This is a genomic window from Agromyces sp. GXQ0307 (assembly GCF_044769845.1).
Taxonomy (GTDB): Bacteria; Actinomycetota; Actinomycetes; order Actinomycetales; family Microbacteriaceae; genus Agromyces.
In genome coordinates this window covers 1-56,009 of sequence record NZ_JBIZVY010000004.1, presented here as the reverse complement: position 1 = coordinate 56,009, position 56,009 = coordinate 1, and the positions used below count along the sequence as shown (strand labels likewise).

Annotated in this window: 53 protein-coding genes and 3 tRNA genes (1 of these 56 running past the window's edge); 32 read left to right on the top strand and 24 right to left on the bottom strand. The window is 71.3% G+C overall.

What is annotated here, in order from left to right:
* The 6 genes from serS to ACIQH8_RS14660 all read left to right on the top strand — a co-directional run.
* Window positions 1–1,236 carry the 3' portion of a serine--tRNA ligase gene (gene serS / locus ACIQH8_RS14685; RefSeq protein WP_400999965.1) on the top strand. Its footprint begins 33 nt before the window's first position, so 1,236 of the gene's 1,269 nt are visible here — the last part of the coding sequence; the start codon falls outside the window, past its left edge; it ends in the stop codon at window positions 1,234–1,236.
* Window positions 1,233–2,045: an HAD family hydrolase gene (locus ACIQH8_RS14680; RefSeq protein WP_400999963.1), complete on the top strand. Its 813-nt coding sequence runs from the start codon at window positions 1,233–1,235 to the stop codon at window positions 2,043–2,045. The genes serS and ACIQH8_RS14680 overlap by 4 nt, the downstream gene beginning before the upstream one ends.
* A gap of 134 nt (window positions 2,046–2,179) precedes the next feature.
* Window positions 2,180–3,559, top strand: a complete 1,380-nt coding sequence (locus ACIQH8_RS14675; RefSeq protein ID WP_400999961.1) for an LCP family protein — start codon at window positions 2,180–2,182, stop codon at window positions 3,557–3,559.
* 139 nt (window positions 3,560–3,698) lie between these two features.
* A tRNA-Ser gene (locus ACIQH8_RS14670) sits at window positions 3,699–3,783 on the top strand.
* Between the two features lie 45 nt (window positions 3,784–3,828).
* On the top strand, window positions 3,829–5,136 hold the full coding sequence (locus ACIQH8_RS14665) for an LCP family protein (protein ID WP_400999959.1): 1,308 nt from the start codon (window positions 3,829–3,831) through the stop codon (window positions 5,134–5,136).
* A gap of 113 nt (window positions 5,137–5,249) precedes the next feature.
* Window positions 5,250–5,338: transfer RNA gene (locus ACIQH8_RS14660), tRNA-Ser, on the top strand.
* A gap of 7 nt (window positions 5,339–5,345) precedes the next feature.
* On the opposite strand, the gene ACIQH8_RS14655 is transcribed toward ACIQH8_RS14660, so the two are convergent.
* On the bottom strand, window positions 5,346–5,927 hold the full coding sequence (locus ACIQH8_RS14655) for a dihydrofolate reductase family protein (RefSeq protein WP_400999957.1): 582 nt from the start codon (window positions 5,925–5,927) through the stop codon (window positions 5,346–5,348).
* A gap of 238 nt (window positions 5,928–6,165) precedes the next feature.
* Between ACIQH8_RS14655 and ACIQH8_RS14650 the strand changes: the two genes are divergently transcribed.
* The 5 genes from ACIQH8_RS14650 to ACIQH8_RS14630 all read left to right on the top strand — a co-directional run bounded on the left by ACIQH8_RS14650 (window position 6,166) and on the right by ACIQH8_RS14630 (window position 13,840).
* Window positions 6,166–6,639: a hypothetical protein gene (locus ACIQH8_RS14650; RefSeq protein ID WP_400999955.1), complete on the top strand. Its 474-nt coding sequence runs from the start codon at window positions 6,166–6,168 to the stop codon at window positions 6,637–6,639.
* A 185-nt stretch (window positions 6,640–6,824) separates the two neighbouring features.
* On the top strand, window positions 6,825–9,032 hold the full coding sequence (glgX, locus tag ACIQH8_RS14645) for a glycogen debranching protein GlgX (protein ID WP_400999953.1): 2,208 nt from the start codon (window positions 6,825–6,827) through the stop codon (window positions 9,030–9,032).
* Window positions 9,029–11,524: a malto-oligosyltrehalose synthase gene (gene treY / locus ACIQH8_RS14640; protein WP_400999951.1), complete on the top strand. Its 2,496-nt coding sequence runs from the start codon at window positions 9,029–9,031 to the stop codon at window positions 11,522–11,524. Before glgX ends, treY begins: the two co-directional genes overlap by 4 nt.
* On the top strand, window positions 11,521–13,290 hold the full coding sequence (treZ, locus tag ACIQH8_RS14635) for a malto-oligosyltrehalose trehalohydrolase (protein ID WP_400999949.1): 1,770 nt from the start codon (window positions 11,521–11,523) through the stop codon (window positions 13,288–13,290). Before treY ends, treZ begins: the two co-directional genes overlap by 4 nt.
* A 43-nt stretch (window positions 13,291–13,333) precedes the next feature.
* A complete protein-coding gene (locus tag ACIQH8_RS14630) occupies window positions 13,334–13,840 on the top strand; it encodes a ClbS/DfsB family four-helix bundle protein (RefSeq protein ID WP_400999947.1) in 507 nt (168 codons plus the stop codon).
* A 9-nt stretch (window positions 13,841–13,849) separates the two neighbouring features.
* Here the strand turns inward: ACIQH8_RS14630 and ACIQH8_RS14625 are convergent, their stop codons facing one another.
* The 3 genes from ACIQH8_RS14625 to ACIQH8_RS14615 form a co-directional block, all read right to left on the bottom strand.
* Window positions 13,850–14,167, bottom strand: a complete 318-nt coding sequence (locus tag ACIQH8_RS14625; protein WP_400999945.1) for a hypothetical protein — start codon at window positions 14,165–14,167, stop codon at window positions 13,850–13,852.
* A gap of 51 nt (window positions 14,168–14,218) precedes the next feature.
* Window positions 14,219–15,169, bottom strand: coding sequence for a Ku protein (locus tag ACIQH8_RS14620; protein ID WP_400999943.1), 951 nt, complete (start codon window positions 15,167–15,169; stop codon window positions 14,219–14,221).
* A 97-nt stretch (window positions 15,170–15,266) separates the two neighbouring features.
* The gene (locus ACIQH8_RS14615; RefSeq protein ID WP_400999941.1) at window positions 15,267–16,625 is read right to left on the bottom strand and encodes a glucose-6-phosphate dehydrogenase; all 1,359 of its coding nucleotides are present in this window, start codon (window positions 16,623–16,625) and stop codon (window positions 15,267–15,269) included.
* A 158-nt stretch (window positions 16,626–16,783) separates the two neighbouring features.
* Here ACIQH8_RS14615 and ACIQH8_RS14610 point away from each other — a divergent pair, with 158 nt between their 5' ends.
* Genes ACIQH8_RS14610 through ACIQH8_RS14600 form a run of 3 tightly spaced genes read left to right on the top strand, consistent with a single transcriptional unit; the run spans window position 16,784 to window position 20,232 of the window.
* The gene (locus ACIQH8_RS14610; RefSeq protein WP_400999939.1) at window positions 16,784–17,266 is read left to right on the top strand and encodes a hypothetical protein; all 483 of its coding nucleotides are present in this window, start codon (window positions 16,784–16,786) and stop codon (window positions 17,264–17,266) included.
* Window positions 17,267–17,323: 57 nt separating this feature from the next.
* Window positions 17,324–19,840, top strand: a complete 2,517-nt coding sequence (locus tag ACIQH8_RS14605) for an ATP-dependent DNA ligase (RefSeq protein WP_400999937.1) — start codon at window positions 17,324–17,326, stop codon at window positions 19,838–19,840.
* A gap of 53 nt (window positions 19,841–19,893) precedes the next feature.
* Entirely contained in the window at window positions 19,894–20,232 is a 339-nt protein-coding gene (locus ACIQH8_RS14600) for a hypothetical protein (RefSeq protein WP_400999935.1), read from the top strand.
* Window positions 20,233–20,261: 29 nt separating this feature from the next.
* Here the strand turns inward: ACIQH8_RS14600 and ACIQH8_RS14595 are convergent, their stop codons facing one another.
* The 4 genes from ACIQH8_RS14595 to ACIQH8_RS14580 form a co-directional block, all read right to left on the bottom strand.
* Window positions 20,262–21,350 (bottom strand): fatty acid desaturase family protein, encoded by a 1,089-nt coding sequence (locus ACIQH8_RS14595; protein WP_401000768.1) that lies wholly within the window; start codon window positions 21,348–21,350, stop codon window positions 20,262–20,264.
* Between the two features lie 153 nt (window positions 21,351–21,503).
* On the bottom strand, window positions 21,504–22,478 hold the full coding sequence (locus ACIQH8_RS14590) for a DNA topoisomerase IB (RefSeq protein WP_400999933.1): 975 nt from the start codon (window positions 22,476–22,478) through the stop codon (window positions 21,504–21,506).
* 10 nt (window positions 22,479–22,488) lie between these two features.
* Entirely contained in the window at window positions 22,489–22,761 is a 273-nt protein-coding gene (locus ACIQH8_RS14585) for a Rho termination factor N-terminal domain-containing protein (RefSeq protein ID WP_400999931.1), read from the bottom strand.
* Window positions 22,762–22,813: 52 nt separating this feature from the next.
* Entirely contained in the window at window positions 22,814–23,695 is an 882-nt protein-coding gene (locus ACIQH8_RS14580) for an SDR family oxidoreductase (RefSeq protein ID WP_400999929.1), read from the bottom strand.
* Between the two features lie 138 nt (window positions 23,696–23,833).
* Between ACIQH8_RS14580 and ACIQH8_RS14575 the strand changes: the two genes are divergently transcribed.
* Window positions 23,834–24,184, top strand: a complete 351-nt coding sequence (locus ACIQH8_RS14575) for a hypothetical protein (RefSeq protein WP_400999927.1) — start codon at window positions 23,834–23,836, stop codon at window positions 24,182–24,184.
* Between the two features lie 3 nt (window positions 24,185–24,187).
* On the opposite strand, the gene ACIQH8_RS14570 is transcribed toward ACIQH8_RS14575, so the two are convergent.
* Entirely contained in the window at window positions 24,188–24,718 is a 531-nt protein-coding gene (locus ACIQH8_RS14570) for an SRPBCC family protein (protein WP_400999925.1), read from the bottom strand.
* Between the two features lie 144 nt (window positions 24,719–24,862).
* Between ACIQH8_RS14570 and ACIQH8_RS14565 the strand changes: the two genes are divergently transcribed.
* Window positions 24,863–25,066: a hypothetical protein gene (locus ACIQH8_RS14565; RefSeq protein WP_400999923.1), complete on the top strand. Its 204-nt coding sequence runs from the start codon at window positions 24,863–24,865 to the stop codon at window positions 25,064–25,066.
* 24 nt (window positions 25,067–25,090) lie between these two features.
* Here ACIQH8_RS14565 and ACIQH8_RS14560 read toward each other — a convergent pair whose 3' ends face one another.
* A complete protein-coding gene (locus ACIQH8_RS14560; RefSeq protein WP_400999921.1) occupies window positions 25,091–25,414 on the bottom strand; it encodes an ATP-dependent DNA ligase in 324 nt (107 codons plus the stop codon).
* Window positions 25,415–25,631: 217 nt separating this feature from the next.
* Here ACIQH8_RS14560 and ACIQH8_RS14555 point away from each other — a divergent pair.
* Window positions 25,632–25,704 (top strand) — tRNA-Arg (locus ACIQH8_RS14555).
* A 100-nt stretch (window positions 25,705–25,804) separates the two neighbouring features.
* Here ACIQH8_RS14555 and ACIQH8_RS14550 read toward each other — a convergent pair.
* Window positions 25,805–27,742, bottom strand: coding sequence for an alpha-amylase family protein (locus ACIQH8_RS14550; protein WP_400999919.1), 1,938 nt, complete (start codon window positions 27,740–27,742; stop codon window positions 25,805–25,807).
* A gap of 97 nt (window positions 27,743–27,839) precedes the next feature.
* Here ACIQH8_RS14550 and ACIQH8_RS14545 point away from each other — a divergent pair, with 97 nt between their 5' ends.
* The 3 genes from ACIQH8_RS14545 to ACIQH8_RS14535 all read left to right on the top strand — a co-directional run bounded on the left by ACIQH8_RS14545 (window position 27,840) and on the right by ACIQH8_RS14535 (window position 31,538).
* Entirely contained in the window at window positions 27,840–29,723 is a 1,884-nt protein-coding gene (locus tag ACIQH8_RS14545; RefSeq protein ID WP_400999917.1) for a glycoside hydrolase family 15 protein, read from the top strand.
* Window positions 29,724–29,916: 193 nt separating this feature from the next.
* Complete coding sequence (locus ACIQH8_RS14540) at window positions 29,917–31,182, top strand: DUF998 domain-containing protein (RefSeq protein ID WP_400999915.1); 1,266 nt, start codon at window positions 29,917–29,919, stop codon at window positions 31,180–31,182.
* A gap of 41 nt (window positions 31,183–31,223) precedes the next feature.
* The gene (locus ACIQH8_RS14535; RefSeq protein WP_400999913.1) at window positions 31,224–31,538 is read left to right on the top strand and encodes a GNAT family N-acetyltransferase; all 315 of its coding nucleotides are present in this window, start codon (window positions 31,224–31,226) and stop codon (window positions 31,536–31,538) included.
* Window positions 31,539–31,850: 312 nt separating this feature from the next.
* On the opposite strand, the gene ACIQH8_RS14530 is transcribed toward ACIQH8_RS14535, so the two are convergent.
* The 3 genes from ACIQH8_RS14530 to upp form a co-directional block, all read right to left on the bottom strand.
* Entirely contained in the window at window positions 31,851–32,318 is a 468-nt protein-coding gene (locus ACIQH8_RS14530) for a MarR family winged helix-turn-helix transcriptional regulator (RefSeq protein WP_400999911.1), read from the bottom strand.
* 317 nt (window positions 32,319–32,635) lie between these two features.
* Window positions 32,636–33,436 (bottom strand): winged helix-turn-helix domain-containing protein, encoded by an 801-nt coding sequence (locus tag ACIQH8_RS14525; RefSeq protein WP_400999909.1) that lies wholly within the window; start codon window positions 33,434–33,436, stop codon window positions 32,636–32,638.
* A gap of 543 nt (window positions 33,437–33,979) precedes the next feature.
* Window positions 33,980–34,612 (bottom strand): uracil phosphoribosyltransferase, encoded by a 633-nt coding sequence (upp, locus tag ACIQH8_RS14520; protein WP_400999907.1) that lies wholly within the window; start codon window positions 34,610–34,612, stop codon window positions 33,980–33,982.
* Window positions 34,613–34,661: 49 nt separating this feature from the next.
* On the opposite strand from upp, the gene tadA reads away from it, so the two are divergent.
* The gene (gene tadA / locus ACIQH8_RS14515; protein ID WP_400999905.1) at window positions 34,662–35,141 is read left to right on the top strand and encodes a tRNA adenosine(34) deaminase TadA; all 480 of its coding nucleotides are present in this window, start codon (window positions 34,662–34,664) and stop codon (window positions 35,139–35,141) included.
* A gap of 28 nt (window positions 35,142–35,169) precedes the next feature.
* Here tadA and ACIQH8_RS14510 read toward each other — a convergent pair whose 3' ends face one another.
* Together ACIQH8_RS14510 and ACIQH8_RS14505 are read right to left on the bottom strand one after the other, a co-directional pair.
* Window positions 35,170–35,877, bottom strand: coding sequence for a gamma-glutamyl-gamma-aminobutyrate hydrolase family protein (locus ACIQH8_RS14510; RefSeq protein WP_400999903.1), 708 nt, complete (start codon window positions 35,875–35,877; stop codon window positions 35,170–35,172).
* A gap of 74 nt (window positions 35,878–35,951) precedes the next feature.
* Window positions 35,952–36,914 (bottom strand): cation diffusion facilitator family transporter, encoded by a 963-nt coding sequence (locus ACIQH8_RS14505; RefSeq protein ID WP_400999901.1) that lies wholly within the window; start codon window positions 36,912–36,914, stop codon window positions 35,952–35,954.
* A 23-nt stretch (window positions 36,915–36,937) separates the two neighbouring features.
* On the opposite strand from ACIQH8_RS14505, the gene proC reads away from it, so the two are divergent.
* The gene (proC, locus tag ACIQH8_RS14500) at window positions 36,938–37,783 is read left to right on the top strand and encodes a pyrroline-5-carboxylate reductase (protein WP_400999899.1); all 846 of its coding nucleotides are present in this window, start codon (window positions 36,938–36,940) and stop codon (window positions 37,781–37,783) included.
* Window positions 37,784–37,896: 113 nt separating this feature from the next.
* Here the strand turns inward: proC and rlmC are convergent, their stop codons facing one another.
* Genes rlmC through ACIQH8_RS14485 form a run of 3 tightly spaced genes read right to left on the bottom strand, consistent with a single transcriptional unit; the run spans window position 37,897 to window position 41,651 of the window.
* On the bottom strand, window positions 37,897–39,027 hold the full coding sequence (rlmC, locus tag ACIQH8_RS14495; protein WP_400999897.1) for a 23S rRNA (uracil(747)-C(5))-methyltransferase RlmC: 1,131 nt from the start codon (window positions 39,025–39,027) through the stop codon (window positions 37,897–37,899).
* 24 nt (window positions 39,028–39,051) lie between these two features.
* Window positions 39,052–40,683 (bottom strand): ABC transporter permease, encoded by a 1,632-nt coding sequence (locus tag ACIQH8_RS14490; protein ID WP_400999895.1) that lies wholly within the window; start codon window positions 40,681–40,683, stop codon window positions 39,052–39,054.
* Window positions 40,680–41,651, bottom strand: a complete 972-nt coding sequence (locus ACIQH8_RS14485) for an ATP-binding cassette domain-containing protein (protein WP_400999893.1) — start codon at window positions 41,649–41,651, stop codon at window positions 40,680–40,682. Before ACIQH8_RS14485 ends, ACIQH8_RS14490 begins: the two co-directional genes overlap by 4 nt.
* Window positions 41,652–41,776: 125 nt before the next feature.
* Here ACIQH8_RS14485 and ACIQH8_RS14480 point away from each other — a divergent pair, with 125 nt between their 5' ends.
* Window positions 41,777–42,175, top strand: a complete 399-nt coding sequence (locus tag ACIQH8_RS14480) for a hypothetical protein (protein WP_400999891.1) — start codon at window positions 41,777–41,779, stop codon at window positions 42,173–42,175.
* Window positions 42,176–42,216: 41 nt separating this feature from the next.
* Here ACIQH8_RS14480 and ACIQH8_RS14475 read toward each other — a convergent pair whose 3' ends face one another.
* Both ACIQH8_RS14475 and ACIQH8_RS14470 read right to left on the bottom strand, forming a co-directional pair.
* Window positions 42,217–42,885 carry a TrkA family potassium uptake protein gene (locus tag ACIQH8_RS14475; protein ID WP_155840220.1) on the bottom strand — a complete coding sequence of 223 codons (669 nt, stop codon included), beginning with the start codon at window positions 42,883–42,885 and terminating at the stop codon, window positions 42,217–42,219.
* The gene (locus ACIQH8_RS14470; RefSeq protein ID WP_400999889.1) at window positions 42,878–44,320 is read right to left on the bottom strand and encodes a TrkH family potassium uptake protein; all 1,443 of its coding nucleotides are present in this window, start codon (window positions 44,318–44,320) and stop codon (window positions 42,878–42,880) included. Before ACIQH8_RS14470 ends, ACIQH8_RS14475 begins: the two co-directional genes overlap by 8 nt.
* A gap of 70 nt (window positions 44,321–44,390) precedes the next feature.
* On the opposite strand from ACIQH8_RS14470, the gene ACIQH8_RS14465 reads away from it, so the two are divergent.
* Entirely contained in the window at window positions 44,391–44,828 is a 438-nt protein-coding gene (locus ACIQH8_RS14465) for an ArsR/SmtB family transcription factor (RefSeq protein WP_400999887.1), read from the top strand.
* A gap of 35 nt (window positions 44,829–44,863) precedes the next feature.
* On the opposite strand, the gene ACIQH8_RS14460 is transcribed toward ACIQH8_RS14465, so the two are convergent.
* Complete coding sequence (locus ACIQH8_RS14460) at window positions 44,864–45,373, bottom strand: GNAT family N-acetyltransferase (RefSeq protein WP_400999885.1); 510 nt, start codon at window positions 45,371–45,373, stop codon at window positions 44,864–44,866.
* Window positions 45,374–45,511: 138 nt separating this feature from the next.
* Between ACIQH8_RS14460 and ACIQH8_RS14455 the strand changes: the two genes are divergently transcribed.
* From ACIQH8_RS14455 to ACIQH8_RS14445, 3 genes are all read left to right on the top strand, one after another.
* On the top strand, window positions 45,512–45,610 hold the full coding sequence (locus ACIQH8_RS14455) for a 30S ribosomal protein bS22 (protein ID WP_003792170.1): 99 nt from the start codon (window positions 45,512–45,514) through the stop codon (window positions 45,608–45,610).
* A gap of 214 nt (window positions 45,611–45,824) precedes the next feature.
* On the top strand, window positions 45,825–46,106 hold the full coding sequence (locus tag ACIQH8_RS14450) for a glutaredoxin family protein (protein ID WP_400999883.1): 282 nt from the start codon (window positions 45,825–45,827) through the stop codon (window positions 46,104–46,106).
* An 81-nt stretch (window positions 46,107–46,187) separates the two neighbouring features.
* Complete coding sequence (locus ACIQH8_RS14445; RefSeq protein ID WP_400999881.1) at window positions 46,188–47,732, top strand: FAD-dependent oxidoreductase; 1,545 nt, start codon at window positions 46,188–46,190, stop codon at window positions 47,730–47,732.
* A 1-nt stretch (window position 47,733) separates the two neighbouring features.
* Here the strand turns inward: ACIQH8_RS14445 and ACIQH8_RS14440 are convergent, their stop codons facing one another.
* Entirely contained in the window at window positions 47,734–48,984 is a 1,251-nt protein-coding gene (locus ACIQH8_RS14440; protein WP_400999879.1) for a cation:proton antiporter, read from the bottom strand.
* A 101-nt stretch (window positions 48,985–49,085) separates the two neighbouring features.
* Window positions 49,086–50,429: an aspartate--tRNA(Asn) ligase gene (aspS, locus tag ACIQH8_RS14435; RefSeq protein WP_400999877.1), complete on the bottom strand. Its 1,344-nt coding sequence runs from the start codon at window positions 50,427–50,429 to the stop codon at window positions 49,086–49,088.
* Between the two features lie 108 nt (window positions 50,430–50,537).
* Here aspS and ACIQH8_RS14430 point away from each other — a divergent pair, with 108 nt between their 5' ends.
* From ACIQH8_RS14430 to ccsB, 5 genes are all read left to right on the top strand, one after another.
* The gene (locus ACIQH8_RS14430; protein WP_400999875.1) at window positions 50,538–51,182 is read left to right on the top strand and encodes a histidine phosphatase family protein; all 645 of its coding nucleotides are present in this window, start codon (window positions 50,538–50,540) and stop codon (window positions 51,180–51,182) included.
* The gene (locus tag ACIQH8_RS14425; RefSeq protein WP_400999873.1) at window positions 51,182–51,811 is read left to right on the top strand and encodes a TlpA family protein disulfide reductase; all 630 of its coding nucleotides are present in this window, start codon (window positions 51,182–51,184) and stop codon (window positions 51,809–51,811) included. The genes ACIQH8_RS14430 and ACIQH8_RS14425 overlap by 1 nt, the downstream gene beginning before the upstream one ends.
* A 15-nt stretch (window positions 51,812–51,826) precedes the next feature.
* Window positions 51,827–52,579 (top strand): cytochrome c biogenesis CcdA family protein, encoded by a 753-nt coding sequence (locus ACIQH8_RS14420; RefSeq protein WP_400999871.1) that lies wholly within the window; start codon window positions 51,827–51,829, stop codon window positions 52,577–52,579.
* Window positions 52,557–54,371 carry a cytochrome c biogenesis protein ResB gene (locus ACIQH8_RS14415; protein WP_400999869.1) on the top strand — a complete coding sequence of 605 codons (1,815 nt, stop codon included), beginning with the start codon at window positions 52,557–52,559 and terminating at the stop codon, window positions 54,369–54,371. Before ACIQH8_RS14420 ends, ACIQH8_RS14415 begins: the two co-directional genes overlap by 23 nt.
* A gap of 84 nt (window positions 54,372–54,455) precedes the next feature.
* Window positions 54,456–55,514 (top strand): c-type cytochrome biogenesis protein CcsB, encoded by a 1,059-nt coding sequence (gene ccsB / locus ACIQH8_RS14410; RefSeq protein ID WP_401000766.1) that lies wholly within the window; start codon window positions 54,456–54,458, stop codon window positions 55,512–55,514.
* Window positions 55,515–56,009 lie beyond the last annotated feature (495 nt).

The following is a 56,009-nucleotide window of genomic DNA, read 5'->3' as shown; positions in this document are numbered from 1 at the left end:
GACCTGGTCAAGCGCTCGCAGGAGGCGCGCGGCGAGTCACCCGCCTTCGTCGACGAGGCCGTCGCCGCCGACGCCGCCCGTCGCGCCGCCATCACCGCGTTCGAGTCGCTCCGCGCCGAGCAGAACGCGTTCGGAAAGCAGGTCGCGAAGGCGCCGAAGGAGGAGAAGGCCGGGCTCGTCGCCCAGGCCCAGGAGCTCGCCGCGAAGGTCAAGCAGGCCAACGCGGATGCCTCGGCCGCCGAGGAGGCGTTCGCCACCGCCGTGCAGCGCATCGGCAACGTCGTCATCGAGGGCGTGCCGGCCGGAGGCGAGGAGGACTTCGAGGTGCTCCGCGAGGTCGGCGAGATCCCGGCGTTCGGCTTCGAGCCCCGCGACCACCTCGAGATCGGCGAGCTGCTCGATGGCATCGACATGGCGCGCGGCGCGAAGGTGTCGGGCGCCCGGTTCCACTTCCTCAAGGGCGTCGGCGCGCGACTACAGCTCGCCATCATGAACATGGGGCTCGACAAGGCGATCGGCAACGGCTTCACGCCGCTCATCACGCCGACGCTCGTGCGCCCCGAGATCATGCAGGGCACGGGATTCCTCGGCGCCCACGCCGAGGAGGTCTACCACCTGCCGGCCGACGACCTCTACCTCACGGGCACGAGCGAGGTCGCGCTCGCCGGGTACCACTCCGACGAGATCCTCGACCTCTCGGCCGGGCCGATCCGCTACGCGGGCTGGTCGACGTGCTACCGCCGCGAGGCCGGCAGCCACGGCAAGGACACGCGCGGCATCATCCGCGTGCACCAGTTCGACAAGCTCGAGATGTTCAGCTACGTCGATCCGGCCGACGCGGAGGAGGAGCACGAGCGCCTTCTCGCCTGGCAGGAGGAGATGCTGCAGGCTCTGGGCCTCGCGTACCGCGTCATCGACGTGGCCGCGGGCGACCTCGGCTCGAGCGCGGCCCGCAAGTTCGACGTCGAGGCGTGGGTGCCGACGCAGCAGGCGTTCCGCGAGCTCACGTCGACGTCGAACTGCACGACGTTCCAGGCGCGCCGCCTCGACATCCGCCACCGCACCGAGAGCGGGAGGACGGCTCCGGTCGCGACCCTGAACGGCACGCTCGCCACGACGCGCTGGATCGTCGCGATCCTCGAGACGCACCAGCAGGAGGACGGCTCGGTGGTGGTGCCCGAGGGCCTGCGCGGCTACCTCGGCGGCCTCGAGGTGCTCCGCCCCGTCGTGCGATGACCGCCGCGCCCGACGACCGCTGGTTCGTCGCCCTCGACGTCGACGGCACGATCATGCACGAGGACGAGTCGATCGATCCGGCGGTCGCCGAGGCCGTGGCATCCGCCGTCGCCCGTGGCCACGCCGTGACGCTCGCCACCGGTCGGTCCTGGTCGACCACCCGTCCGGTGCTCGAGCACCTCGGGCTCGAACCCGCGTACGTGGTCACCGCGAACGGCGCGATCACGATGCGCCGCGACCCGTCGTCGCCCGACGGGTGGACGCAGGCGCACGTCGAGACGTTCGACCCGACCGACGTGCTGCTGCGCATCCGCGACGAACTGCCGGAGGGGCGGTTCCTCGTCGAGCTCGCCGACGGGTACCGGCTCTTCACGCGCGGCATGTCCGACTGGAACCTCGAGCGCGCCCGCGAGGTCGAGTTCGAGGGCCTGTTCGGCCAGCCCGCGACGCGCGTCGTCGCCACCTCGGTCGACCACGACCTCGACGAGTTCTTCGCGATCGTCGAGCGGATGGGACTGCACCACGTCAGCTACGCGATCGGCTGGACGGCGTGGCTCGACATCGCCCCCGACGGCGTCAACAAGGCGACGGCGCTCGAACGGGTGCGCGGATGGCTCGGGGTGCCGCTGCGCCGCGTGCTCGCCGTCGGCGACGGGCGCAACGACATCGAGATGTTCCACTGGGCCGGCGCCGCCGGCCGCGCCGTCGCCATGGGTCAGGCGCCCGGCGAGGTCGTCGCCGCGGCGCACGAGCGCACGGGACGGATCGAGGAGGCGGGCCTCGCGCCCGTGCTGGATTCGCTGCCCTGACGGCGTCGCCCGTCGCGGTCCGCTCCGCCCGGTCGGCCCGCGTGGGAGCCGGACGCGTCGCGTTCGCATCACGAACGGCGGCGTTCCTGCCGTGATCAGCCCGAACGTGGTTAGGATCGCGATCGGGGGCATGCGTGAGCGATCTGGTCGACGCACCGCAGGACGACACGCCGACGGCTGACGACGGCGCGTCGGACGGGCATGTCCCGCTGGCCCCGGTCATCCCGCCGCCCGCGCCGCCCACTCCCCGCGTGCCGCCGGTGCTCACCGAGGCGGCGATTCCGCCCGCGCACCACGGCAGGCTCCCGCGCCGGAGCGCCGCGCGTGCCGTCGCGAAGGGCGTGGGCCTGACGGCCGCCGTCCTACTCGTCGCGACGGGAGCGGTCACCTCGTACGCCGTGACCGACCTCGTCGCGCCGGTCGCCGCCCGGCCGAGCGTGCAGTTCGAGAGTGAGCGGATCCTCGAGAGCGTGCCCGACATCGGCGCGATGGAGGGCGGGCTGAACTTCCTCCTCGTGGGCAGCGACAAGCGGCCGTCGGACGGCTCGTTCGGCGATCCGTTGCTCGACTCGGCCACCCTGAACGACGTCACGATGCTGCTCCACATCGCAGAGGACCATTCGCATGTCGAGGTCGTGAGCTTCCCGCGCGACATGCTGGTCGACGTCCCGGCGTGCCAGGACCCGGATGACCCCTCCGCGACGCTGTACGCCGGCTACGGCGTGAAGCTCAACACCGTCCTCGACTACGGCGGGCTCTCGTGCGTCGCCCGGACCATCGAGGAACTCGTCGGCGTCACCATCCCGGTGGGCGGCATCGTCGAGTTCAAGGGCGTCGCGGCCCTCGCGGAGGCCGTCGGAGGTGTCGAGGTGTGCCTGGTCGATCCGATCGACGACCAGTACTCGGGTCTGAAGCTCGACGCCGGACGCCACCAGATCACGGGCGCGACGGCGCTCGCGTTCCTCCGCACGCGCCACGCCGTCGGCGACGGCAGTGATCTCGGGCGCATCTCGGCGCAGCAGACCTTCCTCGCATCGCTCGCACGCACGCTCCAGGCGGACGGCACGCTCGGCGACCCGGTCAAGCTCTACTCGATCGCGCAGGCGGTGCTGAAGAACATGACCTTGTCCTCCGGACTGCAGGATGCGTGGCGACTGGTCTCGATCGCACGGGCCATCCAGGCCGTCGACCTGTCGAAGATCGCCTTCATCCAGTACCCGACCGCGTACACGTACGACTCCTCCGCGGTCGTGCCGACGGCGTCGTCGGCGGCCATCGACCGCGCCCTGCAAGCGGACCTGCCCGTCACCTTCGATCCGAACGCCAACGGCAGTGCCCCGTTCGGCACCGTCGAGGGCGCGGGTGGCGATGAGGCGGTCGCCTCCACTCCGCCGCCCACGGATGCGACGGCTGCGCCGACCACTCCGCCGCCGGTGGCGGGCAGTTTCCTGCCGCCGGACGTGACCGGACAGACCGCGGCGGACGTGCGCTGCACGACCGCGAACACGGGGTGATCGTCCCCGGCGCACATGCGTTCAGCGTCGACTCAGGAGTCGCACAGGCGGGCCTGCGAGGCTCGATGAAACACGTGTCGGCTAGAATCGGCCCGTTCGCACGAGCGGCGTCGCCCCCTCGGGCGCCGCGACGCGATCAGGAGGGCTGTCCGAGCGGCCGATGGAGCTGGTCTTGAAAACCAGTGGGCAGCAATGCCTCGTGGGTTCGAATCCCACGCCCTCCGCTCGAGCCCGAACATGCCCAAGTGAGAGAGAAGGAGATCCTCGGAGTGAGCAGTCACGAGCCGCGCACCCCAGCGCGACGCGATGATGCGTCCCCGGCGATCGCCCGCCACGGCCGCCTGCGCTCGAACGGCGTCTGGGCCAATCTCACGAAGGTCGCGGCGTCCGTCCTCGCGGTCGTCCTCGCGTCGGGGACCGCGGTCGCGGCGTACGCCGCGTTCGACCTCGCCGCGACGGCGAAGCCCACGGTCTCGCTCGGCAACGAGGCGGTGCTCGACGGCGTGCCCGATGTCGGAGCGATCGAGGGCGGCGTGAACCTGCTCATCATCGGCAGCGACAGTCGCGTGGGCCAGGGCGACGGCTTCGGCGACCCCGATGAGGAGACGGCCGTCCTGAACGACGTCAACCTGCTCCTGCACATCTCGGAGGATCACTCGCACGTCGAGGTCGTGAGCTTCCCGCGCGACATGCTCGTCGACGTCCCCGCCGGGTGCACCGACCCCGACACCGGCGAGGAGCTCTGGGAGCAGTACGACGTCAAGATCAACACCGTCCTCGACTACGGCGGCATGCCGTGCGTCGTGAAGACCATCGAGAACCTGACCGGCGTCTCGGCGATCCCGTTCGCCGGCATCGTGCAGTTCATGGGCGCAGCGGCCATCTCCGAGGCCGTCGGCGGCGTCGAGGTCTGCGTCGCGGAACCCATCGAGGACGAGCACACCGACCTCTACCTGGAGGCCGGCACGCACGAGTTGAAGGGCCTTCAGGCGCTGCAGTTCCTTCGCACGCGGTACGGCGTCGGCGACGGCTCCGACCTCGGCCGCATCTCGAACCAGCAGGTGTTCATGTCGGCGCTGGCGCGCAAGCTGCAGTCGGCGGGCACGCTGACCGACCCCGTGAAGCTCTACTCCATCGCGAAGGCTGCGCTGAACAACATGCAGCTCTCGTCGACGCTCGTCGATCCGACGATGATGGTGTCGATCGCGATGGCCGCGAAGGATGTCGACCTGTCGAAGATCGCGTTCGTGCAGTACCCGACGGCGTACGAGGAGGGATTCGGCGCCGTCATCCCGACCGAATCGGCGGAGGCCGTGAACCTCGCCCTCCAGCAGGACCTGCCGATGGCGCTCGACCCCACGGCGCTCGAGGACAACTCGTTCGCGTCGGTCGCAGATCCCGACGCCCCGCCTGCGACCGAGGCGCCTGCGACCGAGGCGCCGGCCGAGACCGAGACCGACGCCCCCGCCGAGACGACGGCGCCCGAGCCGACGCAGCAGGCGCTGCCGAGCGACGTCACCGGTCAGACCGCGGCCGAGACGCGATGCTCGGCCGGGCGCACGCTCGCCGACCAGTAGCCACCCCGCGGGGTGGTCGCGAAGCGCGAGCTGCGGCATCCGCGGTGGTCGAATCGTCTTTCGGCGGGATGCCGGTTATGATGGCAGTCGCGTTCGCCTTCGGGCGTTCACGAGGAGACGTCGCATAGTCCGGTCGAGTGCACCACCCTGCTAAGGTGGAGTCCCCGTAAGGGGACCGCGGGTTCAAATCCCGCCGTCTCCGCTCACGTTCACGTTCCCCCCGTCTCGCCCCTGCCGGCGGGTCGGTAGCGCTGGGCCACCACCCCCGATCCGAACTCCCGGCGATCCACCGGTTCGAGTTCGATGCGTTCGCGGAGCCCGTCGAACAACCTCGGCCCGTGCCCGGCCAGGATCGGCTGCACGACGAACACGTACTCGTCGATCAGGCCCAGGTCGGCCAACGCCAGGGGGAGCGTCACCCCACCCAGCAACAGGCCCTCGCCGGGTTCCTCCGTGAGACGTCGGACCGCCCGCCCCGGGTCGTCTCGCACCAGTTCGGCATTCCAGTCGACCGCGCTCAGCGTGCTCGACACGACGTACTTCCTGGTGCGGTCGATGGTCTCGGCGAACGGGATCTCCCACTCCCGCATCCAGTCGGGCCACGCGCCCGTGGCCGGGCGCCGCCACGCCGACTGCATCATCTCGTAGGTCGTGCGGCCGAAGAGCAGGGCATCGGCCCGTTCCAGCTCGTCGGTCCAGTAGCGCATCGACTCCGGATCGGGCGCGAGTCCCGCCTCGTGATGGACGCAGCCGTCGAGCGTCACGTTGATCGAGTATCGAAGCGGTCTCATCTCGTCGCTCTCCCTCGCGTCTGCGGTGTGAGCTCACCGGCTCTGCTCACTCTACGGTCGGGCCCGACCGGGGGACACGGCCTCGTTGCAGGATCCGCCGGTGCCGGCACGGATCGGCGCGCTGATCGGGCGCTGAGGCTGGGTTGCCCGCAACGACCCTGCGTCGGAGGGGGGTGGGCGTGTGTCGGTTCGGGGGACTATGCTCCATCTGTTCAACACGAAACAGGGGGAGTTGCACATGCGACGTTTCACCATGCCCGCCGCACTCGTCTTCGCCGGTGCCCTCGCGCTCACGGGTTGCGCGTCCGGCGACGGCGGAGACACCGCCGCATCCGGTGAGGAGAGCTGCTCGACGATCGCCGCGGAGGTCCGCGACATCTCGAACGGCGTCCAGAACAACATCGCTGCGCCGGCGTCGCTCGAGGGGCTCCAGGACTACCTGGGCGAGGCCTCCGAGCGGACCGATGCGCTCATCGAGGAGGCCGGTGACGACGACGCGCTCATCGACTCGCTGGGCGAGTTCCAGACCGCGCTCAACGAGGTGTCGACGTACGCGGACGGGCTGGAGGAGGTGCCCTCCGAGGAGGACCCGTCGGCGATGACCATCGAGCAGGATCCGGAGGAGCTCGCCTCGCAGCAGGCGGCGGTGCAGGAGGCCTCGGCCGCCGTCAGCGCCTCGTGCGACGCGGAGTCCGACACCGAGTCCGAGTAGGACCGATCCGGGCGGACGTCCGGTGGCGGCCGGGGTGGCGACGAGGTCGCACCCCGGCCGTCCGCGTCCCTGGGTCGGTGCGGCGCGAGCCCGACCTCGACCACGAGGGGCCCGCCGGCGTCAACGGACGCCGCCCCGGAACATCCGCCCCCTACGATGGCCGGAGGCTCATCGTTGGGGGATGCATGCACAGCTGGCCCGGTTCCACCTACCCGCTCGGCGCGACGTTCGACGGGAACGGAACGAACTTCGCGCTCTTCAGCGAGGTCGCCGAGAAGGTCGAACTCTGCCTCTTCGACAACCGGCGACGCGAGACGCGGGTCGCGCTGATCGACGTCGACGCCTACATCTGGCACGCGTACCTGCCGCAGGTGCAGCCCGGCCAGCGCTACGGCTACCGGGTGCACGGCCCGAACGACCCCGCCAGGGGCCTTCGCTGCAATCCCAACAAGCTGCTCCTGGACCCGTACGCGAAGGCCGTCGACGGCGCACTGGAGTGGAACCAGTCGCTCTTCGGCTACCCGTTCGGCGAACCCGACGGCCGCAACGATCAGAACTCGTCGAAGAGCATGATGCTCGGCGTCGTCACCAATCCGTTCTTCGACTGGACGGGCGACCGGCATCCGCGCACGCCCTACGCTGCATCGTTCATCTACGAGGCGCATGTGAAGGGGCTCACCGAGACGCTGCCCGGCGTGCCCGAGGAGATCCGGGGCACCTACGCGGGCATCGGGCATCCGGTCGTCATCGAGCACCTGAAGAAGCTGGGCGTCACGGCGATCGAGCTCATGCCCGTGCACCAGTTCGTGAACGACGGCACTCTGCAGGAGAAGGGCCTGTCGAACTACTGGGGCTACAACACGATCGCGTTCTTCGCCCCGCACAACGCCTACGCCTCGACCGGGCAGCGCGGCGAGCAGGTCCAGGAGTTCAAGGCCATGGTGAAGGCGCTGCACGGCGCCGGCATCGAGGTGATCCTCGATGTCGTCTACAACCACACCGCGGAGGGCAACCACCTCGGCCCGACCCTGTCGATGCGAGGCATCGACAACGCCGCCTACTACCGGCTCGTCGACGACGACCCCCGCTACTACATGGACTACACGGGTACGGGCAACTCGCTGAACGTGGGCCACCCGCACGCGCTGCAGCTCATCATGGACTCGTTGCGCTACTGGGTGCTCGAGATGCACGTCGACGGGTTCCGGTTCGACCTCGCCTCGACGCTCGCGCGCGAGTTCTACGAGGTCGACAAGCTGTCGACGTTCTTCGAGCTCGTGCAGCAGGACCCGGTGGTCTCGCAGGTGAAGCTCATCGCAGAGCCCTGGGACGTCGGCCCCGGCGGCTACCAGGTCGGCAACTTCCCGCCCCAGTGGACGGAGTGGAACGGCAAGTACCGCGACACCGTGCGCGACTTCTGGCGCGGCGAGCCGGCGACGCTCGGCGAGTTCGCCTCGCGGTTCACCGGGTCGGCCGACCTGTACGAGCATTCCGGACGGCGTCCGGTCGCCTCCATCAACTTCGTCACCGCACACGACGGGTTCACGTTGCGCGACCTCGTCTCGTACAACGAGAAGCACAACGACGCCAACGGCGAGGAGAACAACGACGGCGAATCGCACAACCGCTCCTACAACCTCGGCGTCGAGGGGCCGACCGACGACCCCGAGATCCTGACGCTCCGGGCCCGCCAGCAGCGCAACTTCATCGCCACGCTGCTGCTCTCGCAGGGCGTGCCGATGCTCTCGCACGGCGATGAACTGGGGCGCACGCAGGGGGGCAACAACAACGTCTACGCGCAGGACGGCCCGATCAGCTGGATCGACTGGGAGCACGCCGACCAGCCCCTCGTCGAGTTCACGGCCGCGGTCGCGAAGCTCCGTGCAGAGCACCCGACGTTCCGGCGGAGCCGGTTCTTCGACGGCCGACCGGTGCGCCAGCCCGAGGGCGGCCCGGTGCCCGACATCGTCTGGTTGCGACCCGACGGTTCGGTGATGGCCCCGGAGGACTGGGACGCGGGCTTCGGCAAGGCGATCGGCGTGTTCCTGAACGGCGAGGGCATCCGCGAGCGCGACCGCCGCGGGGAGCGCATCGTCGACCGCCACTTCATCGTGCTCTTCAACGCCCACGACGACACGGTTGAGTTCACGATCCCCGAGCACGAGCTCTCGCCCGAGTGGGAGGTGCTCATCGACACCGCGGGCCGTCGCGCCGACAGCGCCCCGGTCCAGTCCGGCGAGGTGATCGCGCTCGAGCAGCGATCGCTCGTGGTGCTCCGCCAGCACGATCCGACGCCCGAGGAGGTGGACCACTCGGTCGCCGCGTCGCTGTCGGCGATGGTCGCGGCCGCGAAGGAGGAGGCACCCGCGCCGAGGACGGAGGTGGGCAAGTGACGGATGCCGCCGGGCGGGCCGGGCGCGCACGCCGCGAGCCGACCCGTGCCGGGCGGGCCGGTCAGGGGCCGGTCGCCCGCGAACCGAAGTCGACCTACCGGCTGCAGGTCCGCCCGTCGTTCGACCTGCACGACGCGGCATCCGTCGTCGACTACCTCGACGCGCTCGGCGCCGACTGGCTCTACCTCTCTCCGATCCTGCCGGCGCGGGCCGGCTCCGACCACGGGTACGACGTCGTCGCGCACGACCGCGTCGACCCGGCCCGGGGCGGCGAGGCGGGCCTCGCGGCGGTGGCGGATGCCGCGCACCGCGCGGGACGCGGCATCCTCGTCGACATCGTGCCGAACCACGTGGGCGTCGCGGATGCCGCGCAGAACCCGTGGTGGTGGAGCCTCCTGCAGCTCGGCCGCGAGTCCCCCCACGCCGACGCGTTCGACGTGGACTGGGACCTCACCGGCGGGAGGGTGCGCCTTCCCGTGCTCGGCGGCACGGTCGAGGAAGCCGCGGCCGCCGGCGACCTGCGCATCGCACGCGGTCAGCTGCGCTACTTCGAGCACCGATTCCCCCTCGCGCCCGGTTCCGCCGACGACGGCGCCGACGCGCTCACCGTGCACGGCCGGCAGCACTACGAGCTCGTGCACTGGCAGCGCGCCGACGCCGAGCTGAACTACCGTCGGTTCTTCGCGGTCAACGAGCTCGCGGGGGTGCGCGTCGAACTGCCGGGCGTGTTCGATGCCACGCACGAGGCGATCGTCGCCTGGATCCGCGACGGACTCGTCGACGGCCTGCGCGTCGACCATCCCGACGGCCTGGCGCAGCCCGGCGCCTACCTCGAGCGGCTGGCGGATGCCACGGGCGGCGCGTACGTCCTCGTCGAGAAGATCCTCGAGGGCGATGAACCGCTTCCGCCGCACTGGCGCACCGACGGCACGACGGGCTACGACGTGCTCGCCGACGTCGACCGGGTGCTCGTCGACCCCCGAGGCGAGGCCGCGCTCGACGCGCTCGACGAGCGGCTGCGCGCCGAGACCGGCATCGAGGGTCCCGCCGACTGGCACGAGCTGATCCACGGCACCAAGCGCGGCATCGCCGACGGCATCCTCCGCAGCGAGGTGCTCCGCCTCGAGCGGATGCTGCCCGAGCCGCGGCCGGCCGACGCCGCAGACGCGCTCGCCGAGCTGCTCGCGTGCTTCCCGGTGTACCGCTCGTACCTGCCGGCGGGCGCGCCGCATCTGGAGGCGGCCGCGCGCCGCGCGCGCGAGCACCGGCCCGACCTCGGGGCGACGATCGACGCCCTGCTGACCGTGCTCGCCGACGGCTCGAACCCCGTCGCGGTCCGCTTCCAGCAGACGAGCGGCATGGTCATGGCGAAGGGCGTCGAGGACACGGCGTTCTACCGGTTCACGCGGCTCGGCTCGCTGACCGAGGTCGGCGGCGACCCGTCGGAGTTCGCGATCCCGGTCGATCGCTTCCACGAGCGCCAGGCGCGCCGTCACGCCGCGTGGCCGCACTCCATGACGACGCTCTCGACGCACGACACCAAGCGCGGCGAGGACGTCCGCGCGCGCCTCGACGTGCTCGCGGAGATCCCCGAGCGCTGGTCGATCGAGCTCGACGGCCTCCGTGCGACCGCGGGCTCGACGGGCGACGGCCCGTTCGACGCGCTGCTCTGGCAGGCGATGGTCGGAGCCTGGCCGCTCGAGCGCGAGCGCGCGCACGCGTATGCCGAGAAGGCCGCGCGCGAGGCATCCGTCTCGACGCGCTGGACCGCGCCCGACGAGGCGTTCGAGCGCCGCATGCACGACGTGATCGATCGCGCCTACGACGTCCCGGCGGCGCGCGAGCGGCTGGACTCCTTCGTCGCGTGGCTCGCGCCCACCGGCTGGTCGAACTCGCTCTCGGCGAAGCTGCTGCAGCTCACGATGCCGGGCGTGCCCGACGTCTACCAGGGTTCCGAGCTCTGGGAGACGAGCCTCGTCGACCCCGACAACCGGCGCCCCGTCGACTTCGAGCAGCGGTGGCGCATGCTCGCGGACCTCGACGACGCCGCAGGCCGCGGCGAACTCCCGGCGACGGATGCCACGGGCGCCGCCAAGCTCCTCGTCACCTCGCGGGCGCTCCGCGCCCGTCGCGACCACCCCGAGTGGTTCACGCGGTACCGGCCGCTCGAGGTCGTCGGGGAGGCCGCGCGGCACGCGATCGCGTTCGACCGCGGCGGCGCGGTGACCGTCGCGACCCGGCTGCCCCTGGGGCTCGCCGCGCGCGCGGGCGGCGAGCCGGCGGCATCCGCCCCGCCCGGAGCCTGGGGCGACACGGCGGTGCTCACCGCAGGCGGGTCGCTCGTCGACCTGCTGACCGGTCGCCGGTACGACGGCGGAATGCTCGTGCTCGCCGAGCTGCTCGCGACGTATCCGGTTGCGCTGCTCGTGCCCGCGGCATCCGACCCCGAGCGCGAGGTGCGGCGACACGGTGACGAGGAGGCTTCCCGATGACGCCCGAGCTGTGGGCCCCGATCCCGACGCGGGTCGCGCTGCGTCGTCCCGGTCGCGCCGACCTGCCGATGCGCCGCGACGACCGCGACCGATGGCACGCCGACGTCGAGCTCGCACCGGGCGACGAGTACGGCTTCGTGCTCGACGACGACCATCAGGCGCTTCCCGACCCGCGGTCGCTGCGGCAGCCGCTCGGCGTGCACGAGCTGAGCGCGGTCTTCGACCTCGGCGCGCACGACTGGGCGGATGGCTCGTGGACGGGCCGGCAGCTCGCGGGCGGCGTGGTGTACGAGCTCCACATCGGCACGTACACGCCCGAGGGCACGCTCGATTCCGCGGTCGATCGGCTCGACCACCTCGTCGACCTCGGCGTCGACGTCGTTGAGCTGCTGCCCGTCAACGCGTTCAACGGCACGCACAACTGGGGCTACGACGGCGTGCTCTGGTACGCCGTGCACGAGGCGTACGGCGGGCCGGCCGCCTACCAGCGCTTCGTCGACGCGTGTCACGCGCGCGGGCTCGCGGTGATCCAGGACGTCGTCTACAACCATCTCGGGCCGTCGGGCAACTACCTTCCCCGGTTCGGTCCCTACCTGCGCGTCGCCGAACGCAACACGTGGGGCGACTCGGTGAACCTCGACGAGCCCGAGGTGCGCCGCTACATCGTCGAGAACGCGATGATGTGGCTCCGCGACTTCCACGTCGACGGGTTGCGGCTCGACGCGGTGCACGCGCTGCGCGACCGATCGGAGCGGCACATCCTGCGCGAGCTCGCCGAGCACGCCGACGCGCTGTCGGCGCACCTCGGCCGCCCGCTTACGCTCATCGCCGAGTCCGACCTCAACGACCCGACGCTGATCATGCCGCGCGAGGCAGGCGGCTACGGCCTCACCGCGCAGTGGAGCGACGATCACCACCACGCGATGCACGTCGCCCTCACGGGCGAGACCGCCGGGTACTACGCCGATTTCGCGCCGCTCGATGCGCTGGTGAAGACGACCACGCGCGGCTTCTTCCACGATGGCACGTACTCGTCCTTCCGCGGGCGCGACCACGGGCGCCCGATCGACCCGGCCGTGCCGACCTGGCGCCTCGTGACGTTCACGCAGGACCACGACCAGGTGGGCAACCGCGCCGCCGGCGATCGGCTCTCGCCGGCCCTCGGGGCGGACCGGCTGGCGGTCGCCGCGGTGCTGAACCTGACGACGCCGTTCACGCCCATGCTGTTCATGGGCGAGGAGTGGGGCGCCTCGACGCCGTGGCAGTTCTTCACGTCGCATCCGGAACCCGAGCTCGGCCGTGCGACCGCCGAGGGTCGCATCGCCGAGTTCGCCCGGATGGGCTGGGACGAGTCGCTCGTGCCCGACCCGCAGGACCCGTCGACGTTCGAGCGGTCGAAGCTCGACTGGTCGGAGCCCGCCGATCCCGATGGTGCGCACGCGGCGCTGCTCGACCTGCACCGGCGGCTCCTCGCCCTCCGCCGTGCCCGGCCCGAGCTGACCGATCCGTCGTTCGAGCACACGACGGCCTGGGCGGATGACGCGTCCGGCCGGTTCCGGATGGACCGCGGCGCACCCGACGCCCCCGAGCGGGTCGTGGTGCTCGTGAACCTCGGGAGCACGCCGTGGGCGCTGGAGCTGGACGGACCCGCCGAGATCCTGGTCGCGACCGACCCCGCGCTCGCCGAGGCCGGTGCGCCGGACCGCATGCTGGAACTCCCTCCCGAGTCGGCCGCCATCCTCGCCGTCGCGCACGGCGCCGTGTGACGGGCTCGCCGCGGCGGCCGCCGACGGCTCGTAGGCTGGGCGCGTGACGATCCCGCAGCACCGCGCCGACCTCGTCCGCCAGGCGGTCGACCGCTTCGCCGAGTTCGAGCGCGCGCTCGATTCGCTGGAGGGCGTCGCGCTTCCGGCGCGGACTGAGCCCATGACGGATGCCGCGGCACCCGAGCCGCGCGACCGCGACGCCGTCGACGTGGTCAACCACCTGCACGCGTGGCACGTGCTGCTCCTCGGCTGGCTCGCGGCCGACGCTGCGGGCGAGGTCCCCGCGTTCCCGGCCGACGGGTACACGTGGCGCGATCTCGATCGGTTGAACCGCGACCTGCGCGACCGGTACCGCGGCGACGGCGACCCCGAGGCCGCGCGCGAGCGTCTCCGCGCGAGCCACGCTTCCGCACTCGCTCGGCTCGATGCGATGACCGACTCCGAGATCTTCGCCGACGGCCGGATCTGGCTGAGGGGGGCGACGCTGGCCGAGCCGGCGCACGAGTGCCTCGGCGGGCACTACGCCTGGGCGATCGGCGCGCTCGGCTGAGCCGTCGGTTCAGGAACGGCCGGGCAGGTTCAGCTCGTCGGGATCGACGTCGACGTCTCCCGCGTCGTCGGGGCCGCCCGTCCCCGGTACCGCGCGGACCTGCGACTCGTCGACGTCGGCCGCGACGCGGTCGGGCATCGGGTCCTGCTGCTTCTCGATCGTCTCGGTCTCGCTTCCGGGCGAGGTGCGGGTGTCGTCGGTGTCGGTGTTCGCACCCGGGATGTCGTCCTCGGGCCGCGGGAGGTCGTGGGGCCGCTCCGGCGCCGGCGGGCCGCTCTCGCCCTCACCGGCCGCGAAGCGCGAGAGGATGTCGTCGTTGTCGCTCATGGCGCCACGGTACGTCGCGCCGCTCGGCCAGGCACGGGGTTGACGTGGGCGTCAGCCCGCCTTCTTCGTCGTGCGCCGCTTGGACGCGGGCTTCTCGTCGCCGGAGTCGGCCTTCGAGGACGCGGCCTTCGCGGTGGACTTCTTCCCCGCCGACGACTTCGACGACGACGTCTTCGATGAGGTCTTCGACGATGTCGACGCCTCGGCATCCGCCCCGCCGCCGCGCTTCGCGGCGATCGACTGCCGCAGGGCCTCCATGAGGTCGATGACCTCGCCGCCCTCCTCCTCGGGCTGTTCGCCGAACGTCGCCGCGGTGTCGAGCGCGTCGCCCTGCTCGAGCTTCGCCTGGATCAGCGTGCGCAGCTCCTGCTGGTACTCGTCGACGAACTGCTCGGGCTCGAAGTCGTTCGAGAGGCTCTCGATGAGCTGCTTGGAGAGGTCGAGCTCCTTCGAGGTGATCTTCGCCGGTTCGTCGAGCGCCGGGAAGTTCGCCTGGCGCACCTCGTCGCTCCAGAGGAGCGTCTGCACCATGAGCACGTCGCCGAACACGCGCAGCGCGGCCAGTCGCGTCTTCTGGCGCAGCGCCATCCTGACGACCGCGGTGCGGTCGGTCGACTCGAGGGCCTCGCGCAGCAGCACGTACGCCTTGTTCGACGCCGAGTCGGGCTCGAGGTAGTAGCTGCGGTCGAACATGATCGGGTCGATCTGGTCGGTCGGCACGAACTCGACGACCTCGATCTCGCGGCTGCGCTCGGCGGGCAGCGACTTGAGGTCCTCGTCGGTGATGATGACGGTGCGTTCACCGTCGTCGTAGGCCTTGTCGATGTGCTGGTAGGGCACGACCTCGCCGTCGATCTCGCACACGCGCTGGTAGCGGATTCGCCCGCCGTCCTTGTCGTGCACCTGGTGCAGGGACACGTCGTGGTCCTCGGTCGCGCTGTACAGCTTGACGGGCACGTTGACGAGGCCGAACGTGACCGCCCCCTTCCACACGGCTCGCATCACCCCAGTACACACCCGACCGGATGCGAGCGGTAGCCCTTGCGCCGGCGCCGGGGCGAGGGCCGACGGATGCCGCGCCCGCGCGCCGAGGGCCCCATCAGCGATCCGGCGGCCCGTCCGAGCCCGCCGGATACTCCTCCAACGGCACCCGGCCCTCGCGCCAGGCCGCCAGGACGGGCTCGACGATGCGCCAGGACTCCTCGGCGATGTCGCCGCGCACCGAGAGCGTCGGATCGTCGGTGAGGATGCCCTTCAGCACCTCGCCGTAGGGGAGCAGGGCGCCGGGGACCTGCTGCGCGACGAGTGTCGTCTGCTCGAGCGCGAACGGGTCGCCCCCGCCGTTCATGGTCAGGCCGAGCTCGACCTGACCGGAGCTCAGGTCGAGTTCGAGCCAGTCGGCACTCGGCCGACCCTCGAGGCCCTCGATCGGTGCGACGGGGCGGAACACTGCGCGGACGACCTTGCGGGCCCGGCCGAGTGCCTTCCCGGAGCGGAGCCGGAACGGAACACCGCGCCAGCGGTCGGTGTCGACCTCGACGACCACCTCGGCGAGGGTCTCCGTCCCGCCGGCCGGATCGACGCCCGGCTCGTCCGCGTAGGCGGGAAGCTCGCGATCGTCGACGGATCCCGCCGAGTACCGTGCCCGCCGGCTCGACGCGACCGGGTCGCCGCCCCGCACCGACGTCCGGCGGACCGCCTCGGCCATCGCATCGCGCAGTCCGGTCTCGTCCACGCGGGAGATCGGCTCCATGGCGACGAGTGCAAGCACGACGAGCAGGTGGCTCTGGATCATGTCGACGAGTGCGCCGGCGTGGTCGTAGTAGCCGGCCCGGCCCTCGAGCGCGAGGGTCTCGTCGTACACGATGTCGATCCGTTCGATCGCCGCCCGGTTCCAAACCGGGTCGAGCAGTCGGTTCGCGAAGCGCACGCCGAGCAGGTTTAGCACCGTCGCACGCCCGAGGAAGTGGTCGATGCGGAAGATCCGGCGTTCGGGCACGATGCGCGTGAGCAGCTCGTTCAGCGCTCGGGCGCCGGCGAGGTCGCCGCCGAACGGCTTCTCGAGCGCGAGCCGGATCCCGTCGGGGGTGTCGAGCGTGTCGAGGACGGCGCAGACGCGGACGGTCACCGACGGCGGCAGCGCGAAGTAGAGCACGGGCACGAAGCGGCACTCGGCGAGGAGTCGTGAGAGCTCGGCCGGCTCCGTGGCATCCGCCCGCAGGTACCGTGTGCCGTCGAGCACCCGCGACCGCCGAGGCTCGGGTACGCCCTCGAGCGCGGCGGCGACGCGGGCGCGCCACGTCGGTGCGTCGACGTCGCCGAGGCCCGCCCCGATCACCTCGAGCTCGAGCTCGAGGTTCTCCGACGCGAGCAGCGTGCCGAGACCGGGCAGGAGCAGACGACCGGTGAGGTCGCCGTCCGCGCCGAGGACGAGGAGGGTGGCCGGTGCGGCGGGCATGGTGGTCTCCCTGGGTCGGTCCGGACGGCTGGCGTCCCTCCACGCTAGGGCCGGCGTTCGGATCCGCAACCCCCTGTCCGCAGCTCGACGATCGTGATCGTCTCGTGGTGGAACGCGATGTCGGAGGCGGCATCGCCCATCGACTCAGGGAGGCGGAGATGTCCGAACGACGAGGTCGAACCGTGGTCGCGCGAGTCGCGCTCGCCGCCGCAGTGATGTTCCCGGCGGCCGGTCTCGCGGGCTGCAACGTGCTCGCGGGAGACGAGCCATTGCCCCCGGAGGAGCTCGAGGGCATCGCGATCGGTGCCAACGCCGAGCTCTCGGGAATCGACGTGCGGAGCATCGTGCTGATCTCCAGGGACGCGGGGGAGCCGGGCCGCATGCTCGGCACGCTCTTCAACCGGACCGACTCGCCCGTCGAGGTGACCTTCTCCGACGAGGACGACTCGGTGACCGTCGTCGCCCCGGTCGGCGAGCTGGTCAAGTTCGAGGAGCAGGAGACCGTCATCGGTTCCGTCGAGCAGCGCCCCGGCTCGTACGTGACGATCCGCGTGAGCGCGGAGGGCGAGGATGTCTCGATGGACGTGCCCGTGTTCGACGGCGACCTGGAGTTCTACGCGCCGTTCGTGCCGTCCACGTGACGCGCCCGCATCCGCGCCGGGTCCGTCGGAGGGCCCGGAGGGGGCAGGATGGGGCACATGGCGCAGGGTGCGGCGCAGCTGGTCGACGTCGACGGACGTCGGCTCCGACTGACGAGCCTCGACAAGGTCATGTACCCGGAGACCGGGATGACCAAGGGCGAGATGATCGCCTACTACGCCGAGATCGCGCCCGTCATGCTGCCGCATGTCGCGGGGCGCCCGATCACCCGCAAGCGCTGGGTGAACGGGGTCGGCACGCCGAGCCATCCGGAGCAGGCCTTCTTCGAGAAGAACCTCGAGCACGGCCCCGAGTGGCTGCGCCGCGGTGTGCAGCACCACTCCGACGGCGACAAGACCTATCCCATCGCCGACAGCCGGGCGAGCCTCGTCTGGCTCGCCCAGATGGGGGCCATCGAGCTGCACGTGCCGCAGTGGCGCTTCGATCCGTCGGGCGCACCGGCGAACCCCGACCGGATGGTGTTCGACCTCGATCCGGGCGATGGCGTGGGCCTCGCCGAGTGCGCCGAGGTCGCACGGATGGTGCGCGCGATCCTCGACCCGATCGGCCTCGAACCGGTGCCGGTGACCAGTGGCAGCAAGGGCATCCACCTGTACGCCGCCCTCGACGGCGCACAGTCCTCCGAGCAGGTGTCGGCCGTCGCCCACGAGCTCGCGCGGGCGCTCGAGGCCGACCACCCCGACCTGATCGTGTCGAGCATGCGGAAGACCCTCCGCGGCGGCAAGGTGCTCATCGACTGGAGCCAGAACAACGGCAAGAAGACGACGATCGCCCCGTACTCGCTCCGCGGGCGATTCCGTCCGACGGTCGCCGCACCGCGGACGTGGGAGGAAATCGACGACCCCGGCCTCCGGCACCTCGAGGCCGACGAGGTCGTCGCACTGGTCGCCGAGCGCGGCGATCCGATGCTCGCCGTGACCGGCTCGACCGTCGACGGCCCGCTCAGCACCTACCTCTCGATGCGCACCGCGGGGTCGACGCCCGAGCCCATGCCCGATTCGGCCTGGGGCGTCGCGAACGACGGCGACCCGCGGTTCGTGATCCAGGAGCACCACGCGAGGCGACTCCACTTCGACCTGCGCCTCGAGCGCGACGGCGTGCTGAAGAGCTGGGCGGTGCCGAAGGGCGTCCCGGATGACACGGGCACGAACCACCTCGCTGTGCAGACCGAGGACCACCCGATGGAGTACCTCGTGTTCGAGGGCACGATCCCCGACGGCCAGTACGGTGCCGGGGGGATGACGGTGTGGGACACCGGCACCTACGAGACCGAGAAGTGGCGCGACGACGAGGTGATCTTCACGCTGCACGGCCGTGTCGGCGGGCCCCTCGGGCGCGTGCGCCTCGCGCTCATCCGCACGCAGGGCGACGGCGAGAAGAGCCAGTGGCTGCTGCACCGCATGAAGGAGCAGCGCGGCGGTGACGCGGGGTCGAGCGGGGCGGATGCCGCGGCCGCGCCGGCCACGGCGACGGCGCCGGACGGCGCGCGATCGCGCTCAGCGCCATCCGCTCGCTCGACCGTGCGGTCGACCCACTCGCGCTCGACCGGCGGACCGCGCGACCCGGTGCCGAAGCCGATGCTCGCCGTCCCCGGAACCGCCGGACTCGTGGCCGCGGACGACTGGGCGATCGAGTGGAAGTGGGACGGCATCCGCGTGGTCGCCCGTGCGGAGGACGGCGTCGCACGGCTCGTCAGCCGCAACGGGATCGATCAGACGGCCACGTATCCGGAGCTCGCGGGGCTCGCGTCCGCGCTCCGTGCGGACGCCGTGGTCGACGGCGAGATCGTCGCGCTCGACGAGCGGGGCCGGCCCGACTTCGGGCTGCTGCAGCGCCGGATGAACCTCGGCAAGCCGCGCGAGATCGCCGCGGCCGCGGCATCGGTCCCGGTCCGGCTGCACCTGTTCGACGTGCTCGAGGTCGCGGGCACATCCACGATCGACGAGCCCTGGGAGCGCCGACGCGAACGGCTCGAGCGCCTCGTTCGGCCCCGCACCGACGCGCCCGTCGATGTGCCGCCCGTCGTCGAGCTCGGCGCCGAGGAGGCGCTCGAGGAGGCACGTCGGCTCGGCCTCGAGGGGATCGTCGCGAAACGTCGTGGCTCGCGCTACACGCCCGGCGTCCGGAGCGACGACTGGGTGAAGGTCAAGCTCTCGCGGACGCAGGAGGTGGTCATCGGCGGCTACCGCATGGGATCGGGCACGCGGACCGGTCGCGTCCGCTCGCTGCTCGTCGGGGTGCCCACGCCGGCGGGCCTGCGCTACGCCGGCCGCGTCGGGTCGGGGCTGCGTGAACGCGAAACCGAGAGATTGCAGGGAATGCTCGACGGGATCGTGGGGGACACCTCGCCGTTCATGGAGGTCCCCGCGACGGATGCGGCGGATGCCGTGTGGGTCCGGCCCGAGCTCGTCGGCGAGATCGAGTTCGGCGAGTGGACGCGGACGGGGGTGGCGCGGCATCCGCGCTGGCGGGGCCTCAGGCCGGACAAGGGGCCGGAGGACGTGCGCTCCGACGAGGACGATCCGATGGGGGACATGGCCGGGAATTCCCCGTGAATGCGGGCGCATCGGCCGTAGGCGTGTCACCCGATCGGGGGTACTCTTCAGGAGTGGGAACCCTGTACTACGGCGATGCCGGCACTCCGATCGAGATCGACGACCGAGCGCTCGCCCACCTGAAGATCGCCATCACGACGAAGCTCCGTCGCAACGAGAGCTTCACGCTGTCGTGGCGCCACCTCGGCAGCCCGACGCCCGGGCGGAGCTCGCTGTGGCTGCACCCCGCCATCCCGCTCCGGTTCGTGTTCGAGACCCCTGAGGCGCCCGAACTCGACCGGGAATGGGTCGAAGACCTCATGCGCGGCGCGAACTCAGGCGGCGGGATCGTGCTCGACCTCGCGAGGGTCGCGGCAGAACAGCCCGGACCGAAGCCCGTCGAAGCCGCGTGACCGCGTAGCGTCGTCGACCGTCCGGCCGCTCAGCGGCGACGGAACTCGCCGGCCGCCGGACAGTCGAACGGGTCCCGCGCGGCCAGCCCGACGCGGTTCAGGTACCGGATCACGATCGCGTACGAGCCCACCAGGGTGGTCTCGGTGTAGGGGATGCCGAGCGACCGGCAGTGCTCGCGCACGATCTCGCGTGCGCGACCGAGGTGGGGGCGCGGCATGCTCGGGAACAGGTGGTGCTCGACCTGGTGGTTGAGCCCGCCCATGAGTGCGCCGGTCCAGCGCCCGGTGATGTTGCGGCTGGTGAGCACCTGCTTGCTCAGGAAGTCGAGCTTCGCGTCGGCCGGGACGATCGGCATGCCCTTGTGGTTCGGGGCGAAGGACGCACCCATGTACACGCCGAAGACGGCCAGCTGCACGCCGAGGAACGCGAAGGCCATGCCGAGCGGAAGGAACCAGAACACCACGGCGACGTAGGCGCCGAGGCGCAGCGCGATGACGGCGAGTTCGAGGCTGCGGCCCGGGACCGCGCGGCGCTCGAAGAGCGACCTGATCGAGGTCACGTGCAGGTTCAGGCCCTCGAGGAGGAGCAGGGGGAAGAACAGCCAGCCCTGTCGGCGGGTGATCCAGCGGAGGAGCCCGCGCTGCCGTGCCGCGTCCTCCTCGACGAACGAGATCGTGTCGAACTCGATGTCCGGGTCCTTGCCCACCTTGTTGGGGTTCGCGTGGTGACGGGTGTGCTTCGTCATCCACCACTGGTAGCTGATGCCGACCACGCCCGTCGCCACCAGCCTCCCCACGCGGTCATTGGCCCGGCCCGACGCGAGCACGGCGCGGTGCGAGGCCTCGTGGGCGAAGAACGCGAACTGCGTGAAGATGATGCCGAGCGCTGCGGCGATGAGCAGCTGGAACCAGGAGTCGCCCAGCAGGACGAAGCCGGCGATCGCCCCGCCGAGTGCGATCGCGAGTCCGCCGACGAGCAGCGCGTAGAAGACCGGGGTCCGGCGGAGGAGCCCGCTCTCCTTGATCACCTGCGACAGCGCCGCATAGCTGTGCGTGACGCCCGGGCGATCACCGCGGGGCTTCGTGGAGCGGACGGCACCGACCTGGGGTGCAGAGATGAGTGAACTGATGATCCGGCCCGTCGTCGTCGACTTCCCAGCCGGTGTGCTGCGGGCGTCCGCCCGCGGTGGATATGGCAAGCGTACGGGCGCGTATGTACGGCGGGGCGTACGTGCGGGTGATCCCCAGCAGACGCACGGATGGGTGACGGATCAGGCGGTGTCGTCGACGAGCAACTGGAGCAGTGCCCGCTCCCGGACGCCGCGGAGGTCGACGAGTCGTCCGTGCTCGTACGCGTCGACCACCCTGGGGTCGACGTAGCTCGCCTTCGCGATCGCGGGCGTATTGCCGAGGACCTCGCTGGCCCTGACGATCGACTCCCGCACCGCGGCGGCGCGCGCCCTCGAGGTCCCCGCAGTGCCGAGCTCCGCGAGCCGGTCGGCCGCCGCGATCGTGCCCCGCAGCGTCCGGAAGTCCTTCGCGGTGAAGTCGCCGCCGGTGCGCGACCGGATGTCCTCGTTCACGTCGATCGGCCCGAGCGGCCGCATCCGCCGCCCCTCCGTGAACGCGTAGAGCCGCGAGGCGGGCGAGCGCCCCGACATGCCCTCGACGAACGCCGCGAGCGCCGCGTCCTCGAGCACGAGCTCCTGCGCGATGCCGCCCTTGGCGCGGAAGCGCAGCCGGACGGCGTCGGCCCCCTCGAGTCGGGCGTTCCGCACGAGCAGCGTCGTCAGCCCGCGACTGCGGGCCTGAGCGAGCGACTCCTCCGATCCGATGCGGATGGCGCCGAGGTCGAGGGTGCGGAAGGCTGCGGCGAGCACGCGCTCGCGCAGCAGTTCGTCGCGAGCGAGATCGCGGCGGACACCGCGACGTGCGCCGGGAAGCACCTCGGCGAGCGCCGCCATCCGCTCGAACTTCTCCGCATCCTGCCGCTCGCGCCAGACCGGGTGGTACAGGTACTGACGACGGCCCGCCGCGTCGAGGCCGACCGCGAGGATGTGCGCGTTCGGCGCCTCGGCGATCCACACGTCCGTCCAGGCCGGCGGGACCGCCAGGTCCGCGATCCGGTTGCGTTCGGCCCGGTCGGCGGGCGACCCGTCGGCGTGACGGTAGGTGAAGCCGCGGCCGCTGCGGCGGCGCGTCAGGCCGGGTGACGCGTACGGTTCGACGCGTCGCAGCCGCGGCATCCGTCGCCCCTCAGTGGTTGCGGAGGGCGTCGATGAGCTCGCCCTTCCGCTTGTCGCTGTAGCCGGTCAGGCCGAGCTCCTTCGCGCGCTGCTTCAGTTCGGGCACGGTCCAGTCCTCGTAGCTGCCGGACTCGCCGCCCTTCCTGCCGACCGCCTTCCGGCCCCGCGCTGCGGCCGCATTCGAGATCCGGGCGGCCTTCTCCTTGGAGGCGCCGTCGTCGCGGAGCTCCTCGTACAGCTCCGGGTCCTTCAGGGAGTTCTGTCTTCGTCGTGTGCCGGGCATGTCGGTTCTCCTTCCTGCTTCGTCCATCGGTGGGTGCGGGGTCTCTCGCCGGTCAGAGCGGCTTGCCCCCCGTGACCGGCAGGATCGCGCCCGACGTGAACGACGCGTCGTCCGACGCGAGGTACACGTAGGCGCCCGCGAGTTCGGCCGGCTGTCCTGCGCGGCCCAGTGGAGTGTCCTGACCGAACTTCGGCAGCTTGTCGGGCCATCCGGTCGAGGGGATGAGGGGGGTCCAGATCGGCCCCGGCGCGACCGAATTGACGCGGATGCCTCGCGGCCCGAGTTCCTCGGCCAGCGCCTTCGTGAACGCGACGAGTGCCGCCTTCGTCATCGCGTAGTCGACGAGACGGGACGACGGGTCGAAGCCCTGGATCGACGACGTGGTGATGATCGAGGAGCCGGCGTCCATGCGCGGGACGGCTGCGCGCGTGAGGAACACGCTCGAGTAGAGGTTGACGCGCATCACCTCGTCGAAGTCGTCGGTCGGTACCTCGTCGATCCCGCCGCGGTCGCGCTGATGCGCGGCGTTCAGCACCAGCAGGTCGATGCCGCCGAAGGCGTCGCAGGTCCGCTCGACGAGGTCGGCGCAGTGCTGCTCGTCGACGAGGTCGCCGGGCAGGAGCTCGACGCGCCGTTCGGCGTCGCGGACCCAGTACGCGGTCTCGTCCGCATCCTCCTGCTCGGAGGACAGGTACGAGATCGCGACGTCCGCGCCCTCCCGCGCGAACGCGATGGCGACGGCCCGGCCGATGCCGGAGTCGCCGCCGGTGACGAGTGCGCGCCGCCCGGCGAGGCGGCCCGAGCCGCGGTAGCTGTACTCGCCGTGGTCGGGCTGCGGCGTCATCCGCGGGGTCATGCCGGGTGGCAGCTGCTCCTGCTCCGGGAACGGCTCGGCGGTGTGCTTCGTGGTCGGATCGACCAGGTGATCATCCACGGGCGGCCTCCTCGTTCGGTGTCCGTCCAGTCACGGTACGCGCGCGGGCGTACTCGGCCGAGGGGGTTGACGACCGCGGGTCGAGGTGATGGGACCGATGGCCCGGCTCGGGCCGCGCGCCCGGCTACGCTCGATCGCATGGGCACGCTGTACTACGGAAGCGTCGGCACGCCGATCGGCATCGAGGACCGGGCGCTCGCGCATCTCCAGGTCGCGGTCGTGACGAAGCTGCGCCGCGGCGAGTCGTTCACGGTGTCGTGGCAGCACCCTGAGGAGCAGCCCGAGGGGCGGAGCACGCTGTGGCTCCACCCCAACATCCCGCTGCGGTTCGTCTTCGACGATCCCGAACCGCCGGAGCTCAGCCGGACCTACCTGGAGGAGCTCATGCGCAGCGCGAACTCGACGGGCGGCATCCAGCTCGTTCCCGAGCAGATCGACCCGGAGGGGGGCACCGCCGACGGCGACGGGCCCGACTCCGGGTCCGACTAGACGTCAGGCGCGGAGGTCCGGGTCGTCGCCGACGACGCCGTCGGTGCCGAGCGGGTCGGCGCCGCCGCCGGCCGCGCCCTCGTGCACCTCACCGCGCCACGCGCCGGTCTCGACGCCACGGGACTCGATGAACTCCTTGAACCTGCGGAGGTCGTGCTCGACCTGCCGGTCATCGACGCCGAGCGCGGCGCCCGCCTTCTCGACGAAGCCCTCCGGCTCCCACTCGAGCGTGACGTCGACGCGCGTGCGGTCGGCGGCGACCGGCCGGAACTCCACCCGCCCGCGGTGGTCGACCTCGGCCGTCGTGCTGCGCCAGGCGACGTGGTCGTCGGGGACCTGGTCGGAGACGTCGGCGTCGAACTCGCGGGTGGCGCCGCCCACGGAGACCACCCAGTGGGTCGTGGCGTCGTCGACCTGGCGGATCGAGTCCACCCCGCTCATGAAGTGCGGGAACGTCTCGAACTGCGTCCACTGGTCGTAGGCCGTGCGAATCGGGACGTCCACCTCGATGTCGGCGGTCACGGTCGTGCTCATGGCGATCTCCCTTCCGTCGCGACGGCGCGCTGCTGCACGCCGGGCGGCCACCGTAGGCACGGCACGGACGACGGGTCGAGGGGTTGCCGCCCGGCGGAGCGGCTGTTATCACGGAAGGACGACGGACCCGACTGGAGGGCGCGCATGGCGGAGCGAGAAGTGCCCATCGAGGACTGGTGGCCCCCGCTCTCGATCGAGGGCAAGCACGCGATCCTCGCCGATCTCCGGGCGCCGTTGACCGACGGGGTACGGGCCGAGATCGTCGAACTCGTCGGCCGCGCGGCTCCCGAGAAGCTGGACGACCGGGAGATCGAGTTCATCCGGACGCAGATCGAGTTCGTCGACTGACGTCGGAGGCCGCTCGGGGCGGACTCACTCGAAGTCGAACGGCTCGTTCTCGTCGGGCTCGGGCACGTTCTGCAGGCCGACCGTGCTGTTCGCGGAGAGCAGCATCTGCTCGATCCACAGGCGGTTGAGCTTCGGGGGGCGGTTGCCGCTGAACACGAACTGCAGTGGCACCGACTCGTGGAGCCAGAGCGTCGTGCGGCCGCTGCCGTGCTCGATGCCGTGGTCCCAGGTCATGGCGAAGCTCTCGGAGCGGCGCAGCTTGTTGATGATCGCGACGCGCAGGTGCGCGAGCGTGCGGTCCTCGATCTCGATCTCGCGATTCGAGGAGTTGTAGATCAGCTTGCCCATGGCGGCATGCTAGTGCCGGTCGATGCGTTCGGGATCATCGGCTTCCGATGGTGGATACGCGTCGGTCCACCTGCGAACGCGGTGTCCATTCGCCCGACGGCGCGAGCCGCGGACGGCGACGCGCCCGGGTCGACCCCGCCGATTGGCGCGCGGGCGCGACGTGGGATAGAGTAACCGGGTTGCCTGATGAGCCGAGAGGTTCCGGGCGACATCCCATGCGCCCGTAGCTCAATGGATAGAGCATCTGACTACGGATCAGAAGGTTGGGGGTTCGAGTCCCTCCGGGCGCGCAGAGCGAAGCCCCGGTATCCCGCAGAACTCGCGGGGTCCGGGGCTTCTTCCGTTGGTGCGGAGGCGTCGCGGTGAGCGGATGGCTCGACGCCGGGCTGCTCAGAACCGCGGCGGCTCCTCGGCGGCGCGCACCCGCAGCCAGGCGACGTGGCACGGGTCGAGCACGAGGCCCCGCTCGAGCGAGATCCGCCGGTCGCTGATGAGCTCGTGCGCGTCGGGCGCGAACCCGGAGAGGGTCGGCGCGTCGATCGCCGCGGGGGCGTCGCCGACGTTCGCCAGGCAGAGCACGGTCGCCGTCTCACCGGGTGGGGCCGCGCCATCCGTCGCCCCCGGGCGCTGGTACGCGAGGACCGTGGGGTGCTTCGGATCGAACGGAACGAGCCGCCCACCCGCGAACTCCGGGGTTCCCCGTCGCACCCGGATCAGCCGAGTGAGTCCCGCGTACACCGCGCCGGCCGGCGTGCCGCGGTCGTGCCGAGCGGCGTACGCGGCAGCGGGGCGGCGGGGCCGATTGACCCATCGGCTGTCGTCGGCGGTCGCCGGGTCGTCGACGTAGCCGTAGTCGTTCAGCTGGGCGACCTCGTCGCCGAGGTAGATGAGCGGAATGCCGCCCGTCGACAGCGCGATCGCGTGCGCGAGCAGCACCCGGTCGACGCCGTGGGCGTCGCCGGCCTCGATGCCGGCGAGCGACGCCGTCGTGCCGGCGACGCGGGCGTCGCCCGTGCGCGGGTTCTCCTGGAACGGGACGCCGCGCGCGAAGCTGCCCGGGAAGCGGTTCACGTAGAACGCGTTGAGGAACCGGCGGTGGTCGAACCCGTCGATGCCGAGCTCGGCGGCGTCCTCGTCGGCGAAGGTCCAGCCGATGTCGTCGTGCCCGCGCACGTAGTTGACCCAGGCGCAGCCGTCGGGCAGTGCGTGCCGTCGCTCGAGGGCCTGCCGAAGCATCCGCGGGTCGCGCGTCGCGAGCGCCTCCCACGTGAGCGCCATCTGCAGCGGGTTGTACGAGAGCTGGCACTCGCCGAGCGAGATGTACTCGACGACCTCGTCGGGGTGCACGATCGCCTCCGACTTGAACAGCAGGGAGGGCGCCGCCAGCCGGAGCACCGCGTTGAACGCCTGCAGCAGCAGATGCGCCTCGGGCAGCGATTCGCACGGCGTGCCGAGGCGCTTCCAGATGAAGGCGACCGCATCCATGCGCAGGACGTCGACGCCGAGGTTCGCGAGGAAGAGCATCTCGCCGGCCATCGCGCGGAACACGGACGGGTTCGCGTAGTTCAGGTCCCACTGGAACGAGTGGAAGGTCGCCCAGATCCAGCGACCGTCGGGCAGCTGCACGAATGAGCCCGGATGGTCGTCGGGGAAGATCTCGCGGACCGTCTTCTCGTAGGCGTCGGGCATCGTGCGGTCGGGGAAGATGAGGTAGAAGTCCTCGTACCCGGGCTCGCCCGCGACGGCGCGCTGCGCCCACTCGTGGTTCGAGGCGGTGTGGTTGAAGATGAAGTCGAGCACGAGCGAGATGCCGTTCGCGCGCAGGTCGGTCGCGAGAGCCCGCAGGTCGTCGATCGTGCCGAGGTGCGGCGCGACCGCACGGTAGCTCGACACCGCGTACCCGCCGTCGGAGTTGCCCTCGGGCACCGCGAACAACGGCATGAGGTGCAGGTAGGTCAGCCCGAGTTCGACGAACTCGGGGATGCGCGCACGGACCCCGGCCAGGTCGCCCGCGTAGCGGTCGACGTAGCAGACCCCGCCGAGCATGCCGTTCGAGAGGTACCACGTCGAGTCCTGCTCCCGTCGGGCATCGGTGTCCTTCAGGTCGGCGGGCCGCTCCGCCCACGACCGCTCCGCGTCGGCGATCACGCCGGCGAGGGCGTCGAGCGCGTCGTCGCGCTCGCCGTACAGCCGGTGGAAGAGCCCGTGCAGCACGGGGAAGGCGGAGGCGAGGCGCCGCTCGAAGTCGGCGTCGTGTTCGGCGGATGCGGAGACCTCGTCACGGATCCGGGCGAGGTCGACGTCGGCGTTGGTTCCCATTCGTGCCATGGCGCCCAGCCTCCACCATCCGGGCCGCGACCTCCACCCGCCCTTGCCCGCTCGCTCGCTCGCGTGCCACGATCCCCAGTGGGGGAAGGGGCGATGCATGGCGAAGCGGTACCCCGACATCAGCGACCACGGGCTGATCGGCGACCTGCAGACGGCGGCGCTCGTCTCGACCGAGGGCACCATCGACTGGTTCTGCAGTCCGAGGTTCGACGCTCCGAGCGTGTTCGGCTCGCTCATCGACGCCGAGCGGGGCGGCTTCTTCCGGGTCCGTCCGGTCGGGACGGAGTACGTGACCCGTCAGCTCTACCTGCCGGACACCGCCATCCTCATCACCAGGTTCCTCACCGACGGCGGCGTCGGCGAGGTCATCGACTTCATGCCGGTGGCGACCGGGGCCGCGACGGACCGGCACGTGATCGTGCGGATGGTCAGGGTCGTGCGCGGGGAGATGACCTTCGAGGGCGAGATCCAGCCGCGGTTCGACTACGGGCGCGCACCGCATCGCCTCATCCCGGCCGGGGTCGGCGCGAAGTTCGTCTCCGACGACCTCACGCTGACCCTGCACCGCGTCGGCGAGCCGATCCTCCACGGCGATGTGCGCGCCGGCCGGGTCGAGGTCGTCGGCAGCGGGATCAAGGTCACGATCACGTTGCGCACCGGCGAGCTCACCGGCGTGATGCTCGAGTCGGGCGAGGGGGTCGAGCCGCGGCAGGTGAGCGAGGACGAGCTGATCGAGACCTTCTTGGCCACCCGCCGCTTCTGGCGCGAGTGGAACGACCGCTCCTCGTACACCGGACGGTGGCGCGAGATGGTGTCGCGATCCGCGATCACGTTGAAGCTCATGACCTATGCGCCGACCGGCGCACTGGTCGCGGCCCCGACCACCGGGCTGCCCGAGCAGGTCGGCGGCGAGCGCAACTGGGACTACCGCTACACCTGGGTCCGCGACGCGTCCTTCTCGGTCTACGCGCTCGTCAGCCTCGGCTACAGCGAGGAGGCGGCGGCGTTCGTCGGGTGGCTGCTCGAGCGCATCCACGAGAGCGTCGGCACCGACTCCGGCCCGCTGAAGATCATGTACCGCGTCGACGGCTCGTCCGAGCTCGCCGAGACGGTCCTCGACCACCTCTCGGGATACCGGCACTCCCAGCCCGTCCGCGTCGGGAACGGCGCCTCCGACCAGCTCCAGCTCGACATCTACGGCGAGGCGATGGACTCGATCCACCTCGCCGACACCCACGGCGTCGAACTGCCGCACGCCGGCTGGATGAAGGTGCGCGAGATGCTCGACTGGCTCTGCGACCACTGGGACACGCCCGAGGAGGGCATCTGGGAGACGAGGGGCGGACCGCAGAAGTTCACGTACGGGCGCTTCATGTCGTGGGTCGCGCTCGACCGCGGCATCCGTCTCGCCCAGGCGCACGGGCGCCCGGCCTCGTTCACGCGGTGGATGCACGAGCGCGACCGCATCTACGAGCGCATCATGGAGACCGGGTTCGACCCCGAGCGGCAGGCGTTCGTGCAGCACGAGGGCAGCGACGTGCTCGACGCGTCCTTGCTGCGCATGCCGCTCCTGGGCTTCATCACGCCGCGCGACCCGCTCTGGATGTCGACCCTCGAGGCGATCGACGACGAGCTCGTCTCCGACAGCCTCGTCTACCGCTACGACCCCTCGGCCAGTCCCGACGGCCTGACCGGCGGTGAGGGCACGTTCACGCTCTGCTCCTTCTGGTACGTCGACGCCCTGGCCCGCTCGGGGCGCCTCGACGAAGCGCGACTGGTCTTCGAGAAGATGCTGACCTACGCCAACCATCTCGGGCTGTACGCCGAGGAGATCGGCCTCACGGGGGAGCAGCTCGGCAACTTCCCGCAGGCGTTCAGCCACCTCGCCCTCATCAACGCGGCGGTGAACCTCGACTACCAACTCGATCACGGCTCGGGGTACGTCGAGCCGGTGCTGCGCCGTGGCCGGCGGATCGACTGACCGCGTCGCACTCGCGTCGGCGCTCCGACGGTCGGCGCTCCGACGCGAGGGCCGAGCGGATGGCGCCCCTGCGGGTTCCGCGCCTGTGAATCCGCTATGGATCCTCGTTGTCCCCCGGAAACGGCCTTCGACGGGACGGATCCCTCCGATTAGGCTCTGAGCGGTCAGATTCCCGCGATCGAGAGTTTCGACTATGAGGGGTGCGAGCGCCGCGACGACCGGCCAGGCGCCGGTCGCCCGTCACGCTGCCCTGATCTCGGCGATGGTCGCGATCGCGATCGCCGTCGCCGTCGCCGCAGCGACCCGCCTCGTCGACCTCGTACCCCATTCGCACGACGGGCTCGGAACGGGGCACGTCGTCGTCGACGTGGTGTGCGTCGCCGTCGCGGTGCTGGTCGCCCTGCTGCTGCTCACGGCGCTCACCGTGGCATCGGTGCCCTCGCATCGCCGTGGCGGGCGGGCCGGCTGCCTCGTGCCGTGGGCCGGCCCCGGGGTGGGTGCACTCGCGAACGCGTCGGTGTGGGCGACGATCGCGGCGCTCGCCGTCGGCAGCGCCGCGGAGGCGTTCGACGGGGTCCCGGGCGGCCACCTCGCCGCGTGCGCGGCCATCGCCGGCGGGCTCGGCGCCACGACGGGGGCCGTCCATCGGCGCGCCCACCATCAGACGGTCTACCGGTCGTTCAACGTGGTCGCGATGCTCCTCGCGGCCGGGTGCCTCGCGAGCATGAGCCTCACGGACACGGGCGAGTGGTGGGCTCGCAACTTCAGCACGCTCGGCACGTCCGACGACGTGGCCGCCGTCTGGTTCAATGCAGGCCTGGTGCTCTCGGGCGGGGCGATGGCGGCGATGGCCGGACGGCTCGTCCGAGGCCTCGCCCGGCCCGAGTACCGGGCGCGCCGAGGCGGGCGCGCCGTCGCCCACGGCCTGATCGGGATCATCGGCTTCGCGCTCGCGGGCGTCGGGCTCGTGCCGATCGACGCCGACGAGGCGCTCCACAACGTGTTCGCGAGCGCCGCGGGTGCGGCGTTCTTCGGGTTGGCCGCCGGCACGCCGTGGCTGGTGCGACGGATGCCGCGGAGACTCGTCGTCACCTCGGTCGCGGCGCTCGTCACCGAGGTGGCGGCATGGGTCGTCTACGATGGCCTCGGCTGGGCCTCGCTCACCGTGTTCGAGGTCGTCGCCTTCGCGCTCGTGTTCGTCTGGCTGATCGCGCTGGTCGTGACGACGCACCCCGAGCGCGTCGACGCCGCCGTTCGCGCCGAGCTTCCGCAGCGGACCGCGGTGCCCGGACGGGCCGCGGCTCCCCTGCGCGTCGCCACCGACCGCGGACTGATCGCCGCCTCCGCGAGCGGCGCGATTGCGCTCGGCGACCGCGTCCGCACGGCGACGATCCCGCCCTTCGCCTTCGGCGGCGCCCCGCCGACGGGAATGCAGCCGAGCCTCGCGCGTTCCACCTGATGAGCCTGCGGGCCGACCGGCCCGCGCGGAGAGGAGATCCCGTGACCGACGACGACGTCGAGATCATCCGCGACGACGAGGCGACCCGCTATCGCCTGCTGCTCGGCGGAGGCCAGGCCGGATTCGCGAAGTTCCGGGCGAGTCCGGGCCGGATCATCTTCACCCACACCGTGGTCGACCCGGAATTCGAGGGTCGCGGCCTCGGGTCGATGCTCGCCAGGTGGGTCATCGAGGACGCGATCCGCCGTGAGGAGCGGATCGTGCCGAGGTGCCCGTTCATCGCGGCGTGGCTGCGCAGGCACCCGGGCTACGACGACTGGATCGACTGGCCGGGCGGGCAGCGCGAGACCGCCTGATCGGCGCTTATCCGGGCTGCCGTGTCCGTTACGTGCCCCCCGCTCTGGGGCACTGCCGCCGACTCGGCGAAACGATACGATTCCTCGAAACCCGAGTCGGGGCCCGACCCGACAGATCGCTGCACCGCGGCGAATGCGACCGGATGTCCCAGCACGGTCGCTCGGGAGGTGGCTCGCCGAGCTCAGTTCGGGTCGCTCGGCGGGGAGGGCCTCCTGTGAGGCCGCGGTGGGGCGGGAGGTAGGGTTCCCGTCCCACCGTCATCTCCTCCGGTCATCTCTTCCGGCGGTCGCAACGGGCGGCGGATGCCGCGGTCACTCCGCGGCGTGCGGGTTCGCCGCCGACGGATCCTGTGCCTCGCGCAGTCGGTCGCACAGGTCGATGAGCTGGCGCAGTTCCGCCTCGTCGAGCGTTCCGCCGACGCGATCGGTGATCGCCTCCATGTGGTGGATCGCGGCGCGCCGGAACTCCTGGAAGCCCTTCGCGGTCAGCTGGACGATCGTGCCGCGACCGTCCAGCGGGTCGTGGCTCTTCTCGACCCATCCGCGTGCGGCGAGTCGGTCGACCAGTCGGCTCACGCTCGGCTGGGAGATGAGGACGTGACGATTGAGGTCCTTGAGCCGGAGGTGTCGGCCGGGCGCACGCGAGAGGTTGAAGAGCACGTCGTACTCGTTCAGCGACATGACCTCGGTCGGGAACTCCGCCGAGAGTCGACGCATGATCGAGACCTGGGCGCGGAAGAGCGCCTCCCATGCCGCCACGGCCATCGCACGATCCGCCAACCTCGGCTCCTCTCCTGGCACGGCGATCCGCAGTCGCCGATGAGACCAAGGATAGGGACGCATGGAGCTCGGTGGAGAGCCGGTGACCGGGATGGCGCCGAGGGGCCCCCTCAACTGGGGGCGGACACGGTTGAGGGCCGGTCGTAGAGGCTGACGACCGGCCCTCTCCCTTGCACCAAGAGTGTCCTGCAATCACATTCCGCACCGGCCGCCACAGCAAACAGCCGGTGCTCTTCGAATATATAACGGATCGATAACGGGCGCTAGTGGAATGTGCCCCGAATGCGGGGGAGTTCTCCGAGGAATCCTCGTTCGGCTCAGAAGACGTCGGGACTCGGCGTCGACGCCTGGCGGATCGAGACGTCCGCGTGGCGATCGAATCGGTAGCCGACGCCGCGGACCGTTCGGACGATGTCCTGGTAGTGCGCGAGCTTCGAGCGGAGCCGGCGGATGTGCACGTCGATCGTGCGCTCGTTCGGGCTTTCGTCGTCGCCGGCCCAGAGGCCGTCGATGAGCTCGTGGCGATCGATCGTACGGCCCTCGCGGAGCACGAGGTACTGCAGCAGCTCGAACTCCTTGTAGGTCAACCCGGCCGGCTCGCCGTCGAGCAGGACGCGCTTGCGCGAGATGTCGATGATCACGCCGTCCGGGTGGCGGTCGGCGTCGTCGCTGAGTCCCTGCGCCTCGCGCTGGCGGGCGAGCGCGGAGGGGTCCTGCAGGGCGAGGCGCACGACGTCGACATCGCGGCCGCCTGCCCCTTCGGGCGCGAGGGCCACGGCCGCGTACGTCTCGGCGGAGGGCGCGAGCTCGGTCGTGAGCGTACGGAGCGCCTCGACGATGCGGTGCAGGCTCGTGCCGTCGGCCGCGGCCTTGAGCTCGTCGATGCCGACGTAGAGCACGAAGCCGCGCGCCTCGGTGCCCTCGGGCACGGCGCGAGGGCGCGGCGCGGCAACCGCCGCGGGCGCCGGCGCCGGAGTGGAGATCGGAGCGGCCGGAACGACCGGCCGGCTCGGAGTGGCGGGCCGTGCAGCGGCCGGCTGGGGCCGGTATGCGATGGGGTGAGCCGTGCGGGCGACGGGGTGAGCGGTGCGGACGGCGGGAGCGAGGGTGAGAGACATGGCGGATCCTTGTGCTGAAGATGCGTCGACGGCCCCGTCGTCGCGGGGTCGGAGCGAAGGGCCCGATCGGGCCGGGGAGAACCAGAACAGTGGCGTCGGGTTCGACGGAGCCGTTCCGATCCGGGTGGGATCGGGCGCGTGCTCGGCGGGGGTTCGCTGGTCAGCGGCACATTCGACAACACATGGACGCACGCGCCGGCATCATCGTGCCGGCAGTCCGCTGAGCCTCGAGGGCGGTCAGGGAGCGTGCGGTGTCAGTCATGGGCGAAAGTCAAACCCAGGTCCCCGGGTGTGTCAAACCGTGACCGCCCGATGACCGTGCGTGACGTCGCACGCGGTGCGCGAGGCGTGCCCGCGATGGGAGAGGTCCGGGTGCGATGTCACGGGTGGTCAAATATCCTTCGATCTCGCATCAATTGATCGAATCTTGCCAGATCGATGGCGCGACGGCGTGTCTCACGGTGCAGATCCTGCGAGGTGAGGGGTTCGTAACACGAAATGGTCGCCGACGCCATGCCGTGACGCCGACGCCGGACGAACCGCTCAGACGGTGCCGTACAGCCGGTCGCCGGCGTCACCCAGGCCCGGCACGATGTACCCGTGCTCGTTGAGTCGCTCATCGACCGAACCGAGCACGACCGTGACGTCGCGGCCGGCCATCGCCTGCTCGACGGCCTGCAGCCCCTCGGGCGCGGCGAGGATGCAGATCGCCGTGACATCCGTCGCGCCTCGCTTCAGCAGGAAGTCGATCGCCGCGATCAGCGAACCGCCGGTGGCGAGCATCGGGTCGAGCACGAAGCACTGCCGACCCGACAGGTCGTCGGGCAGGCGCTCGGCGTACGTCGTCGGCTCGAGCGTCTCTTCATTGCGCGCCATGCCGAGGAACCCCACCTCTGCCGACGGCAGCAGCTTGACCATGCCCTCGAGCATGCCGAGGCCGGCGCGCAGGATGGGGACGATCAGCGGCTTCGGGTCGGCGATGCGCACACCCGTCGTCGGCGCGACCGGGGTGACGATGTCGACCGGCTCGACGCGCACCTCGCGCGTGCCCTCGTAGGCGAGGAGCGTCATCAGCTCCTCCACGAGCGCGCGGAAGACCGGGGACGGCGTCGTCTCGTCGCGGAGCACCGTGAGCTTGTGGGTGACGAGCGGGTGGTCGGCAACGTGGACTCGCATAGGCTCGAGTCTAGTTGCGGGGGTTCCGCCGATGAGAAGGGGCGAACGGATGCCGGTGCACCGCCCTGAGCACGTCGACTGGATGCGTCTCGCGCTCGCCGAGGCATCCGCCGCCCTCGCCACGGGCGACGTGCCCGTCGGCGCGGTCGTCGTCCGCGACGGCGAGGTCATCGCGACCGGGCGCAACGAGCGCGAACTGCACCAGGACCCGACGGCGCACGCCGAGCTCCTCGCGCTCCGCGAGGCCGCCCGAGCCACCGGCGACCGCCACCTCACCGGCTGCACCCTCGTCGTGACGCTCGAGCCGTGCGTGATGTGCGCGGGCGCGATCCTCGCCGCACGCGTCCCGACCGTCGTGTTCGGCGCGTGGGACGAGAAGGCCGGCGCCGCCGGCTCGGTCTACGACGTGCTGCGCGACCGGCGACTGAACCACCGTGTCGAGGTCATCGGCGGGGTCGCGGAGGAGGAGTCGTCCGCGATGCTCGTCGCGTTCTTCGAACAGCGTCGGGGCCGGCCCGAGGAGCACTGAGCGGCCCGCCCCGAAGACCCGGGCGGGTTCAGCTCGCGCGCGGAAGTGCGCCGCGACGCGCGAGCCCCTCGACGAACTCGCCGAGGATCGCGGCGGACGCAGCCTCGGCCGCGGGGCCGCAGGCGGCCTGGAGGTCGCGCATCTCCGCCACGTCGAGCCCGTACTCCGGCAGCTCGTCGCCCCAGGCCGCGAGCCACTCGTCGTGGATCCCGCGGTCGACCTCCGGGTGGAACTGCACTGCGAGCAGCCAGTCGCCGCGACGGAATGCCTGGTTGGCGTACTGCGGCGACCCCGCGAGACGCTCGACGCCCTCGGGCAGGTCGAACGTGTCGCCGTGCCACTGCACGAAGCGGACACCCCGCGCGTGCCGGACGGGCGATCCCTCGCCAGCCTCGGTGAGGTCGACGCCGAGCCAGCCGACCTCCTTGCGCGGGCCGCGGTACACGTCGGCGCCGAGCGCCGCCGCGAGCAGCTGTGCGCCGAGGCAGACGCCGAAGATCGGCGCCTCGGCGGCGATGCGCGTGCGCAGCAGGTCGAGCTCGTCGGCGAGGTACGGGTACGCGTCGGTCTCGTACGCGCCCTCCTCGCCGCCGAGCACCACCACGAGGTCGGGCGCCAGCGGATCGATCGAGGTGACGTCCTCCTGCGGGGCGTCGACGAACCGGATCTCGTAGCCGTGCCGCTCGAGCGTCGGTCCGAGGTTGCCGAGGCCGATCGTGGAGTCGTGGCGGAGCACCAGTGCGCTTCCCGATGGTCGAGTAGCACCCGGCGAAGCCGGGCGCGTACCGAGACCCGTGCCGGCGGCATCCGTCATTCGAGGCCCTTGATGACGATGGCGTCCGTCGGCGGCGCGGTGAGGTTCGGATCCACGTAGATGTCGGGCTCGACGTAGATCACCCGGGCGGCGGGCACCGCGTGGCGGACCCGCTGCTCGATCACGTTGATCGCCGTCGACACCTCGGCGAGGCTCTCGCCGCCGTGGAAGCCGAGCTTGGCGGCGACGAGCAGCTCGTCGGGCCCGAGGTAGAGGGTCTTCATGTGGATGATCCGCTCGGCCTCGGGGCCGGCCATGATCGCCTGCTCGATCTTCTTCACGTCGGTCTCGTTCGCACCCTCGCCCACGAGGAGGCTCTTCGTCTCGATGCCGAGGATGATCGCGACGACGATGAGCAGCGTGCCGATCATGAGCGTGCCGATCGCGTCGAACAGCGTGTTGCCGGTGATGATCGTCAGGCCGACGCCGAAGAGCGCGAAGACCAGTCCGAGGAGCGCCGCGACATCCTCGAGCAGGACGACCGGCAGCTCGGGCGCCTTCGCGCGGCGCACGAACTGCACCCAGGTCTGCCTGCCGCGGATCAGGTTCGACTCCTTGACGGCGGTGCGGAGCGAGAAGGACTCCAGCGCGATCGCGATGACGAGCACCAGGATCGGCAGCCACGGCACCTCGAGCTCGTGCGGATGCTGGATCTTCTCGACGCCCTCGTAGATCGAGAACACGCCGCCGACCGAGAACAGGATGATCGACACGACGAACGCGTACACGTACCGCTCGCGGCCGTACCCGAACGGGTGCTCGCGGTCGGCCTCGCGCTTGGCCTGGCGCCCGCCGAAGAAGAGCAGCAGCTGGTTGCCGGCATCCGCCACCGAGTGGACCGCCTCCGCGAGCATCGACGCCGACCCGGAGAAGAACCACGCGATGAACTTCGTCACGGCGATGCCCGTGTTCGCGAGGAATGCCGCCAGGATCGCCTTCGTGCCGCCGGATGCGCTCATGCGCCAATCCTAGGATGGCTGGCATGGCCCCCTCGCAACCCGTTGACCTGCCCGCGATCGCCTTCCTCGGCGCCGGATCGATGGCCCGGGCGGTGCTCGCCGGGCTGCTCCAGCCGCACGTCACCGCGGCGAGCATCACGGCCACGAACCGCAGCGCGGCACGGGCCGCCGAGTTCGCCGACGAGCCGCGCGTGACGGCGTTCGCGACCGAGACGGATGCCGCGGCGAACCGCCGTGCGGTGGCCGGCGCGAAGCTCGTGGTCGTCGCCGTGAAGCCCGCCATGGTGCCCGACCTGCTCGACGAGATCGCCGACGCGCTCGATCCCGGCGCGATCGTCGTCAGCGTCGCGGCCGGCGTCACCGTGGCGACGTTCGAGGCCCGTCTCCCGTCGCACGTGTCGGTCGTGCGGACCATGCCGAACACGCCAGCGGTCGTGGGCCGAGCGGTCACGGGAGTCTCGGCGGGCACCCGCTCGAGCGAGGCCGACCTCGCCCTCGTCGTCTCGCTCTTCGAGACGGTCGGCGAGGTGCTCGTCGTGCCCGCGTCCCAGCTCGACGCGCTCTCGACGATCTCCGGCTCCGGTCCCGCGTACGTGTTCCTCCTCATGGAGGCGCTCGAGCAGGCGGCGACCGCGAAGGGCTTCACGCCCGAGCAGGCCGCCGTGATGGTGCGCGGCACGTTCCGGGGCGCGAGCGAGCTGCTCGCGGCATCCGACGACGACCCGGCCGAGCTGCGCCGACGCGTCACGAGCCCGAAGGGCACCACCGAACGCGCGGTCGCCGTCCTCCAGGACGCCGACCTGCCCAACCTCTTCTCCCGCGCCACCGACGCCGCCCTCGCCCGCGCCCGCGAACTCGCCGCCGGCTGAGTGCTTTTCTCAGGAGTTTTTCCGCGTGTCGCCGTTCTGAGCGGCGTGTCTTCCTGAGAACGGTTCGGATCGCGCCGGAGTTCCTGAGAACGGTATGCAGGTTGCGAGGACGGTCAGCGGCGGGCGAGGAGGACCATCACCTCGAAGTGCGTCGTCTGCGGGAACATGTCGAAGACGCGCGCCTTCACGGGCCGGAGCGACGGCATCGCGGCGAGGTCCTTCGCGAGCGACGCGACGTTGCACGACGAGTAGAGCACGTGCGCGGCATCCGACCGCTCGAGCCACCCCGCGAGCTCGGCGCCGATGCCCCGCCGCGGCGGGTTCACCACGACGAGATCGGGGGCGGATGTCGCGGAGAGCGCGAACTCGGTGGCGTCACCGGCCGCGAAGCGCACGCGCGAGAGCGCGGCATCCGTCCGGCTCAGCTCGGCGCTCGCGACCGCCTCGACGCTCGTCTCGATGCCCGTCACCTCGGTGCGCCCGGCCGCGCCGGCGAGGTGCAGCGCGAACCCGCCGACACCCGAGTAGAGGTCCCACGCGTCCTCGGGCGCGAGGTCGCGGATCCACTCGCGCGCCTCGGCATACAGCGCCTCGGCGATCGCGGTATTCGTCTGGAAGAAGCTCTGCGGGCGCAGGTGCATCGTCACGTCGTTGAGCCGCATCGGCAGCGTGCCGGCGTCCGTGAGCACGACCTCGTCGGCGCCCTCCAGCACGGCCTTGTGCTCGGGCAGCAGGTTGGCGGTGACGACGCGCGCCTGCGGGAGCTCGGCGAGCAGCGTCGGCAGGTGCTTGCGCATGCGGCCGAGCGGTTCGGTCGAGCGCAGCACGAACCGCACCATGAGCTCGCCGTCGGGTGACTCGGTCACGATCAGGTGCTTCAGCTCGCCGCGCCGCGAGCCGACGTCGTACGGCGTGATGCGAGCGAGCGTGATGAACCGGGCGAGCACCGGGAACGCGGCCCGATGCCCGGGCGAGCAGATGCCGCACGCCTGGAGGTCGACCCCGTGGCCCTCGGCGTCGAGGATGCCGATCGTCGGCGCGTCGACCGTGCCGCCGACGACCATCTTCGCCTTGTTGCGGTAGTCGCGTTCGCCCGAGGCGACGGGAGGGAGCCACGCCGGGACGTCGAACGGCGCGAGCAGTTCCTCGGCGTGCGCCTGCTTGTCGGCGAGCTGCGACGGGTACGGGCGACCCATGAGCGAGCACGAACGGCAGCGCCCCGCGTCGAAGTAGGCGCAGTCCACGCCTCAAGGCTACGTGGGGTCCGCTCAGCCGTCGGTCGCGAGTTCGCGGCGACCCATCGCGACGACGGCGAGCGCGATCGCCGCGGCGCCGATCCCGAGCATCCAGAACCCGCCCGTCCAGTCGACCTCCCCGCCGACGGGCAGCGGAGCGTGCGCGAACGGGGACAGGTCGTGGAGCCAGTCGGGCAGACCGAGCAGCTCGCCGAAGATGCCGAAGAACGCGCCGGCGGCGAGCAGCGCCCAGGAGACGGGAATCGTCAGCCGCGGCGCGAGCACGAAGACCACGAGGCCCAGGCCGAGGAAGACGAGCGCCGCCGGTGCCTGCGCGAGTGCCGACTTCAGGGCGTTCTCCGCTGAGGCGGCCGGGTCGTCGGAGGCGAGCGAGCCGAGCAGTGCGCCGCCCGCGGAGAGCACGAGGATCACGAGGATCGCGAGTGCGCCGACGACGGCGTACCCGCCGAGCCAGGCGCGCCGCGGGACCGGCGTCGCGAGCACCGGCTCGGCGGTGCCGTGCGCCTCCTCGAGCCGCGCGCGCATCACGGCCTGCAATGCGGCCGCCGCGGCGAGGATGCCGACCATCGAGAAGAACGTGACCGTGAACGCCTCTTCGAGCGACGCGCCGGGGCCGGCGACCTGCTGCAGGGTCTCGGCGATCGCCGGAGCGTCGGAGCCGATCTGGTCGACGAGCGGCGTGAGGGTCGTCGCCAGCGCACCCGCGACCACTGCGCCGACCGCCCACGACGCGATCGCGCCCGCGTTCAGGCGCCAGGCGAGCCCGACATGACCGTGGAGCAGCGGGCCGGCCGTGGCGCGCCCGGCTCGGCCGGGCAGCAGGCTCGCGCCGCTGTCGCGCGCCGACTGGAACACGAAGACCAGTCCGACGAGCACCGCCCCCAGGCCGATCGAGAGGAGCAGCGGCGTCAGGTCGTTCGCATCGAACGGCTCGGTGCGCTGCGCCCAGCCGATCGGCGACAGCCAGCTCGGCCATGCGGCGGTCCGGGAGAGGCCGTCGTCGGACGCCTCGCCGAGGGCGTCGCCGAGCCCGCGCACGACGTACGCGGCCAGCACGACCGCGACGCAGAGGGCGTTCGCGCTGCGCGACGTGCGGAACAGCTGCGCCGTGACGAGCCCGACGCCGAGGAAGGCGACCCCGGTCGCGCCGACGGCGACGCCCGTGACCGTCGAGCCCGCGGCATCCAGCCCGCTCGCCATGAACGCGATCGCCACGGCGATCGCGAGGATGAGGTTCGCCAGCACGCCGTGCACGACGGTGGCGACGGTGGGCAGCGTGCGTGCGGCCGGTGTCGCGGCGACGAGCTCGGCGCGGCCCTGCTCCTCGTCGGCTCGGGTGTGCCGAACCGCCAGGAACGTGCTCATCAGGCCCGCCATCAGGCAGAGGAACGCGAGGATCAGGAAGACCGCGAACTCGCCCTCGCCGGCGCCGTTCGGCGTGCCGCGGAAGATCAGGATCGCGGGGGCGACGATCGTGAGGCGCAGGATGGACTCGCGCTCCGTCTCATCGCCGAAGGTGCTGCCGACCGCGGCCGTCGCCATGAGGGCCAGCCCTCCGGTGCCGACGATCCACAGCACGAGCTGCAACCGATCCCGTCGTGCGCGCTGCGCGACGAGCGGGATCAGCAGGGCGAGCGGGGTCACCGAGACGCCTCGGCGCCCGCTGCGGCGCCCGAGCGGGCGCCGTCGCCCGCGGCATCCGCCATCGCCCGATCGTCGCCGTAGTGGCGCAGGAACAGTTCCTCGAGCGAGGGCGGCGCGACGGTGAGCCCCTTCACGCCGAGTCGGCCGAGCTCGGGCAGCAGCGTCGCCACCCGGTCGCTGTCGGCGGTGAACTGCACGCGACCCGCGTTGACGACCACGTCGTGCGCGCCGTCGAGCGCCTCGACCGCGGACTCCTGACCGGGCACGTGGACGAAGCCGACCGACGAGCGGGTGAGGTGGCGGAGTTCGGGGAGGGTGCCCGCCTCGACCCGGCGCCCGGCTCGGATGATGCTGACCCGGTCGCAGAGCGTCTCGACCTCGGAGAGGATGTGACTCGAGAGGAGCACCGTGGCGCCCTCCGCGGCGACGCGGGCGATCTCGCGATTGAACACCTGCTCCATCAGCGGGTCGAGCCCACTCGTGGGCTCGTCGAGGATGTACAGCTCGGCGGGCGTCGCGAACGCGGCGACGAGCGCCACCTTCTGCCGGTTGCCCTTCGAGTACGCGCGACCCTTCTTCCGCGGATCGAGCTGGAAGGCCTCGACGAGCCGTGCCTTCCGCTCCGCGTACGCGGCTCGGTCGGCGGTGCCGCCCCGGAGTCGCGAGAGCAGGTCGATGGCCTCCCCGCCCGACAGGTTCGGCCAGAGGCTCACGTCGCCCGGCACGTAGGCGACGCGACGGTGCAGCTCGGCGGCGTCCCGCCACGGGTCCCGGTCGAACAGGCGCGCCTCGCCGCCGCTCGGCCGCGCGAGGCCGAGCAGGATGCGGATCGTGGTGGACTTGCCGGCGCCGTTCGGGCCGAGGAAGCCGTGGATCTCGCCGGCGGCGACCTCGAGGTCGAGGCCGTCGAGGGCGACCGTGCGACCGAAGCGCTTCTCGAGACCGCGGATGCTGATGACGGTGGTCATGCGCGCGATGCTACGCGCGTGCGACGTCCGAGGACCAGCGCCGCGCGAGGCGGCGCCGCCGACGGCACGGACGCGTCCCGTCGCCGTGCCGTCCACCGGCTCGGATCGCAGGTACGCTCAGCGACATGGAGCCGCTCGACGTCATCGCCCTCGCCGGCGAGGTGATCGCGTGGGTGGCGTTGTCGGCCGGCGGGATCCTCCTGCTCGCGTTCGCGTTCGCGCGTATGGCCGACGGGGCATGGGACGCCATCGAGGTCGCCGTCGTCGAGCGCGACGACGGGACCGTGGTGCGCTGGTTCGCCGGTGGGGAGTTCCACGAGCGGCCACTCGAGCCGGGCGAGGAACCGAAGCCCGACTCGGAGGACGGCGAGCCGCTCGCCTGGGTGCGCCGCCGCAGCCCCGACCGACTCCGGTTCGAGGCGACCTCGCACCTGCCGCGGGTGCTCGGCACGATCGCGGTGATCCTCGTGGGACTCGGCATCGTCGCGACCGTCGCCTCGACGGTCGCGGGTGTCGTCGGCTGAGCTCCACCAGCGGACGCCACGGCGCGCGCCCGCGGCATCCGCTATTCGAGCGCCGCGAACTTCTCGATGTCGCCCTCCGTGCCCGACACGATGATCAGGTCGTGGTTCGACACCACCGTCTTCTCGGTCGCGTACGTGAACGGCTTGCCCGGGCTCTTCACCCCGACCACGGTGACGTTGTGCCGCGATCGGACACCGGAGTCGGTGAGGTTCTTGCCGCGGATGGGCTTGGGCGGGTACATCTTCACCAGCGCGAAGTCGTCGTCGAACTCGATGAAGTCGAGCATGCGGCCCGACACGAGGTGCGCCGTGCGCTCGCCCGCCTCGCGCTCGGGGTAGATCACGTGGTTCGCGCCGATGCGCTCGAGGATCTTGCCGTGCGAGCTCGAGATCGCCTTCGCCCAGATCTGCGGGATCTTCAGGTCGACGAGGTTCGCCGTGATGAGCACCGAGGCCTCGACGGACGACCCGACCGCGCACACGGCGATCGAGAATTCCTGGGCGCCGATCTGCTTGAGGGCGTCGAGCGACTTCGCGTCGGCGACGACGGCGTGCGTGACGCGCTCGGCCCACTTCTGCACGAGGCCTTCGTCTTCGTCGACGGCGAGCACCTCGCGGCCGAGGCGGTCGAGTTGGCCGGCGGTGGCCGCCCCGAACCGGCCGAGTCCGATGACGAGCACTGGGGCGTCGTGCTTGATGCGATCAACCAACGATGGGCCTCTCTTCCGGTCGTCTGAACAGCTGGCGCTTCTGCGCGGCCGCGAGGGCCGCCGCGAGGGTGACCGTGCCCACGCGGCCCATGAACATCGTCGCAGCCATCACGTACTTGCCCTCGGGCGGCAGCGACTCGGTGAGCCCGGTCGAGAGCCCGCACGTGGCGAACGCCGAGATCACGTCGAAGAGCACGAAGTCGAGCGCCGACTTCGTGATCTGGGTGATGATCACGGTCGACACGGCCACGATGGTCGCACCCCACAGCACGACGCTGACGGCCAGGCGCAGGATGTCGCGGGGGATCCGCCGTCCGAACGCCTCCATCGCGGGCGCACCGCGTGCCTCCGCGTAGGCGGCGAGGAACAGCACCGCGAGCGTCGTGACCTTGATGCCGCCCGCGGTCGACGCGGAGCCGCCGCCCACGAACATGAGCATGTCGGTCACGAGCAGGCTGGAGCCGTAGAGGTCGGCCATGTCGATCGTGGCGAAGCCTCCCGACCGGGTCATGGTCGACATGAAGAACGCCTCGTAGAGCGTCTTGCCGAAGCCGAACGCGCCGTAGGTCTTGGGGTTGTTGTACTCGAGCACCAGGAACGTGATCGCGCCGGCGAACCAGAGCGCGATCGTGGTGGTCAGCGTGAGCTTGACGTGCACGCCCCAGCGACGCGGGCTCTTCCAGGTGCGCAGCAGTGCGAAGATCACCGGGAACCCGAGGCTGCCGAGGAACACGGCGAGCATCATGAGCGACTGGAACCAGTAGTCGTCGACGAACTCGATCGGACCCATCGGGTTCGGGTTGAAGCCGGTGTTCGTGAACGCGCTCACCGCGTAGTAGGCCGAGTACCAGATGCTGGTGCCGATGTCGTAGCCCTTGGCGAGCACGCTCGGGATCATGCCGAGCATGATCACCGCCTCGATGGCGAGGGTGCTGATCGCGACCGTGGCGAGCAGGCCGCCGACCTCGCCGAGCCGGACCGCCTGTCGCTCGGACACCGGTCCGGCGTGCACGCGCGACGGGTTCGTGTCGCTCGCCGCGATGAGCTTCGCCCGGAGTCCGAGGCGCCGCGACACGACCAGGCCGAGGATGGAGGCCAGGGTCAGCACGCCCATGCCGCCGACGTTCATGCCGAGGAAGATGATCGTGTTGCCGAACGGAGACCAGTGCGTGGCCATGTCGACGGTCGTGAGGCCCGTGACGCAGATCGTCGAGACCGCGGTGAAGAGCGCGTCGTACAGCGGGGTACCGCGGCCCTCGCCCGCGCGCGCGATCGGCAGGCTCAGCAGCATGGTCGTGATCAGGATGAGCGAGGCGAAGACGAGGATCGCGAATCTCGACGGCGAACTCTTGACGAGGAAGTCGAAGGCGTCGCGAACACCGGCGATCCATGAGCGTCGGGCGGGTCCCCGACGACCCACGGTGTGCGAGGCCATCCGCCCTCCTCCGCTCGACGCGTGAGTCATGGTACTCCCCGGCTCCGGCGCGACTGGCTACCCTTGCACCATGGCGGACATCTTCGACGTGGTGGCGGATCCGACCCGACGGGACATCCTCGGGGTGCTGCTCGATCGCGAGAGCTCCCAGCCCGACTCGGGCGGCGAGATCAGCGTCGGCGAGATCGTCACGGCGCTCGGCGTGAGCCAGCCGACGGTGTCGAAGCACCTCAAGGTCCTGCGCGAGTCCGGTCTGGTCGGCGTCCGCGAGGAGGGCCAGCACCGCTACTACCACCTCGACCGGGCGCCGCTGGAGCGGCTGGAGGACTGGCTGATCCCCTTCGTGACGACGGATGCCGCCGCCGACGCGGCCACGCTCGCGGGCGCCGACGCCGGAGGAGAGGACCTCAACGACGACCAGCGCGCGTTCGCCTCGGCGCTCGGCAAGGCGTTCGCCGACACGGCGCACCAGGTCACCGCGGTCGTCGGGGCCAAGCGGCGCCGCTGACCCGTTCGGCGGTCAGTGCGTCGGCGCGTCGGCGCTCAGCGCAGGCGCTTGACCATCTCGAGCTCGAGGCCGCCGGGCTCGAGCTCGTACTCACGGCTGTGTCCGGTGTACTCGAAGCCCCGGCGCTCGTAGTAACGGCGCGCCCGCGGGTTGTCCTCGTGCACCTCGAGCCGGAGGGTGTCGGCGCGGCTGGTCGCCCAGCGTTCGATCTCGTCGAGCAGCGCGTCGGTGACGCCGGACCCGCCGCCGCGACGGTCGGGCGTGACGTAGACGCCGACGAGCAGGGGGCCGGTCGCGGCATCCGGCACGTAGCAGCCCATCGTGCCGACCCAGCGGTCGCCCTCGATCGCGACGATCACGGTCTGCACGGCCGATTCGCCGCGCTTCGCGCGCGTGCGCCACTCGGCCTCGTCGTATCCGAGGGCGCGATCGAGGGTGTCGCCGAACGCGATCGGGGTGTCGCGCAGCATCTCGAGGCGGAGGTCGCGCACCTCTCGCCAGTCGTCCTCGCGGGTGGGCCGGATGACCAGGTCGGGTGGGGCCATTCCCCGAACCTAGCGGATGCCGCGGGGCGGCCCGGTCGAGCGGAACGGCACCTCGCGGTCGAATGGGCTAGACTACCGCGGGGCGTTTCCGCCCACGGCTGCGGCACGCGCGGCCGACCCGATCTTTGTGAGGTTTTCGTGGGTTCCGTCATCAAGAAGCGTCGCAAGCGCATGGCGAAGAAGAAGCACCGCAAGCTGCTTCGCAAGACGCGCCACCAGCGTCGCAACAAGAAGTAGTCGCTTCCGCGACCACGGCAGGGCGTCGGGCCATCGGCCCGGCGCTTTTCGCTGTCCTGGTCTCGATACGCTCCGGCTCCGCCGGTGCTACTCGACCACCGGCACACCGGCTCCGGCTCCGCCGGTGCTACTCGACCACCCGCACCGGCACCGCCGGTGCTACTCGACCACCGGGGCCGCCGGGGCGCGCGGCGGCGCGACGTATCCTGACGGGGTGAACCCGACTCCCCGCGACATCCGCCTCACCCTCATCGGCAAGCCCGGATGCCACCTGTGCGACGACGCACGCGAGGTCGTGACGTGCGTGCGCGAGGAACTCGCCGCGACGCCCGGGTCGCCGCGGACCACGCTCGAGGAGCGCTCGATCCTCGACGACGAGGCGCTGCGCGCCCGCTACGCCGAGGAGATCCCCGTGCTGCTCATCGACGACGAGGTGCACGGCTACTGGCGGCTGGATCCGGTGCGCCTCAAGACGGCCCTGCTCGCGCGCGGCTGAGTCCGGGCGCGCCCGTTAGCCTGCGGCATCCGTTCGTTCAAGGGGGTGCCGAGACGGCGTGACCCTGCGTTGACTGGGCGGATGACGACCGATTCGCACGTGCGCCACGCCGCCCTGCCGGCCGATCTCGATGCGCACGCCGACGTGATCGTCGTCGGCGCCGGGATCACCGGCCTCTCGACCGCGCTCATGCTGCTCGACGCCGGCCGCTCGGTGACGGTCCTCGAGCAGGACGTGCCGGGCGCCCTCGCGAGCGGCCGGAACACCGGCAAGGCCAGCCTGCTGCAGGGAACCCGGCTCTCGACGATCCGGCGGCATCACCCGGCGCGGCTGGTGCGCGCCTACGTCGACGCCAACCGCGCGGGGCAGCAGTGGTTGCGACGTGCGTGCGAGCGGGCGGATGTCCCGTACCGCACGGCCACGGCGTACAGCTTCGCCCAGACGGCCGACGGGCTCGACGCCGTCGCGACCGAGGCCGACGCGGCCCGCGAGGCGGGGCTGCCGGTGCGACGCGTGGCCGACGCGGACGAGGACGTGCCGTTCCCGTTCGCCGGGGCGGTCGCGCTCGACGGGCAGCTCGCGCTGCACCCGCCCGAGCTCATGCGCGGGCTCGCGGCGCTCGTCGAGTCGGCGGGCGGACGGCTCGTGACGGGCGTGCGCGCGCTCGGCGTGCGCGCCTCGACCCCGGCCGTCGTGCGGACGAGTGCGGGCGAGTTCACGGCGAATCAGGTCGTGATCGCGACGGGCGCGCCCATGCTCGACCGCGGGCTCTACTGGGCGAAGACGAGCGGCTTCCGCTCGATGCTCGCCGCGTTCGACCTGCCAGGTGAGGGGCCGGAGGGGCTGTACCTGTCCGTCGACGACCCGTCGCGCAGCATCCGCACGCACGAGCACGCCGACGGTCGGCACCTCATCGTCGGCGGCGGCGATCACCGCACGGGCCGCGACGACGCGACCGACCTGCTGCGCGCCGAGCTCATCGGCTGGGCGCGCGCCTGGTGGCCGGAGGCCGGCGAGCACGAGGTCTGGGCCGCGCAGGACTACGAGTCGCACAACACCGTCCCGTTCGTCGGGCGGATGCCGCGGGGCCGGGGCCGCGTCTGGTTCGCGACGGGCTACGCCAAGTGGGGGCTGACGAACGGCGCGGCGGCGGGCATCCGCATCGCGCACGAGATGCTCGGCGCGCGCCGGCCGGATTGGGCGCGCACGATCGGCAGCCGGATGACCGTGCCGGCCGATCTCGTCCGCGGCGCGATCGAGGGCGCGCGGGTCGGCACCGCCGCGGTGCAGGGCTGGGTCGGGGCGCTTCGCGCGCCCGAGCCGGCCGGGGCGTGGTCGGCCTCCCGCGCGCGCGGCGAGGCAGTGCCGGGCGCCGCGGCGCCCGACGCGGACACCCCGCCCGAGGGGGTCGGCGTCGTGCTCCGGAACGGCATCCGGCCCACGGGCGTCTCGACCGTCGGCGGCGAGACCTGCGCCGTGTCCGCGGTGTGCCCGCACCTGGGCGGCATCCTGAACTGGAACGACGCCGAGGCGACCTGGGACTGTCCGTTGCACGCCTCCCGTTTCGACCATCGCGGCCGGCGCATCGAGGGACCGGCCGTCTCCGACCTCGCGCGGCGGGACTGAGTCAGTCGTCCGAGGCGTCGGGCCGGCGGATGCCGCCACGCCGGCCGATGTCGGGCGTGTCGAGCCAGGTCGCCCGCGCCTCCCGGTCGGCGGCCTCCCGCCGCGCGAACCAACCCGCGATCGGCACGTCGGTCGACGAGTGCGCCACGACCGAGAGCACGATCGCGACCACGACCACATGGAACATGAGGTCGGCGTTCGGTGCACCGCTCTGCAGGACGAGCAGCCCGTACAGCACCGACGCGAAGCCCTTCGGCCCGAACCAGGCCGCGGTCGCCCGCTCCTCCCACGGCAGCCCGCTGCCGACGAGCGACAGCTCGACCGCGGCGGGCCGGGCGAACACCATGAGCAGCACCCCGAAGAGGTACGCCGTCCACGGGACGGAGGCGAGCAGCTCGGGCGAGATGAGCGCGCCGAACATCAGGATGGCGAGGAGCTTCATCAGCTCGGAGAACTGCCCGCCGAACTCCGCGAACGCGTCGCGCATCTCGGGGGCGGCGGACGCGATCGTCATGCCGGCCGCGTAGGCGGCGAGGTAGAGGTTCGCGTGCGTGACGGTGCAGACGCCGAGCACGATGAGCGCGACGGCGACCGGCGTGAGCGAGGCGTACAGGGGCGTGCGCGAGAACACCTTGCGTCGCACGAGCCACGCCACGGCGAGCGGTACCGCGATGCCGACGGCGATGCCGAGCGCGAGCTCCTCGGCGAGGACGAACGGCTCGACCTCCGGCCCGCCGACGGTGGCGATGAGGATGAGGACGACCGGGAGCGCGAGCCCGTCATTGAGGCCCGACTCGACGCCGAGCAGGTGCCGCACGCGGTGCGGGATCTCGGCGCGTCCGACGATCGCCGACGCGAAGACCGGGTCGGTCGGCGCGAGCACCGCGGCCACGAGCGCTGCCTCGAGCCAGCTGAACCCGAGCAGCCAGACGCCGAGCAGGGTCGTGATGACGAACGTGATCGGCATGCCGAGCAGCAGCGCCCGACCCGGCAGCCGCCAGGCCGCGCGGAGCTGCTGCAGCGCGACCTCCTGCCCGTCGGTGAAGAGCACGACGAAGAGGGCGAGCGACGAGACGGTCGTGACCGTCGGGTCGGTCGGCTCGAGCACGATGACGTCGAGCATCCCGCTGCCGAGGACGAACCCGGCGACGAGGAAGAGCACCGTCGTCGAGAGCACGGTGCGATGCGCGATCCCGGAGATCAGGATGGCGGCGAGCAGCACGAGTGCGAACGACAGCAGCAGGGCATCCACACGGAGGAGTCTGCCGAAATCGGAGGGCGCGTGTCATCCGCCTCGCCGCGCCCGCGCACCGGCCGGTGCTCGATCGTCCCGCGCAGCGGGCGTCTCGCGACCTACGGCAGCAGGCGCGTCGGGCCGCGGAAGAGGTACGTCGTCTCGCGGATCGAGTGCTCGTCGAGCATGAGCATCAGCAGGCGCGCGAGGCCCATGCCGAACCCGCCGTGCGGCGGCACGCCGTAGCGGAAGAAGTCGAGGTAGAACCCGAGCTCCTCGGGGTCGAGCCCCTTCTCCTTCGCCTGCTCGACGAGGACGTCGATGCGGTGCTCGCGCTGCGCGCCGGTCGAGATCTCGACGCCGTTGTAGATGAGGTCGTACGAGTTCGTGATGCTCGGGTCGCCCTCGCGGCGCATGTGGTAGAACGGCCGGATGCTCGACGCGTAGTCGGTGAGGAACACGAAGTCGTGGCCGTAGGTCTCCTTGACGTACGCCGAGATCTGGCGCTCGCCTTCCGGGTCCATGTCGGCGTCGGCGCGCGGCACGACGTAGCCGCGCGACGCGACGATCTCCTTCGCCTCGGCGAGCGGGATGCGCGGGAACGGGGTCGTCGGCACGGTGACCTCGACGCCGAAGAGCTCGCGGATCTCGTCGCCGTGCTTGGCGACGACGGCCGTGAAGCCCGCGACGAGGAGCTCCTCGTGCATCGCCATGACGTCCTCGTGCGACTCGACCCAGCTCATCTCGGCGTCGATCGAGGTGAACTCGGTCGCGTGACGCGACGTGAACGACGGGTCGGCGCGGAACGCCGGGCCGACCTCGAACACGCGGCCGAGACCGGCCGGCTGCGCCATCTGCTTGAAGAACTGCGGGCTCTGGGCCAGGTACGCCTTGCCCTCGAAGTAGCCGAGCTCGAACAGCTCGGCGCGCGACTCCGACGCGGACGCCATGAGCTTCGGCGTCTGGATCTCGACCCAGTCGCGCTCCACCCAGTAGGTGCGGAGGGCGTGCAGGAACGTCGTCTGCACGCGGAAGATGAGGTTCTGCTTCGGGTGGCGGAGGTCGAGGAAGCGCCAGTCCATGCGCTTGTCGAGGCTTGAGTCGGCCGCGATCGGCGTCTCCTCGGCCTCGGTCACGACGTCGAGCGACTCGATCTTCACCTCGAGCCCGCCGAGCTTCACGCGCTCGTCGTGCTTGAGCTGCCCGGTGACGGTGATGAACGTGCCGTGGCCGAGGGCGGAGATCTGCTCGGTGAGCGCGAACGCCTCGGCCGCGCCGACGCTGACACCCTCGGGGTCGAGCTCGCGCACGGCGGGGTTCACGAGCTGCACCGCGCCGGACTCGTCGCGCAGGATGATGAACTGCACCTTCTTCTGATCGCGGACCGTCTCGACCCAGCCGGCGACGGTGACCGGGCCGTCGGGAAGGGCGGCGAGCTGCTTGACGAGGGTGCGCGTGTTCACGACAGGCCATCCTACCGGCCGCGGATTCCCCACCGGGCCGGGACCGCGGCGGGCGGATGCCTCGGCGCTCGGCGATTTCGAAGGGAAGCGCTTCGTAGACTGGAGGGCGTGCCGGCCGAGCAGATCCATCTCGTGCGCCACGGCGAGGTCTTCAACCCGCAGGGCGTGCTCTACGGTCGTCTCCCCGGATTCGGGTTGAGCGACCTGGGCCGTGCGATGGCGGAGGCCGCGGCCGACGATCTCGTCGCGCGCAAGCGCCCCGTCGCATCCCTCGTGTCGTCGCCCCTGCAGCGCACGCAGCAGTCGGCCGACCCGATCGCGAAGGCCTTCGACCTCGAGCCGACGATCGACGACCGCATCATCGAGCCGACCAATCGTTTCGAGGGCAAGCGGATGTCGGGGCGCGACTCCGCACTCCGCGACGTGCGGAACTGGGCCTTCCTCGTCAACCCGTGGGAGCCGAGCTGGGGCGAGCCGTTCCGCTCGGTCGCCGATCGCATGCTGGACGCGATGGCGGACGCCGCCGACTCCGTCGACGAGGGCGACGTCGTCATGGTCAGCCACCAGTTGCCGATCTGGATGGTGCACCGCCGCGTCGCCGGCAAGTCGCTCGCGCACGACCCGCGTCGGCGCCGCTGCGCGCTCTCGAGCATCACGACCTTCGAGCGCCGCGGGAACCGGTTCGTCGAGGTCGGCTACCGCAACCCGGCGGCCGGGCTCGCGTCGCAGGCCACGGACGTGGGGGCGGTCTGATGGATCTCGATACGCGCGCTACTCGATCACCGGGTCGTCTCACGGCCGTGGCCGTGCTCGCCGTGGCATCCGTCGTCGCGCTCGCCGGCTGCTCGAGCGACCCGCTCGCCGAGCAGTACCGCGAGGGCAGCGGCAAGGGCTACATCGCCGGTGACGGCACCATCTCCGAGTTCCCGGCCGACCAGCGAGGCGAGCCCGTCGAGTTCACCGGCACCACGATCGAGGGCGACACGCTCGGCTCGGCCGACCTCGCGGGCGAGGTCGCCGTCGTCAACTTCTGGTACGCCGGTTGCGCGCCGTGCCGTGCCGAGGCGCCCATGCTGCAGGAGGTGTTCGAGGAGTTCGACGGGAACGGTGCCGCGTTCGTGGGCGTGAACGTCCGCGACCAGACCGCGACCGCGGCATCCTTCGAGGAGGGCTTCGGCATCACCTACCCGTCGATCGTCGATGCGAACGACGGCGCCGTGCAGTACGCGTTCGCGGGCGACGTGCCCCCCGCTGCGGTGCCGACGACCCTCGTGCTCGATTCCGAGGGCCGGGTTGCCGCGCGCATCCTCGGGCAGCTGAAGGACGCGTCGATCCTCGAGACGATCGTGCGCGACCTCATCGACGAAGCCGCGACGGCGTAGCGGCGGCGGAACGGCATGGACCTCGGCGAGATCGTCTTCAGCGGGCAGCTGCTCGCGGCGCTGCCGATCGCGCTCGCCGCGGGGCTCGTGTCCTTCCTCTCGCCGTGCGTGCTGCCGCTCGTGCCCGGCTACCTCGGCTATCTCGGCGGGTTCGCCGACGCGAGCGCCGAGGCCGACGAGGCGCGCCGCGCGCGCCGCCGGCTCCTGCTCGGCGTGCTCCTCTTCATCGCGGGGTTCACGCTCGTGTTCCTCGTCTTCACGACCGCGTTCGGCGTGCTCGGGGCGTGGCTCGCGCTCTGGTCCGACCTCATCATCCGGGTGCTCGGGGTCGTGCTCATCGTCATGGGCCTCGTCTTCATCGGGCAGTTCACGTTCCTCCAGCGCACGCTCAAGCCGTCGTGGCGACCGGCGACCGGGCTGGCGGGCGCGCCGCTCCTCGGCATCGTGTTCGGCCTCGGCTGGACGCCGTGCATCGGCCCGACCCTCGCGGTCGTGCTCGCGCTCAGCGCCGACTCGGCGTCGGCCGGTCGCGGCGCGCTGCTCGGCCTCGCATACTGCATCGGCCTCGGCATCCCGTTCGTGCTCGTCGCGCTCGGGTTCGGCTGGGCGGCCAACGCGCTCGCGTTCGTTCGGCGGCACATCCGCGCCGTGAACCTCATCGGCGGCGGGCTGCTCATCGCCATCGGCCTGCTCATGGTGTCGGGCCTCTGGACCATCTGGATGTACGAGTTGCAGGCGGTGATCAGTGGTTTCGTCCCGGCGATCTGAGGCTGAGCGAGCGGATGCCGCGTCCGCGCGCGACGCGGGCGTCGATCCGTTGCGGCCCGCCGACTACGACGACGGCACGGCCGGCGGCGATGACGCGACGTCCGGCGGCGACGGCACGTCGGCCGCGGGATCCGCCGGCCCCGCGGCATCCGTCACGGCCCCGAAGCTCGGCCCCGTGGAGTGGCTGCGCTTCGCGTGGCGCCAGCTCACGAGCATGCGCACCGCGCTGCTGCTGCTGCTCCTGCTCGCCATCGCCGCGGTGCCGGGCTCGCTCGTGCCGCAGCGCTCGAGCGACCCGAACGGCGTCGTGCAGTACTTCGCCGACAACCCCGACCTGGCGCCGGTGCTCGACTCGTTCCAGATGTTCGACGTCTACACGTCGGTCTGGTTCTCGGCGATCTACCTGCTGCTGTTCGTCTCGCTCATCGGCTGCATCATCCCGCGTACGAAGCACCACCTCGAGGCGCTCCGCGCCCGCCCGCCGAAGACGCCCGCGAGGCTGTCGCGGCTGTCGGCCTACACCGAGCGCGAGCTCGTCTCCGGTGGTCGAGTAGCGGCGGAGCCGCGTATCGAGACCGCCGAGACCTCCGAGGCCGCCATCGCCTCCGCTGCCGCCGAGCTGAAGAGGGCCGGCTACCGCGTCGAGCGCTACGACCGGCGCGGCGTGCCGTCGGTCTCGGCCGAGCGCGGCTACCTCCGGGAGACCGGCAATCTCGTCTTCCACACCGCGCTCGTCGGCGTGCTCGTCACCGTCGCGATCGGCGGCGGGTTCGGGTTCTCGGGCCAGCGGGTCATCGTCGAGGGCCAGTCGTTCGTCAACACGCTGGCGGCCTACGACTCGTTCAATCCGGGCCGGTTCTTCGACGACGGCCGGCTGACGCCGTACCGGCTGACCCTCGACGAGCTCGACGCGGTCTACGAGACCGAGAACACCGATGCGCTCGGTCAGCCCATCGACTTCACGGCGCACGTCACGATCGACGGGCCCGACGGATCCGCCGAGCGCGACGTGAAGGTCAACGAGCCGCTCTACGAGTACGGCACCGACGTGTACCTGCTCGGCAACGGCTACGCACCGATCATCACGGTGCGCGACCCCGACGGCGAGGTCGTCTTCACCGACTCCGTCCCGTTCCTCCCGCAGGACGCGAACCTGACCTCGATCGGCGTGATCAAGGTGCCCGACGGACTGGACGAGCAGATCGGCATGGTCGGCTTCTTCTACCCGACGCAGTCGACGCTCTCGTCGGGCGCGTACACCTCGACCTACCCCGACCTCGTCTTCCCGGTGCTCACCCTCAACGTCTACTCGGGTGACCTCGGCATCGACGACGGCACGCCCCGCTCGGTGTACCAGCTCGACACGAGCGGCATGGAGCAGCTGACCGGCGGGCAGACGGGCGTCGACTCGGTCGAACTCATGCCCGGCGAGTCGACGGAACTGCCCAACGGTCTCGGCACGGTCGAGTTCGAGTCGGCGTCGCCGGATGCCGCGGGGGACGACTTCTCGCAGAGCGTGCCGCGTTTCGCCTCGTTCGACGTGCACCACGACCCGTCGCAGGTCTGGGTGCTGGTGTTCGCGCTGCTGATCCTGGGCGGACTGCTGCTCTCGCTCTTCGTGCCGCGCCGGCGCATGTGGGTGAAGGCCGTCACGCGCCCCGACGGACGGGTGGTGCTCGAGTACGCGGGCCTCGCGCGCGGCGATGACCCCGGGCTCGAGCGCGCGGTCGAGGAGTTCGCCGACCGGCACGCCGGTCAGGGACGCCGATCAGAGGATCCGGTGGTCGAGTAGCGAGCGAAGCTCGCGTATCGAGACCCGACGTAAGGTGGAACAGTGACGCTCGACGAGATCTCCATCATCGCCGTGTACTCGGCGATGGCCGTGTACGCGATCGCGTTCATCGCGTACTCGATCGACCTCGCTCGCCGGTCGGCGGCCTCGGTCCGGGCGACGGATGTCGCGGCCGCGGCCGCCTCGCAGGCCGGCGGCTCGACTGACGCCGGGTCCGAGCGCGAGCCCGCGATGCAGGGGGCGTCCGCGTCTGCCGCCGTATCGACGGGCGGCTCCGCCGGTGGCGTCGGCGCGGCAGCGCCTCCGCGTGCGAGCAGGGGAGCGGGCACCGTGCGACGGGGTGCCACGGCCGGCCGCGCGCCATCCGTCGACTACGGTCGCTCGCCGTCGCTGCGCGTCGCGGTCGCCATGACCGTCATCGCCTGGGCGCTGCACCTCGCGGCCACCGTGCTGCGCGGCGTGGCCGCGAGCCGGGTGCCATGGGCGAACATGTACGAGTTCGCGCTGACGGGCACGCTCGTGATCACGACGGTCTTCCTGCTGGTGCTCCTCATCGCGAAGACCGACCTCCGCTTCCTCGGCACGTTCGTGACCGGGCTCGTGCTGGTGCTGCTCGGCGTCGCGACCGTGAACTTCTACGTCAGCGTCGTGCCGCTGCCCCCGGCGCTGCAATCGGTCTGGCTCGTCATCCACGTCTTCGTGGCGACCTCGGCGGTGGGCTTCTTCGCGCTCGGCTTCGCGCTCTCGGTCGTGCAGCTGATGCAGTCGCGTCGCGAGGCGATCGTCGCGACCGCCGACTCCGTGAGGAAGTCGTTCCTCGCGACCCTGCCCGACTCGATCTCGCTCGAGAACCTCGCGTACCGCGTGAACATCATCGGCTTCATCCTGTGGACCTTCACGCTCATGGCCGGTGCCATCTGGGCGGAGAAGGCCTGGGGCCGGTACTGGGGCTGGGACACCAAGGAGGTCTGGACCTTCATCATCTGGGTGGTCTACGCCGGCTACATCCACGCCCGGGCGACCCGCGGATGGCGCGGCTCGCGTTCGGCGTGGCTCGCGATCATCGGGTTCTCGGCCGTGCTGTTCAACTTCACCGTCGTGAACCTCTTCTTCAAGGGCCTGCACGCGTACTCGGGGCTGTGACCCGCGCGTCCATCGCGATGCACTCGAGGGCTCCCGCCGGCTTCGGCCGCGGGGGCCCTCGGCCGTCTCAGGGGTTGAAAACGAGCGCGCGGATGGCCGCAGCCGACCGCGCCCGGACGCGCCGTCGGTGCGCGACACGCCCGGGATGCAGGCCCGATTTGCCCGGGGGTCCGGCGGCACGTAGATTCTTCTTCGTTGCCACGGCAGCCGGGAGCGAGAAGCTCGCGGGGCGGGCAGCGAATCCCAGCCAAACAGCCTCGTAGGCGCCTCGTGCGACTCGGTTGCTTCAAGCCTGGGAACAACGATCACCACCACCTCTCCGCTCGGGCTCGAGCGGTTCCGGAACGCCCAGCGTTCGGGAAGGCGGTGGTGGTACAGTAGGGAAGTTGCCCTGAGGGCAGGCCGTGAGGCTGGAACTCGGGTGCGTCCGTTCCTTGAGAACTCAACAGCGTGCACTATGTTCAATGCCAATTTTTGAACCCCGTGTTTCCTGCT

Bases quoted from the DNA above. Each gene is read 5' to 3' on its own strand.
- ACIQH8_RS14525 (WP_400999909.1), bottom strand. From the start codon at position 33,436: ATGTCTCTCACCCTCGCTCCCGCCGTCCGCACCGCTCACCCCGTCGCC.
- ACIQH8_RS14470 (WP_400999889.1), bottom strand. From the start codon at position 44,320: ATGGCCTCGCACACCGTGGGTCGTCGGGGACCCGCCCGACGCTCATGG.
- ACIQH8_RS14625 (WP_400999945.1), bottom strand. From the start codon at position 14,167: ATGAGCGACAACGACGACATCCTCTCGCGCTTCGCGGCCGGTGAGGGC.
- ACIQH8_RS14605 (WP_400999937.1), top strand. From the start codon at position 17,324: ATGGCGCAGGGTGCGGCGCAGCTGGTCGACGTCGACGGACGTCGGCTC.
- ACIQH8_RS14460 (WP_400999885.1), bottom strand. From the start codon at position 45,373: ATGGCCCCACCCGACCTGGTCATCCGGCCCACCCGCGAGGACGACTGG.
- ACIQH8_RS14590 (WP_400999933.1), bottom strand. From the start codon at position 22,478: ATGCCGCGGCTGCGACGCGTCGAACCGTACGCGTCACCCGGCCTGACG.
- ACIQH8_RS14615 (WP_400999941.1), bottom strand. From the start codon at position 16,625: ATGCCCGCCGCACCGGCCACCCTCCTCGTCCTCGGCGCGGACGGCGAC.
- ACIQH8_RS14560 (WP_400999921.1), bottom strand. From the start codon at position 25,414: ATGGGCAAGCTGATCTACAACTCCTCGAATCGCGAGATCGAGATCGAG.
- ACIQH8_RS14620 (WP_400999943.1), bottom strand. From the start codon at position 15,169: ATGCGAGCCGTGTGGAAGGGGGCGGTCACGTTCGGCCTCGTCAACGTG.
- ACIQH8_RS14480 (WP_400999891.1), top strand. From the start codon at position 41,777: ATGGAGCCGCTCGACGTCATCGCCCTCGCCGGCGAGGTGATCGCGTGG.
- ccsB (WP_401000766.1), top strand. From the start codon at position 54,456: ATGGCCGTGTACGCGATCGCGTTCATCGCGTACTCGATCGACCTCGCT.
- ACIQH8_RS14445 (WP_400999881.1), top strand. From the start codon at position 46,188: ATGACGACCGATTCGCACGTGCGCCACGCCGCCCTGCCGGCCGATCTC.
- ACIQH8_RS14425 (WP_400999873.1), top strand. From the start codon at position 51,182: ATGGATCTCGATACGCGCGCTACTCGATCACCGGGTCGTCTCACGGCC.
- tadA (WP_400999905.1), top strand. From the start codon at position 34,662: ATGCCGGTGCACCGCCCTGAGCACGTCGACTGGATGCGTCTCGCGCTC.
- ACIQH8_RS14680 (WP_400999963.1), top strand. From the start codon at position 1,233: ATGACCGCCGCGCCCGACGACCGCTGGTTCGTCGCCCTCGACGTCGAC.
- proC (WP_400999899.1), top strand. From the start codon at position 36,938: ATGGCCCCCTCGCAACCCGTTGACCTGCCCGCGATCGCCTTCCTCGGC.
- ACIQH8_RS14465 (WP_400999887.1), top strand. From the start codon at position 44,391: ATGGCGGACATCTTCGACGTGGTGGCGGATCCGACCCGACGGGACATC.
- ACIQH8_RS14540 (WP_400999915.1), top strand. From the start codon at position 29,917: ATGAGGGGTGCGAGCGCCGCGACGACCGGCCAGGCGCCGGTCGCCCGT.
- upp (WP_400999907.1), bottom strand. From the start codon at position 34,612: ATGCGAGTCCACGTTGCCGACCACCCGCTCGTCACCCACAAGCTCACG.
- ACIQH8_RS14585 (WP_400999931.1), bottom strand. From the start codon at position 22,761: ATGCCCGGCACACGACGAAGACAGAACTCCCTGAAGGACCCGGAGCTG.
- ACIQH8_RS14550 (WP_400999919.1), bottom strand. From the start codon at position 27,742: ATGGCACGAATGGGAACCAACGCCGACGTCGACCTCGCCCGGATCCGT.
- ACIQH8_RS14610 (WP_400999939.1), top strand. From the start codon at position 16,784: ATGTCCGAACGACGAGGTCGAACCGTGGTCGCGCGAGTCGCGCTCGCC.
- ACIQH8_RS14570 (WP_400999925.1), bottom strand. From the start codon at position 24,718: ATGAGCACGACCGTGACCGCCGACATCGAGGTGGACGTCCCGATTCGC.
- glgX (WP_400999953.1), top strand. From the start codon at position 6,825: ATGCACAGCTGGCCCGGTTCCACCTACCCGCTCGGCGCGACGTTCGAC.
- ACIQH8_RS14575 (WP_400999927.1), top strand. From the start codon at position 23,834: ATGGGCACGCTGTACTACGGAAGCGTCGGCACGCCGATCGGCATCGAG.
- ACIQH8_RS14650 (WP_400999955.1), top strand. From the start codon at position 6,166: ATGCGACGTTTCACCATGCCCGCCGCACTCGTCTTCGCCGGTGCCCTC.
- ACIQH8_RS14420 (WP_400999871.1), top strand. From the start codon at position 51,827: ATGGACCTCGGCGAGATCGTCTTCAGCGGGCAGCTGCTCGCGGCGCTG.
- ACIQH8_RS14485 (WP_400999893.1), bottom strand. From the start codon at position 41,651: ATGACCACCGTCATCAGCATCCGCGGTCTCGAGAAGCGCTTCGGTCGC.
- ACIQH8_RS14545 (WP_400999917.1), top strand. From the start codon at position 27,840: ATGGCGAAGCGGTACCCCGACATCAGCGACCACGGGCTGATCGGCGAC.
- ACIQH8_RS14655 (WP_400999957.1), bottom strand. From the start codon at position 5,927: ATGAGACCGCTTCGATACTCGATCAACGTGACGCTCGACGGCTGCGTC.
- ACIQH8_RS14565 (WP_400999923.1), top strand. From the start codon at position 24,863: ATGGCGGAGCGAGAAGTGCCCATCGAGGACTGGTGGCCCCCGCTCTCG.
- treZ (WP_400999949.1), top strand. From the start codon at position 11,521: ATGACGCCCGAGCTGTGGGCCCCGATCCCGACGCGGGTCGCGCTGCGT.
- ACIQH8_RS14505 (WP_400999901.1), bottom strand. From the start codon at position 36,914: ATGAGCGCATCCGGCGGCACGAAGGCGATCCTGGCGGCATTCCTCGCG.